We start from the raw sequence: 57,349 nt of genomic DNA, 5'->3' as shown, positions 1-57,349 counted from the left end.
TCGACCCCCATGCCTGACCGTTTGGAACAATGATCTGCACGTTATCGGGAGTCACAAGCTCGGTCGTGAACAGGCTCAGATCCATAACGGTTCCTGCCGTGCCACCGATATCCACATACTGTCCAAGCTTGTAGGGTCGGAAAACCACCAACATCACACCGGCCGCAAGATCACTCAGTGTACCCTGAAGTGCCAACCCGACAGCCAGCGACGCAGCGCCCAGAATGGCGACGATACTGGTGGCTTCTATCCCGAAGATCCCCAAAACGGCGACCAGAACTATGGCCAAAATCGCCCACTTGATCACACTGGCGGCAAAATTTCCGAGTGTCGGGTCGATCTGCGGCGTTCTGTTGATCCGGCGGCGTACAACACCCGCGATCATTCGGGCGGCGATCCAACCCAGAACAAGAACGATCAGAGCCTTCGCTGCATTCAAGGCAATGGGCAAGTATTGATTGGCCATACCAATCGCCTGCTCAGCCAAGTCGGCGGTTTGTTCCATCTCGAATTTCCTCGTGTTTTCTGTTCATCAATTCTAATAAAACAGGCTCCGCGATAGGTACGGAGCCCGATGTAATAACAGAATTACTGGTCTACTTCTTCAAAGCGTCCCGGATTTCCATCAGGATGTCCAGTTCGCTAGGACCTGCGGGCGCCTCTTCAGCCGCTTCTTCCTCTGCTTCAGCAGCGTCTTTGACCTTATTCACCATTTTTACCAGCATGAAGACGACCCAGGCGATGATCAGGAAATTGATGATAGCCATTATGAAAGCACCATAGGCAAAGACGGATGCGCCTGCTTCACGTGCCGCGTCAAGGCTGGCACCTTCGGCCACGTCGCCTGCAAGAACGGCGTAATTGTTCGTAAAGTCGATACCCCCTGTGAACAATCCAATAAGCGGATTGATCAGATCGCCCACCAACGAGGTAACAATTGCGGTAAACGCAGCACCGATAATGATACCGACCGCCATGTCCATGACATTGCCCTTGGCAATGAATGTCTTGAATTCTTCCAGCATAGCATCCCTCTTGTTTTCTAAGACCACGCTTCTGTTCACGCATGATCGCATAGGAATTGTGCGTTAAACGCATGAATAAGGGTATGTTTTTTAGGGGAAAGCCACCCTATTTTTCCCCAAATGGCATTTCTCAGGAGTTACCATGTCTCAACTTGCGCCTTTTTTCGTAACCGACAGATGGCCTGTAAAAGATCCCAAGGTCCTTCAACTCTACTCCTATCCAACGCCAAACGGCGTCAAAGCCTCGATCATGCTTGAGGAAACCGGCCTGCCCTATGAGGCGCATCTGGTGACCCTGGCAGACTCGGATGTCAAAAGTCCCGAGTTCCTGTCGCTGAACCCGAACAACAAGATCCCGGCGATAATCGACCCCAACGGACCCGACGGTGCACCGCTGGCCCTGTTCGAAAGCGGCGCGATCCTGCTGTATCTGGCCGAGAAAACGGGCAAGTTCCTTGGCCAAACCGCAGCAGACAAGCACCGGATCACCCAATGGCTGATGTTTCAGATGGGCGGCATCGGGCCAATGTTTGGCCAGCTAGGGTTTTTCTACAAGTTCGCTGGCAGCGCGATAGAAGATCCGCGCCCGCGCGAGCGTTACATCAACGAAGCCAAGCGCCTGCTGAACGTGGTGAATACGCAACTGGAAGGACAAGACTGGATCGCGGGCGAATATTCCATCGCGGATATCGCGCTTGCCCCGTGGCTGAATGCACTGGATTTCTATGGCGCGAAGGATGTGGTTGATTGGGACGGCTATTCCAATGTCGTCGCTTATGTTGATCGTTTCTTCCAACGCCCAGCGGTTCAGCGCGGCAAAGCCATACCCGCACGAGACTGATAACACTTGAAAGAAAGGGGGCGCCAAACCGGCGCCCCTTTTATCGATCAGCCGGGCAGAGCGCCTGTCAGCACGTAACGCAGAATTTCGACCACCTGAGCGGGTTCTTCCGCCACGGCCAGTGCGGCGGCATCAACTTCTTTCAGCGCGTGCTGGTGATCCGGGCCGTGCAGAACGATGATAGACTTGCCCAGTGCTGCAGCGTAACCCGCGTCAAAGGCAGCGTTCCACTGTTTGTACTTGTCACCAAACCTGACGACGACAACATCCGCATCCGCAATCCCCTTGCGTGTTCGGATCGCATTGACCATCGCCCCCTTGTGGTCGTGCCAATACTTGTTCGGCTCGGCCCCCAGAATGGCCACACCACAATCATCACTGGCCGTGTGATCGGTAACGGGGCTGTTGAAGGTCACGTCCAACCCTTGCGCCCCATCGATGATCTGTTCACGCCAGTCGGTGTGGATTTCTCCGGAAAGATAAACGTTCAGGCCCATGGCAAACTCCGATGTTGTTCCCGACCAATTTAAGGGTCCCACACCCAAAGCCCAACGCGGATTCCGGAAAAACCTTACATTTTACGAGCCACTAGGAATCGGCGGGCGTCACGTATTGGGAAACTGTCGCTCTCGATGATGCTGAACCCGGCGCGTTCAAGAGCCGCATCAAGATCCGCCTCAGACAGGAATTGCACAAACGGAGCCTTACCAAAGAACTGCATGATCGGAAGCGCGAGACGAATAGCGTAATACTTCAGGCTCGCCGCGCAGGACGGCCGGCAAAAAGTTTTCGAAATAAACAGTCCGCCCGGTTTAAGGACCGAATGTATTTGGCTCAATGTCAGATCCAGATCTTCGACCAGATGCAAAAGGTTGAATGCCAGCGCCGCATCAAATGAACCCTCAGGCGGTCGATTTGCATCAGCCTCGGCAAAAGTGACGTTTTCGATGCTTTGCGAAGCGGCGTTTCGACGTCCAACGGCCAACATACCGGGGGACACGTCGGTTGCAGTGATAGATCCTACATATCCGGACAGCTTCAGAGCAGTCATGCCTGTGCCGCACCCAAGTTCCAGAACATCATCGGATTTCTTCAGGTAAGACGCTGTCCGTTCCAGCGTGTGCTCGTACGAAGCCATGTCTTTGATGGGCGAGCGGGCATATTTCTCGGCCACTCCATCCCAGAATTTCGCAGTGGTGGTCATTGAGGAGTCTCCTTTCGGCGAGAATTTATTCATGCGCAGACCGAATATAAATTGCCGAAATTTGCAGGTTTACTATACATTTTTGTATGAATGAGTTTGGCGATTTTGATTGGAACCACATCCGGGCCTTTCTGGCGACGGCTGAAACCGGGTCATTTTCCGCAGCGGCACGGCAGCTACGGCAAACCCAGCCTACGCTGAGTCGTCAGATAGCAGCGCTTGAACAGGACCTGGGCGTGATGCTGTTTGAACGGGCTGGCAGAACTCTTGAGATCACTCAGGCCGGATTGGAGCTGCTGGATCATACACGCAAAATGGGGGACGCCGCCAATCGCATTGCGCTGACGGCGTCCGGACAGGCTCAATCCATTGAAGGCCGGGTTCGCATCACCGCCAGTGACGTGATGTCAGCCTATGTCTTGCCCGACCTGCTGCGTGAAATCCGGGTGCAAGCCCCGCGCCTGCGGATTGACGTGATTGCCTCAAACGATATTCAGGATCTTATGCGGCGCGAGGCAGATATCGCGATCCGCCATGTCCGCCCTGATCAACCCGACCTAATCGCGAAACTGGTACAGGAGGCGTCCGGGCATTTCTATGCAACCACAGAGTATCTCAACCGTGCGGGACGCCCGAAATCAAAGCAGGACCTTTCACGGCATGAGTTCATCAGCTTCGGCGACAACAATCAGATGATCGCCTATCTGAAACCGCTTGGCATTCACCTGACCAACGAGAATTTCCGGCTTGGGTCTCAGAACGGAATAGTGGCTTGGGAATACGCCAAACAAGGCTTTGGCATAGCGCCGATGTCGCAGACCGTCGGTGATGCGGCACCAGGTATGGAGCGTGTGTGCCCCGGGATGGAGGCTATCACATTTCCGATCTGGCTGACCACGCATCGCGAGTTGCACACCAGCCGCCGCATCCGGCTGGTCTATGACTTACTGACCAAGTTCCTGTCCAAATAAAAAACGCGCCCGAAGGCGCGCTTTCCATTGGAGCCTCAGAGCTCTAACCGCGAAGGACCCCGCCCGTCGCCTTGGCAACCTTGGCAATGATCTTCTCGGCCACAGCTTCGATGTCTTTTTCCTTCAGCGTCGCCTCAGTCGGTTGCAGGCGCACGGTAATGGCAAGAGACTTCTTGCCTTCGCCAAGGCTGCCGCCAATGAATTCGTCAAAGACACGCACGCCCTCAATCAGTGCCTTGTCGGCACCTGCGGCTGCGTTTACCAACGTCAGCGCTTCGACATCGGCATCGACAACAAAGGCAAAATCACGCTCGACCGCCTGCAAGTCGCGCAGTTCCAGCGCAGCGCGGGTGGCCCCGGATTTGCGGGGCAAAGGCACTTCGTCCGGCCAGATGGTGAATGCCATTACCGGACCTTTTATGTCCATCGCCTGCAAAACGCGCGGGTGCAACTCTCCGAAGACAGCCAGTACTTTTTTCGGACCCAGACAGATTTTGCCATGACGACCCGGATGCCACCATGGATCGCCGTCGCGCAGAATCTGAACCTTTTCGGGCGCGCCAACGGCGGCCAGAACAGCCTCGACATCTGCCTTGGCGTCGAACACGTCCACTGGGCGCGCAGCACCGTGCACATCCTTGGGGCCAGAACGTCCTACCAGCAGGCCGGTGATCTGGGTTTTCTGATCACCCGGCTCGCCATTGTGAAAGACCGGACCGACCTCGAACAGGGCGACATCCGCGAATCCGCGCGCCTGATTGCGGGCGGCAGCCTGCAACAGGCCGGGCAGCAGATCGGGGCGCATATGGCTCATCTCGGATGAGATCGGGTTTTCCAGCATGGTCGTAGTATCGCCACCACCGAACAAAGCCGCCGAAGCCTGATCAATGAACGTATAACTGACGCATTCGTTATAACCCAGCGCTGCGCAGGTACGGCGCGCCATGGACTGACGGCGTTGTGTCGGGGTCATTACCGGTTTCGGTATCCCCTCGGTCACGCGCGGCAACGGCCGGCCTTGCAGCTTGGTCAAGGAAGCAATCCGCGCGACCTCTTCCACCAGATCAGCCTCGCCCAGGATATCCGGGCGCCAGCTGGGGACATGGGCCATCTCGCCTTCCAGACGAAAGCCCAGACGGGTCAGGGTCTGTCGCTGTTCGCTTTCGGGAATATCCATCCCGACCAGAGACTGCACCCTTTCCGCATTCAGCTTGTAGGCGCGCGCATGGTTCGGCGCTTTGCCAGCCTCAACCACGTTGGAGGCTTCTCCGCCGCAGATATCCAGGATCATCTGGGTCGCGTGTTCCAGCCCCTCGCGGGTGTATTCCGGGTCAACACCGCGCTCGAACCGATAGCGCGCGTCGGAATTGATCTTGAGCGCACGGCCTGTGAGCGCGATTTGCACATGATCCCAGAACGCGCTTTCGAGGAAAACGTTTACCGTTTCCTCGGTACATCCGGTTTCCTCACCGCCCATGATGCCTGCAATCGATTCCGGGCCTTTGTCATCCGAAATCACCATCATTCCGGGTTGCAGCGTGTATTCTTTTTCATCCAGCGCGACCAGCGTCTCGCCGCCTTTAGCACGGTGCACCCGCAGGTTGCCCTGCACCTTGTCGGCGTCGAACACGTGCAACGGGCGGTTGTGATCGTAGGTCATGTAATTGGTGATATCCACCAGCGCCGAGATCGGACGCAGACCTATGGCCTTCAACTGATCCTGCAGCCATTGCGGGCTGGGGCCATTCTTCACGCCACGGATCAGACGGCCAGTGAAATGCGGCGCTCCGTCCAGCGTGTCTTCTTCGATTGACACCTTGATCGGACACTCGAAATCACCCGGAACAGGCGTATAATCACGCTGCTTCAACGTGCCAATTCCACGCGCGGCCAGATCGCGTGCAATCCCTTCGACCCCCAGCGCATCCGGGCGGTTCGGAGTGATCGCGATTTCGATCATCGGGTCGACTTTGGATGGGTCGTTTTCTGCAAGCCAGCCCACGAATGTATCACCCACTTCGCCCGAGGGCAGTTCGATGATGCCGTCATGTTCATCCGACAGCTCCAGCTCACGCTCGGACGCCATCATGCCAAAGCTTTCGACACCGCGGATCTTGCCGACGCTGATGGTCAGGTCCAGGCCAGGGATGTACATGCCCGGTTTGCAGACCACGACGGTGATCCCTTCACGCGCATTGGGCGCACCGCAAATAATCTGTAGCTCGCCCTCGTCCGTATCGACCTTGCAAACGCGCAGCTTGTCTGCGTCGGGGTGTTTTTCGGCGTGTTTCACATAGCCCAGCGTAAAGCCTGCCAGCCGTTCGGCCGGGTTCACGATCTCTTCGACCTCAAGCCCGAGATCGGTCAGCGCCTCGGCGATTTCATCAACCGAAGCATCAGTGTCGAGGTGGTCTTTCAGCCAGGACAGAGTGAATTTCATTGCACGGGGCCTTTTTTGGCAAACATCCAGTCGGCACAGGCAATGGCAAAGAATGCGCCGGGGTGCAAGCTCTGCGCGTCACGGATACGTGGGGGTGCGGCCCAAAAGCTCATCCAACTGCCATCCGATCCAGCCATGGGGGATGAAATGCCCGCCGGGATGCGTGTCCAGCACCACCTGCCCCTGCATGCAATCGGTCCATTCCACTCGGCTAAGCGTCAGGAACTGTTCCACACTCCAATCACCCCGCGGGGTGGCTGCATCGCAGCCGTATTTCTCACGCCACAGCGCCACCGGATACGTTGTATCGCCACCCGGACCAAACGGGAAATCCATCACAGTGTCATCTGTCCCATGGACATGCCGCACTTCTCGCGGGGCTTGCGGGCAGTTTTCGGTCTGGCGGAGTGTTCCGGCCACACCCAGCAGTGCTGCAATATCATCGCCGGTTTCACAGACAAAGCGCCACGCCATAGCGCTGCCAAAGGAATAGCCTGATACATAGATGCGGGTCGCGTCGATCGGATAGCGCCGGGAGACATCCTCAAGCACCCGGTCGGCAAAAGGCACATCATCGGTGCCTGCGGACCAGAAATCCCAGCTTTTGCCCAAACCGTTCGGGGCCACCAGCAGCACACCCCGACGTTTCGTGGCCCCGGCAATCCGTTCGTGGTTCACCACCACGGTTCCCTGCCGCGCCCAACCATGGAAATGCAGCAGCACCGGCAGGGGTGTTTCACCATCCCAGCCATCAGGTTCCAGCACATGGTACGAGCGATCACCGAGCTCGCACGCGGTATCGCCGTGGCATTCGGTTTTCCAGGGACCCATGGCAAAGGCGGGCGAGGCCATCAGCAGGAGAAGGCAGAGCAATCGACAGATCATGCGCCCGACCCTAACGGGGCATTCCACCCTGTCACTTAACATATCGGTGTGGTCCGAACGTAGGGCGGGCTTCAGCCCGGCACCCACCCACCGCACATGGCGGGCTGAAGCCCGCCCTACGTCAGGTCAAAGCATCAAGCCGCGCTATGGCCAGACCGCGGGATGGCGATCTTTGGGTTGTGGTGGGCAGTTTATGCGGGCCAAATCCGAGCGCTGTTTGAGCGTTGCACTGTCGGGGACAAATCGCCAGCCCGTGCGGGCGGTCTGGCGATGGCGCGGCGGCCTATCGGCCTTTGCTCCGTGCTTCCACCGCTTCATTCCGACTATTTCTCAGAATCAAAACGCAGAAAGTTTGGCTCGACTTCATGCCGCTCCAATCCCAGTTCTCGTCGCAGGTCTCGCCGAAGGATCATAAGCAGCGGCAGCATGCTACCAGTGCCCAGTGCGACTTCATTAGTGAGGCGCTTTGCCTGTTCGGCAGCTTCCTTAGAGCCGAAAAGGAAAATAGCTCCGAGTGAAGACTCTACTCGCCTTTTCTTTTCCTCTGGCAAAGGGTTTCTACCTGCCGCATCCTCAAGATTGCGATAAGCTTCGATCAGATGAGAAACGATGCGTTCACGCCTGCGTTCCTCTTTGTCACGTCTAAGTGCAAAGAAGTACGCGCTCCAAGCACCGACAAGTCCTGCGATTACCCCGGAAACGAATGGGACAGCCCACTCACTCACCGCGACAAACCACCATGCAGGTTCGGCATATCCAGCGCTGCAAACCCGTAGTGGCGCAGCCAGCGCAGGTCGCTATCAAAGAACGCCCGCAAATCCGGAATGCCGTATTTCAGCATCGCCAGACGGTCGATGCCAATCCCGAACGCAAAACCCTGATAGACCTCGGGGTCGATCCCTCCAGCGGCGATCACCTTGGGGTGGACCATGCCGGAACCCAAAATCTCCATCCAGTCGTCGCCCTCGCCGATCTTCAGCTGACCGTTATCCCATGAACAGCGGATATCGACCTCGGCCGATGGTTCGGTGAAGGGGAAGTGCGAGGCGCGGAACCGTAGCTCGACATCGTCGACCTCAAAGAAGGCTTTCACGAACTCTTCCAGAACCCATTTCAGGTTCGCCATCGAGATATCCTTGTCGATGGCGAGCCCCTCGACCTGATGGAACATCGGCGTGTGGGTCTGGTCGTAGTCAGCGCGGTAGACGCCGCCCGGACAGATCACGCGGATCGGCGCGCCCTGTTTTTCCATCGACCGGATTTGCACCGGCGAGGTATGGGTGCGCAGCACGTGCGGCGGGCGATTGTCGCCTTCGGTGCGGTGCATATAGAACGTGTCCATCTCGGCCCGTGCGGGGTGGTGACCGGGGATGTTCAGCGCGTCGAAATTGTACCAGTCGTCTTCAACACGCGGCCCTTCGGCCACCGAGAAGCCCAGTTCCGCAAAGATCGCGGTCAGTTCCTCGGTCGCCTGGCTGATCGGGTGGATTGATCCCTGACGGCGCGGGCGGGTCGGCAGGGTGACGTCCAGCCATTCGGTGCGCAGGCGCTCATCCAGTGCAGCATCGGCCAGCGCGGCTTTCTTGGCGGACAGCGCCGAGTTGATCTCATCCTTCAGGGCATTCAGCGCCGGGCCTGCGACCTGACGTTCCTCGGGCGTCATCTTGCCCAGCTCGCGCATCTTCAGCGCGACCTCGCCTTTTTTGCCAACAGCCGCGACGCGGATCGCCTCAAGCGCGTTTTCGTCGCCTGCCTCGGCGATTTGGCCCAGATACTTTGCCTTAAGATCGTCCATGACGGCCCTCTGAATTTGGTCGAGAACCTGCTATCGGCCCCGCCCCGCGATTGCAAGCGGGACGGTGCGCATCAATAGCTGTATTCGGGATAAATCCGGGTCAGGTCGCCATTCCAGTCGCCATTGTAGTGTTCCAGCAACTCATCTGCCGGAACCTTGCCGGTGTCGATGCTTTCCTTCAGCGCGTTCAGGAAATGCGTCTCATCCGGGACCAGCCCACCGGCACCGGGGCGCGCGCGGGCTTTCAGGCCCGCCTCGGAGATTGCCACAACTTCACGCGCCAGATCATGCATGTTGACATTGCCAACCTGCGCCTGAAGCCCGTCTTTGGCCGCCGCTACACGCAGCCCCTCGCGCGTTTCAGCATCCCAGCCCTTGACCAGATCCCACGCCGCATCCAGCGCGGTTTGGTCATAGGTCAGCCCGACCCAGAAGGCGGGCAAGGCGCAAAGCCGTCGCCAAGGGCCACCATCCGCGCCGCGCATCTCCATGAACTTCTTGATCCGCGCTTCGGGGAAGGCCGTTGTCAGGTGATCGGCCCAATCCGACAGGGTCGGCGTTTCACCCGGCAATGCAGGCAACTCACCCTTGAGGAAATCTCGGAACGACATGCCCAGCGCATTGATGTACTGCCCGTCGCGGTAGACGAAATACATCGGCACATCGAGCGCGTATTGGACATAGCGTTCGAATCCAAAGCCATCCTCGAACACGAAGGGCAACATGCCCGTGCGCGCATCGTCCAGATGTCGCCAGATATGGCTGCGCCAGCTTTTCTGACCGTTCACTTTACCTTCGAAGAACGGAGAATTGGCAAACAGCGCCGTCGCTACCGGCTGCAATGCCAGCGCCACGCGCAGTTTCTGTACCATGTCGGCTTCGGACCCGAAGTCGATATTAACCTGAACGGTACACGTCCGCCGCATCATTGCGCGGCCCATGGTGCCGACTTTTTCCATATAATCGTTCATCAGCCGATACCGCCCCTTGGGCATCAGCGGCATCTGGTCATGCGTCCAGATCGGCGCCGCGCCCAGACCGATGAATCCCACACCGATCTCATCGGCGATATCCTTCACCTCGCGCAGGTGAGTGTTCACCTCATCGCAGGTTTCATGGATCGTCTCCAGCGGAGCACCCGACAGCTCCAGCGCGCCACCCGGTTCAAGGCTGACATTTGCGCCGTCCTTTTCCAGACCGATCAGATGACCGGATTCACGGACCTCTCCCCAGCCGTGGCGATCCCGCAACCCCTCCAACACGGCGACAATGGATCGCTTTCCTTCAAAAGGCAGAGGTTTCAGCGTGTCCTTGCAATAGCCGAATTTCTCATGCTCGGTGCCGATGCGCCAATCTTGCTTGGGTTTGCAACCCGATTCCAGATATTCGGCCAGTTGTTCATGGCGTTCGATCGGACCGCCGCCGGACTGAGGGATGGACATGAACCGTGCTCCGATCCTGCTGTGTCTGTTTTGAAGGTCAAGTGGTGGTCGTAAATGGCGCCAGTGTCAATGCAACGGCAAATGCGCCGGGCGCGACGGTGTACGTTCCCAGATAACGACCGGATGCCGCGATTTGCCGTTGAGTTCCGATAGCATTTGCTCGGTTTTGAGGCCCGGCAGGTTTGAGAATACGTCGAACAATGCCTCGGCTCCTTCTGCATTCACAGGAATGTGAAGCGCTGGCTGGCCCGGCTGATCCAGAACCCAATGTGCAGGGTCGGAGGTCGGGTCAAGGGCCAGACGCTCAATTTCGCGGGACGCGACGATGCCGCCGTCCAAGGGGCCCAGATAAGTGATCTGACCTTCATCAATCGTCACGACACCTTGCCCGCCCACACCTGTTCTGAAGCGCGCGCGCTGTATGCCGATCACAGTCAAAGCCGCTGACACGACAATCAGAAACCAGCCTATCCAGGCCAACAGCCCACCCGGCCCGCTGATCCAGCTCAGACCAAGGATCAGGACAAAAGCCGCAACCAGAACCTCGCGCCAACGCCAAAGCGCCAGTTTTGCCTCGGGTCGGATGAAACTCATGAGAGCACCCTTTGCGGTTCCTGCAGCAAAGCGACCTTGTACCAACCCACCTGTTGGAACCCAATCGCCTCATAGGCACGGGCGGCAGGTGCGTTGTTCGCAAATAGGATCGCGGCCGCCGCACCCTCGGATTTTGCTTTCTGCATCAATGCGGTCGTGACCCGTCGACCCAGGCCACGATTTCTGTTTTTACGTGGAACAAAAACACCACCGACCTGAACTTGGTCGTGAACCCTGGCATTCACGGATGCCATGGCAACCGGCGCGTCGCCTTCCATCAGGACAATCGCCCTGCCTGCGGTAATTTCCGCCTCGACGCGCTCTGCGGCAAGCTCACGCGCCTCTTCGCCTGCGGCCTGTCCGGTATCCTCGATGTAATCCGCGAACCAAGTGTGCAGTCTTGACCGATCCTCGGCGCGCAAATCGCGATAAGGAACAGGTGCCTTAGTCAGACCTCGCAGGTCACGTCGATAAAGCGGTTCATCGTGATTCAACCGGTACTTCGCCTTCCCCAATCCCAGAGCGCCCAACGTCAGCTCGACCTGAGGTGCATCTCCCGTCATACCCAAAACGGTTTCGCCTTCGATCATCCGCGCGAAACACTCGACAGCTTCGGTTTCGGCGTTGGGCAATTGAACCATCAGATAGCCCTTCTTGCTGAGCCCGAAGACACCCCGGACCTGATCCTCACCCCAGATGAAGTAGCGGCTGGAATATTCATTCGCATTCAACCCCACCCCGTGGGCCGCCAAATTGCTGCGCAAAAACATTGAACTGTCAGGGTAGCGGGACAGAAACCTCTCTAGCGCCGGGGCATCCGATTGAACCGCCTCGCGAATCACGACCAATCTCCCAATGCCTGCTGCCACATGGTCAATGCGGCCACCGCCGCTGTATCCGCCCGCAGAATACGCGGGCCAAGACTGACCACATGCGCATAGGGTAAAGCCGACAGCCGCGCACGCTCAGCGTTGGAAAACCCGCCCTCCGGGCCGATGAGAATCGCCCAGGGGCGCCCTTTTTCATTCGCTGCCAGCCGCAGGGCCGAACCGACCTCGGCTTCGTTGCAGAACATCAACTGCCGACCTTCAGGCCAGGTCTTCAGCACGCGGTCCAGCCGCTGAAGGTCTGCCACTTCGGGCACGTAGGTTCCTCCGCATTGTTCAGCGGCTTCGATTGCATGAGCCTGAAGCCGGTCTTGCCGGATACGGTCTGCGTTGGTGAATTCGGTCTGAACTGGCAGGATGCGAGCCGCGCCCATTTCAGCGGCTTTTTCAACAATGAAATCGGTGCGCGCCTTTTTGATCGGCGCAAACAGGAACCACAGATCGGGGGGCAGCTGCAAAGGTTTGGTCTGCCTGACACAGGTCAGAGCGCCACCGCGTTTTCCGGACTCGGCCACCTCGGCCAGCCACTCTCCATCTTTGCCGTTAAACAGCGCCACTGCTCCTCCGACCGGCAGTCGCATGACGCCAAACAGATAGTGCGCCTGATCGCGCGTCAAAGGAACCGATTGCCCCTGACCCAAGGGCTGCTCTACATACAGTCTGATTTTCGCACTCATGAGACCTACATATGCAAGGCAATGCCCCAACACCAGATGGTCAAGTCGCCGATGCCGTCACCGGCAACTGGGTCGACACCTATGCCCCAGCCTTTGCCCGACCGTATCTGCGCCTCAGCCGCGCAGACCGGCCCATCGGCACATGGCTGTTGCTGCTTCCATGTTGGTGGGGGCTGGCGCTGGCCATCCTTCATGACGGTCAACCGCGTTGGGAAGATCTGTGGATTGCCCTAGGCTGCGCATTCGGAGCTTTTTTGATGCGAGGTGCCGGTTGCACGTGGAATGACATTACAGACCGGGAATTTGACGCACAGGTTGAACGCACACGCTCGCGCCCGATACCGTCGGGGCAAGTCAGTGTCCGGCAAGCTGCGGCCTGGATGATACTGCAAAGCCTTCTGGCGCTTGGCATTCTTCTCAGCTTCAATCAGGCGGCAATTGCCATGGGTGTGTTATCTTTGCTGCCGGTGACCGTTTATCCGTTTGCCAAACGGTTTACCTGGTGGCCTCAGGTTTTTCTGGGTCTGGCCTTCAACTGGGGCGCATTACTGGCCTGGACGGCGCATAGCGGATCGCTCGGCTGGCCTGCTGTCACGCTGTACCTGTCCGGCATCGCCTGGACCCTGTTCTATGACACGATCTATGCACATCAGGATACCGAGGATGATGAACTGGTCGGCATCAAATCCACCGCGCGCCTGTTCGGCACCGACACGGCGAAATGGCTGAAGTATTTTCTGGTCGCAACAATATCGCTGATGGGGCTGGCCATTATTGATGCCGGGGTGCCTGACGCGTCAATTCTGGCGTTGGGGGTCGCGCTTTGCGGCCCCTGGGCCATGGGCTGGCACATGATGTGGCAATTGCGCGGGCTTGATACCGAAGACAACGCCAAGCTGCTGCTGCTGTTTCGGGCCAACCGCGATACCGGCTTTATTCCGCTGATCTTCCTTTGCGTCGCCTTGTTGCTCTGATTGCACCTGCTGAACGGGGCCTGTAAAGATCGGCGCAAACGCCTGAGGAGTGCCAAACCCAAACATGCGTCTGCCGTATTTTATCGCTGTTTCCCTGATCTTTCTTGTATCAGCTGGCCTGTCACTTCTGGCGGCCAGCTATGCTGTTACCGAGATCGAAGAATCATCGGAACTCGCTGTACGGCGCTCGCTGGACCTGAAAGGACACGATTGGGCCGAGGTCGAAGCCGATGGTTTGCGGGTGGTCCTGACCGGTACAGCGCCAGATGAAGCGACCCGCTTTAACGCTCTGACCGCCGCGGGAACCGAAGTTGATACATCCCGCGTAATCGACGAAATGGAGGTTATCGCAACTTCCGCCCTCGCAGCACCGCGCTTTTCGGTAGAAATCCTGCGAAATGACAGTGGAATTTCGGTGATAGGTCTGATCCCGGCCAGTGAGAACAGGGACAAGCTGATCCAACGGCTTGGCAATCTGGACAGATCTGTTGCCATTTCGGACCTGATGGAAACAGCAGATTACCCGAAGCCCAAAGGGTGGGATGCCGCAATATCTTACGCGTTGGAGGCCCTGACCCACCTGCCCCGCGCCAAAATTTCCGCCAACCCGGATCTGGTCAGGATCACGGCAATTGCCAACAGTCAGCAAGAAAAACAAAAACTGGAACGCGACCTGACCCGTAGGGCACCGCCCAGTCTGCGGGTTGGGCTGGCGATTTCGGCACCTCGCCCGGTCGTCACACCTTTTACTTTGCGTTACCTGATCGACGAAGAAGGCGGGCATTTTGACGCCTGCTCGGCGCAGGATGAGAAGGCACGTGACCGAATCGTGGCCGCCGCGAAAAACGCCGGGTTGACGGGGCCTTATTCCTGCACCGTCGCCTTGGGCGAACCATCGCCACGCTGGCCAGAAGCAGCCGAGAAAAGCATTCAGGCGCTGTTCCGGATAGGCCAGGGTTCGGTCACCATGTCAGACGCGGACATTACCCTGATCGCAGCGGAGGGAACCGATCCTGCGGTGTTCGACCGGGTTGTGGGCGAGCTTGAAACCGAGCTGCCTGCGGTCTTCGCCTTGCACGCCGTTTTACCTGAGCCTGAGACAACGAACCCAAATGGCCCGGTCGAGTTCTCGGCCACCCGCAGCCCTGAAGGGCTGGTGCAATTGCGCGGACGGCTGGGTGATGAAACTCTGCGCGACATGGTCGACAGCTACGCGCGCGCGGCCTTTGGATCCGATCAGGTATATACTGCCACCCGCATCGTTTCGGATCTCCCGACGGACTGGCCTGTACGTGTTCTGGCCGGTCTGGAGGCTTTGGGTCAGCTCCACAACGGCGTATTGACCGTAACACCCGATACGGTCGAACTGATCGGCCTCAGCCACGAAGAAGACGCCAAGGCCCGCATCGCAGGTCAATTGTCCGACAAGTTGGGCGAGGGGCAGGAATACACCCTGACCATCACCTATCAGCCCCCACCGGAACCCGAGGACGCCCTGCCCGACCCGGAAGTCTGCGAGGCCCAAATTGCTGAAATTCAGGCCACCAGCAAAATCGCCTTTGAGCCCGGATCGGCCACGATTGCATCAGACTCGCGCGATGTGGTGAACCAGATTGCTGATATCCTGCGTGACTGCGGTCCGATCCGTATGGAGATTCAGGGCCACACAGACAGTCAGGGCCGTGAAGAGATGAACCAACAACTCAGCCAGGCGCGGGCGCAATCCATTCTGAACGAGCTGCGCGGGCGGCGCATTCCTACCAGCAGCTACACCGCTGTGGGGTATGGGGAAACGCAACCCATCGCTGACAACGACACCGAAGAGGGCCGGGAAGAAAACCGCCGGATCGAGTTCCGTCTAATCCGTCCTGAGCCTGTTGAGAGTAGTGAAACAGGCCTTGAAGCGCTTGAGGCCGAGGCTGCGACTTCCGCAGAGGACCAAACCGACACGACCGCACCAGATGCGGATGCAGGGGACCAGTAAGTTGAACAGAACAGAATTCGTCATTGTCACCGCCATTATCCTGTTCGCCGCCTTCTGCATGGGCTGGTTTGCCAACTGGTTGGCGCACCGCCTGTCCCGAGTAAGTCAAAGCGACGTTGCCGATCTGGATCGGATGAGTCAGGAGTTGCACGAGGCGGAGGAAACCCGCGATCAGGCCATCACCTATTTGCAGCAACGTGAGGCCGAATTGACAAACCAGCTAACCCAGACAGAGGCCGAGCTGGCAGCTGCTATGGATGGCCTGCGGGCCGCGCGTCAGGAGGCCGAAGAACTGCGCGGACGGATCAACAACGCGGATTAAGTATACGACCTTGCGCCACCGCCCAAGTTTGCAAGAATAAACGGTCGCTAAATCACTACCACCGGGTCAGCGCGTCTTCGTCTTCGTCTTTGGCTGCGACCCATTCCGCACCAGAGTGGGTGATTTCCTTCTTCCAGAAAGGTGCGCGAGACTTCAGATAATCCATCAGATATTCCGCTGCCTCAAACGCATCTTTACGATGCGGCGCAGCGGTCGCCACCATCATGATCCTGTCTCCCGGGGCCAGTCGGCCATGACGATGGATCACCAGGACGTCACCCAATGACCACCGCTCCTTGGCTTCCTGGGCGATCTTGGTCAGCGCCCGTTCCGTCATACCCGGATAGTGTTCAATCTCCATCACATCCAGATCACCGCTTGCCAGGTCGCGCACAACGCCAGTGAAGGTGACAATGGCTCCGTTGGCATCATCCCCGGCGGCAAAAGCATTGGCCTCGGCGCCCAGATCGAATGCTTCCTGCTGAACAGCGATCCGCATCGCTCAACCGCCCGTCATTGGTGGAAAAAACGCCACTTCCCGAACGCCCGAAAGCGAGGCGTCGAAATCCGACAACTCCTGATCCAGTGCAACGCGCAGGGCGGACAAATCGGCAAATGCCGCAGCATAGCGTTCTTCCCGCGCGCTCAACTCGGCCACCAGATCATTGACAGTGACTGCCTGCGTCTCGACCTTTTCCTTTGGCAAACCGATACGTTCGCGTACCCATGCAAAATACAGCACATCCATCCCTCAGATCTCCTTCAGATGTGGCATGGCTTTACGTAGGTAATCATAGCCGGTGATCAATGTCAGCGCCGCCGCAATCCACAGCAACCACAGCCCGATCTGGCCTGCCCAGAACATACCATGGATGTTCCAGCGCAGGTGATTCACATCTTCAACCTGGCCCGCGATAATCTGTTCTACCAGCGCGGCGTCCATGCCGAAACTCGCCATCACGGCATAGTGTTCAAAGATGCCCTGCGAGAACAGCACGGCGATGGCGATCATCTGCGCTGTTGTTTTCCACTTGGCAAGCTTTGTAACCTTCAGCGTCCCCGCCACATCGCCCAGATATTCGCGCAAGCCCGAGACAAAAACCTCGCGGAACAGGATCACGGTGGCGGGTAGCACCAGCCATGGTGTCCAGTGTTCGGTCGAATAGCCAACCAGAATCATCAGCGCGATCACCACCATTGCCTTGTCGGCAATCGGATCCAGCATCGCGCCCATCTTGGTTTCCTGTTTCCACGCACGGGCCAGATAGCCATCAAACCAATCGGTGATCGCCGCCGAAAGGAATAGGATCAAAGCGAACCAGTCCGCATAGGGCCGGGTGAAGTACAAAAACATTACGGCCAGACCGGGCGCAGCCAGCAGGCGTAGAACCGTCAGGATATTGGGCAAATTCCACTTCATGGCTTGGACCCTATATCGCCGGTTCAAGACAGAAAAGACAAACCGGTAAAAAACTACATCACTCACAACAGCTTGGTCAAAGCGCCGCAGGTCCGACGCTTTGCGCCTCGTGCACTTGGCGTTTCACGTCTTTGCAGTCAGATTGCCCGTCGACTGCAAAGCGGAACGTACAGGATGACAGCGCATATTCAAACCGACGCCCGATCGAACATGGTCGGCAGCCTGTGGATGGTGGCCGCAATGGCGGGCTTTGCGTTGGAGGATGCGTTGCTGAAAGCAGCATCGACCGCGCTTCCGATCTGGCAGGTTCTGGTTCTGTTCGGGACTGGCGGGTCCGTAATCTTTGCCGCACTGGCGTCGGCTCGTGGAAAACGTCTGATACACCCAGACGTTCTATCCCGCCCGATGAAAGTTCGGGTGCTGTTCGAAGTCTTTGGTCGGCTGTTCTATGTGCTCGCCATCGCGTTGACGCCCTTGTCCTCGGCCACGGTGATCTTGCAAGCAACGCCTTTGGTTGTGGTCGCAGGCGCGGCGTTATTCTTTGGTGAAGCGGTTGGTTGGCGGCGATGGAGCGCGATTTTTGTCGGTATGATCGGCGTCGTCGTTATTCTGCAACCGACCGGGGACAGTTTTTCGCTGCTGTCGATACTGGCCGTATTGGGTATGTTAGGGTTCGCAGGGCGTGATCTGGCCAGCCGTGCGGCCCCTGCCACGCTTGGAACCGAAGTTCTGGGGTTTTATGGTTTCCTCAGCATTATCGTTGCGGGCCTTGCCTATCGGGTGTGGGAAGGCGCACCCATGACACCGGTTGGCACGCACACCAGCCTGCATCTGACGGGCGCGGTTCTGATGGGCGTCATGGCCTATGCCGCGCTCATGAACGCAATGCGCACGGGTGAAGTGTCTGCTGTGACCCCGTTGCGCTATACGCGACTGCTGTTCGGTATCGGGTTGGGTATCGCCCTGTTCGGCGAAAGCCTGGACCGTACTATGTGGGTCGGCAGCGCGCTTATTGTGGCTTCGGGCCTCTATATCCTGTGGCGGGGGCGACAGGTCTAACCCTTGTCGTGGAAGAAATCATAGACTTTCTGAGCCAACCCGGCCGAGATTCCCTCGACCGCTTTCAGGTCTGCCAGATTGGCCCGGCTTACCGCTTTGGCGCTGCCGAAGTGAGTCAGCAAGGCGCGCTTGCGTGCGGCCCCGACGCCCGGAATTTCATCCAGCGGCGTGGCACCAACAGCCTTGGCGCGTTTCGCACGGTGGGTGCCAATGGCAAAACGGTGCGCCTCGTCCCTTAGCCGTTGAATAAAGTACAAGACCGGATCGTTGCGTTTTAGGGCAAAGGGGCGCTGGCCGATCCGGTGAAACTCTTCCTTGCCGTGGTCACGGTCGACCCCTTTGGCAACACCGACCATCGGAATATCTTCGACCCCGTGGGCCTGCATGATCTCGTGCACGGCGCTGACCTGTCCGGCACCGCCATCGATCAGCAGCAGGTCGGGCCAAAGCCCTTTATCCCGATCCGGGTCTTCTTTTTGCAGGCGGGTGAAGCGACGGTTCAGAACCTCTTTCATCATGCCGAAATCATCACCCGGCGTCAGGTCGTCGCCGCGAATGTTGAACTTGCGATAGGCGTTTTTCATGAACCCGTCGGGCCCTGCCACGATCATACCGCCCACCGCGTTAGTGCCTTGGATATGAGAGTTATCGTAGACCTCAATCCGTCCCGGTGGACTATCCAGATCAAACGCCTCTGCCACCCCGCGCAGCAACTTGGCCTGCGTGGCGCTTTCCGACATGCGCCTGGCCAGAGACTCTCGCGCATTGCGCAAGGCACCTGCAACCAGTTCCTGTTTCTCACCCCGCAGCGGGACAAGGATTTCGACTTTGCGCCCGGCTTTCTCGGACAAAGCCTCCTGCATCAGATCGGCGTTTTCGATCCCGTCCGACAAGATCAACTGCCGTGGTGGTTCCTTGTTGTCGTAGAACTGGCCAAGGAAAGCCTCCATCACTTCGGCATGTGATACATCCGGGCCAACACGCGGATAAAAGTCCTTGTTGCCCCAGTTCTGGTTGGCACGGATGAAGAATACCTGAACACAGGCTTGCCCGCTGTCCATATAAAGGCCGATCACATCCGCCTCGGTCACGCCACGAGGGTTGATGCCTTGCGCGGTCTGTACCTGCGTCAGCGCCCGGATGCGGTCGCGCAGACCGGCGGCGCGTTCGAACTCCATAGCCTCGGACGCGGCCATCATCTGTTCAGCCAGTTCCTCCTGCACCTTGGTCGAGCGCCCCGACAGGAAACGTTCTGCATCCTTGACGCTTTCACTGTAATCCTGCTCCGAAATCAAACCGACACACGGCCCGGAACACCGTTTGATCTGATAAAGCAGACAGGGCCGCGTGCGGCTGTCGAACATGGAATCCGAACAGTTACGCAGCAGGAATGCCTTTTGCAGCTGGTTCAATGTGCGGTTTACAGCGCCCGCGCTGGCAAATGGTCCGAAATAGGCGCCTTTTTCCTTCTTCGCCCCACGGTGTTTTTTGATCTGCGGAAAGTCATGATCCTTGGCGACCAGGATGTTGGGAAAGCTTTTGTCGTCCCGCAGCAGCACATTGTATTTCGGTTTAAGCTGCTTGATCAGGTTCTGCTCCAGCAGTAGCGCCTCGGTTTCCGTTCTTGTGGTCAGAAACATCATCGAAGCGGTCGAGGAAATCATCTTCTCGATCCGGCCCGAGTGACCCGGCCTTGTATAGTTCGACACCCGCGCCTTTAGGTTTCGCGCCTTGCCCACGTATAAAACCCGACTGTCGGCATCCAGCATCCGGTACACCCCGGGTGAGCTGTCCAGCGTCTTTGCATAACGCTGAATGCAGGCATAACCGGTCAGGGACGATTCACTGTGGGTAGTCATGGGATTCCGATATGATTCTCTTTTACTGGCTGCAATCTTGCGGGCTTCAGATCAAGAGAAAACAAATCCACGATTCCTGTGGATAAGTGTGAAGATAAGTTTTCACAGCCTTAGAATTTCCCTTGTTTCATTACCACTTCATTAACATGCACAAAAAATAGGCACATTATCAAGACGCTGATTTTTAACGATATTTTTTCACACATTTAGCAAGTGTATGAAAAAAAAGACATTTTTGTAACACGCAGGTAACACAAACGTGCGCGGTGCAAAACTTGCAGCGATATTGCTTATTCAACTCCCAGAACATCCGGTGTTTTCCACCCCAGGTGTTGGCCGCCATCCACGCATATCAGTTGCCCCGTTACTGCGTGTGCATCCAGAAAATATCCCAAAGCGGCGGTGATATCCGACGGATTTGACCCGCGTTCCAGAACAGTATTCGTTCGTTGCGCCTGGAAATGCTCAGCGCTTTGACGATGCCCCTGTACCGTTGGTCCGGGTCCGATGGCATTGACCCGGATTGCAGGGGACAGCGCCTGTGCCGAGGTACGGGTCAGCGTCCATAGCCCCATTTTGGCGATGGTGTAAGACATGAACTCGGGTGTCAGCTTGCGTACACGCATGTCCACCATGTTGATGATCAGACCGGTCGCAAGGGGTTCGCCATTTTCGTCCGTGTCCGGGGCCAGCCCCTGCCCGGCCATGGCTTGGGTCAAAACGAACGGTGCCCGCAGATTACTGTCGAGATGGCGGTCCCAGCTTTGGCGGGTCGCGGTGTGAACGCTGTCATACTCAAAGATCGAGGCGTTGTTCACCAGACAGGTGATCGGCCCGCCCAGAGCCTCGGCTGCTTTGGGCAGCAGATCCTGCACCTCTCCCTCATCCAGCAGATCAGCCTGCAATGCCACTGACCGTCGGCCCATAGCCTGTACCTCCGCCACAGTCTCGTGCGCGGGGCGTTCTGAGGACGCATAATGAACGGCGACATCATATCCACGACCCGCCAGATAAAGCGCCATGGCCCGACCCAGACGAATACCGGCACCGGTCACTAAAGCTCGGGTCATGCTTCACCTCGTTTTGTCAGATCAAACCAGCAATACAGTGACATAAAGCGCATAAAGGAAGGTCAGCACCAGCCCCCAACCGCGAGAGATATCCTGCTTGAAAACAACAAAGGGAACCAGAAGCAGCGATGCGCCCAGCATGACCCAAAGGTCAAAATGCAGGAAACCGGGATCGACCGGGATACGCCCGAACCAGGTTGCGATCCCGATAATGGCCAGAAGGTTGAACATGTTCGAGCCAATCACGTTGCCAAGGGCCACATCGGCCTGTCGGCGCAAAGCGGCCATCACGGTTGTCGCCAGTTCGGGTAAAGACGTTCCAACCGCAATCAGGGTCAGACCGATAACCGTTTCACTGACACCATATGTCCGGGCGATGACCGTCGCATTTTCCACCAGCAGGTGCGCCCCCATAGGAAGGCCCACAAGGCCGAGGATCAGGTAAACCGATACCTTCCAGTAAGGCATGTCAGGATCAGCTTCTTCCAGGCCTTCAAGGTCGTCGTCATCGGCACAGGCTTCCCCACAGGCCTTGCGGTGCGCCTTTGCTTCACGAAACGCATTCATCAGAACCAGGCCCAAAGCCGCCAGCAGGATCAGGCCGCTGACGACGGTGAATGTTCCACAAAACGCCAACCCTATGAACAGGGCCGTCGCCATCAGCATGAAGGCATAGTTCCTACGGCTGTCGCATTCGCTGGTATGGATCGTTGCCAGCATCGCAGGAAGACCAAGAACCAACAGGATGTTGGCCGTGTTTGATCCGACAACATTACCTAGCGCAATACCCGGTGCGTGTTCCTTGACGGCGCTGATAGCAATCAGCAACTCGGGCGCGGACGTGCCGAAGGCCACAATCGTAAGGCTGACGATCAGGGCCGGGACCCCCAAGCGCAGGCTCAGGTTCACTGCGCCACGCACCAAGGCATCGCCTGCCAGCAACAGGATCAACAAGCCAAGACCAGACAGCAGCCACGTGGTGATCAAGCCCGGCCTCCTTTTTCACAGGCACAAGGGCCTTTTCCGATGCGATAGCGACCGCATCGCGGACATTTCGCCGAACTTAGCTTCTTTTGCCCAGGAAACCGCAGCTTGCCGAACATTGCCAATACGCCCATTGCGATCAGAAAAAGAGTGACAGCCTTTACGATCACGTCACAAACCGAAACGCGCGTAGGCTGCCCGCTCCTCTAACCCTGCGATAGCATCCTGCGCCAGGCTGGCACCAAACCGGGTCCAGATCGGTTTTTTCACGCCATAGCGGCGAAATTTGACCTTGTCACCGAAACGGTCCTGCAACTTTGGCTTCAGATGGGCGATGCCGTCGATAAGCCCCAGTTCCTGCGCGCGACGCGCCAGCCAGACCTCGCCCGTGAACAGATCAGCTTCCTGATTCAGCTTGTCCCCGCGCCGATCTTTGACATGCGCAATGAAATTCTCGTGGATATCGCCCAATAACCCTTGCAGGCGGGCTACATCCTCTTTCTTTTCCGGTGAAAACGGGTCGAGCATGGACTTCGATTTCCCGGCAGTATGGACCCGCCGCTCAAATCCCTGCCGCGCCAGAAAGACATGCGCGCCAAATCCAGCCGAGATCACACCGATCGATCCCAGTACGGAACTGTCATCGGCCCAGATCTCATCCGCTGCTGCGGCCAGCCAATACCCACCGGATGCAGCGACGTCTTCGACAAAAGCGATGACCGGCACGTCCAGTTCTTCGGACAAACGCCGAATGCGCGCACCGATCATTGAACTTTGGACAGGGGATCCGCCCGGTGAATTAATCTCAAGCGCCACGGCCGCAGGTTTTCCCTTGCGAAAGGCTTTCTCGAGAACCGGCGCAAGCGTGGCGTCGTTCAAGGACCCGCGCCCGGCCATTCCAATGGCGCCAGACAGGCGGACAACGGCCACACAGGGGTGTTTTTTGACGAACGGCAGGCTGAGCTTCATGGGTGCCGATGTAGAGTGCCACCAACCCGTAAACAAGAGACTCTTCGAACCTTGAACGCGACGTGAACCAAATTCACACACTCAATGGGCAAAAATGCAACGCCCCGGTGCGGGTTAGCTGCGAATGCGCCAGCCAGTTTTGAAGATCCAGCCAATGACCGCCAGACACACCCCAGTAAAGGCTATGATGGCCAGCAAACTCAGGGCGATGGGCACATCCGCAAGCCCGAAAAACGACCAGCGAAACCCCGAGATCAGATAGACGACCGGATTGAACAACGTGATCGTCTGCCACAGAGGCGGCAGCATCGAGATTGAATAAAACGTACCGCCAAGGAAGATTAGTGGCGTGACCACAAGCTGCGGTACCAGAGACATCTGTTCAAAATTACTGGCCCATATCCCGATGATAAAGCCCAGCAACGAGAAGCTGAGACATGACAGGATCAAAAACGCCGCCATGGCAAAGGGGTGTTCGATCCGTATGTCGACGAAGAAGGTCGACGTGGCCAGAATGACCAGTCCCACGAACAGCGCTTTGGTGGCCGCTGCACCAACATACCCAATCACGATTTCGATAAAATTCACCGGCGCCGACAGCAGCTCGTAAATGGTGCCCAGAAACTTTGGGAAATAAATTCCGAAAGACGCGTTCGAGATCGACAGCATCACCACCGACAGCATGATCAAGCCCGGCACAATGAACGCGCCGTAGGATACGCCCTCGACCTCCTGAATTCGACTGCCGATGGCGGTGCCAAACACCACGAAATACAGCGAGGTGGAAAGAACCGGTGACAGGAAGCTTTGCGCCAGGGTGCGAAAGAAGCGAGCCATTTCGAACCGGTAGATTGCAGCGATTGCGGTCCAGTTCATGCCGCCTCTCCGGATACCAGGTTTACAAATATCTCTTCCAGGCTCGATTGCCGTGTCTGCACATCGCGCAATACCAGCCCGGCCTGCGAAACGTCATTCAACAAGGTCGTTATCCCCGTGCGATCCGCATGGGTATCGTAGGTATAGATCAGGCTATCCCCTGCGCCGTTGAGGGTCAGATTGTGGCTGGCCAAATCATCGGGAATCTTGGCGATTGGCTCGGTCAGCATGACGACAATCTGCTTTTTGCCCATTTGCGCCATAAGCGTGTCTTTATCCTGCACCAAAAGCAACTCACCCTTGTCAATGACGCCGACGCGATCCGCGATGGCTTCGGCCTCTTCGATATAGTGGGTGGTCAGAATGATGGTGACACCGTCCCGTTTCAGCTCGGCCACGATTTCCCACATATCCTTGCGCAGCTCGACATCCACACCCGCCGTCGGTTCATCCAGAAACAAAACACGTGGTTCATGCGCTAAGGCCTTGGCGATCAGCACGCGGCGTTTCATGCCGCCCGACAACTCCTTGATTGCGTTCTTGCGCTTTTCCCACAGCGAAAGCTTGCGCAGAATGTCCTCGATCCGGCCGTTGTCTTTGCCCAGCCCAAACAATCCGCGTGACAGCCGAACTGTGTTCCAGACCTTTTCAAACGGTTCCAGCGCGATCTCTTGCGGGACAAGCCCGATCATTCTGCGCGCTGCGCGATAATCCGATTGAATGTCGTGCCCGCCGACTGAAACCGTGCCGGATGTTGGCGTGGTTATTCCGCAGATCGTCGAGATCAGAGTGGTTTTTCCCGCCCCATTCGGCCCCAGAAGCGCAAGAATTTCGCCTTCTTCAATGTCCAGAGACACACCTTTCAGCGCCTCGAACCCATCGGCGTAGGATTTGCGCAGATTTCTGATGGATAAAATGGTCGTCATATCCGCTCCCCGTTCTGGCCCAGACCCTATCGCCCCGAACACAGGGATAACAGGCCCATTCCGCACCATGTGATGAACAACTGCCAAAAGGAAGGCCGCCCGCGCCAGCAATCATCCGGCTTGCAATCCCGACACCAGCCAGCAAACTCTGCCGGAAACGGAGGGCCTTGATGCTGAACGGAATACGTGTTGTCGAACTCGAAGGTCTGGGCCCCGGCCCGTTTAGTGCCATGTTACTGGCAGATCTGGGCGCTGACGTGATTACAATCCACCGCAAAGGGGGCGCCGCAACACCGGGTATGCCGGAACGTTCCCTGTTGGACCGGGGCAAAAGATCCATCGCACTTGATCTGAAGACCGCCAATGATCTGGATACCGCGCTTCGCCTGATCGACACAGCCGATGCGCTGATCGAAGGATTCCGCCCCGGTGTGATGGAAAAACTGGGGCTCGGGCCCGATGTCTGCCTGACCCGCAATCCAAAACTGGTCTATGGGCGCATGACGGGCTGGGGGCAGGATAGCCCGCTGGCCGACACGGCGGGGCATGACCTGAATTACATCGCCCTGTCCGGAGCGCTCTGGTATGCATCACATCCCGGCCAAGCACCGCAGACCCCGCCAACGTTGGTGGGTGATATCGGCGGTGGGGCCATGTATCTTGTGGCAGGCGTTCTGGCAGGGCTCATCAATGCGCAACGCACTGGCGCAGGTACTGTCGTTGACGCGGCAATCTATGACGGCTCGGCCCATATGATGAACCTATTGATGACAATGCGCCAAACCGGCAACCTGTCTGAAACCCGGGGTCAAAGCCTGTTGGACGGTCCCCACTGGAGCAGAACCTACGCCTGCGCCTGCGGTGGTTTTATTTCCGTTCAATGCCTCGAACCAAAATTCTACATGCAATTTCTGAGCTTAATGGGCCTCACAAACGATACCGAGTTTCAACGGCAATACGACCGTGATCTATGGCCTTCGCTTTCACGCCGTCTGACCGATATCTTCGCCAGTCAACCGCGCGACCATTGGGAGGCCCTGTTTCGAGGAACAGATGCCTGCATTGCTCCTGTTCTCAGCCCGGACGAAGCCCGCTCACACCCGATGAACCTCCATCGCAACAGCTGGCAGGACATTGACGGTACATTTCAGGCCGCCGCCGCCCCACGGTTTTCAGGCCATGACTGGACCCCGAAACCCAGCCCCATGCGCGGCGAGCATAATAAAGAGATCCTCGCAGAGCTTGACAGCCTGAGCTGATCTGCACTTCATCTGGCCCAAAATATCCCGGGGGATGAATTGGCCGCAGGCCAAGAAGGGGGCTGGCCCCCTTTAATCTGGTTACCGCCCGCGCACCGTATCGATCATCAACTGAACATTCTCAGGATCGGCATCCGGCGTGATCCCATGTCCCAGGTTGAAGATGTGCGGCCCGTTTGAGAACGCCTCGACAATCCGCCGCGTCTCATCCACCAGAGCTTGCCCACCGGTCACCATATGCGACGAGGCCAGGTTTCCCTGCACACAACCATCAACCTGTACATGTCTGGCGGCCCAATCGGGCGACACCGAGTTGTCCAGCGCGACGCAATCCACACCCGTCGTCTTGGCAAACCCGACATACCCCTCCCCCGCCTCGCGCGGGAAACCGATCACCGGGATGCCGGGGTGACGTTCCTTGATGGCCTGCGCAATCACACGGCACGGTTCCACCGCGTATTTGCGAAACGCCTCACCTTTCAGGGAACCCGCCCAGCTATCGAAAATCTTGACCACCTCGGCCCCGGCGTCGATCTGAGCCGACAGATACTCGATTGTTGCCGCCGTGATACGATCCAGCAGCGCCTCGAATAAGGCAGTATCGCTCTCTCGCAGAGCGTGTGCCGGTCCCTGATCGGGTGTTCCACGCCCAGCGATCATGTAGGTCGCGACTGTCCAGGGCGCGCCGGCAAACCCGATCAGCGCGGTCTCAGACGGCAATTCTCGCGACAGGATCCGAACCGTTTCATAAACGGGCGACAATGTCTCATGAATCGCGTCCACCGGCTTCAACGCATCAAACTCGGATTGCCGCGTGATCGTCGACAAACGTGGACCTTCGCCGGTCACAAACCAAAGATCCGCACCCAGCGCCTGCGGCACCAGCAGGATATCGGCAAACAGGATCGCAGCATCAAACCCATAGCGCCGGATCGGCTGCAATGTGACTTCGGCGGCCAGTTCCGGGTTATAGCATAAAGACAGAAAATCTCCGGCCAGGGCACGGGTGGCCCGGTATTCCGGCAGATACCGGCCCGCCTGGCGCATCATCCAGATTGGCGGCACATCCTGTACTTCGCCCGCCAGCGCCCTTAGCAGTTTCTTTGTCTCGGCCATATTCGCCCCCAGTCTTCCGGTTTTGGCAACGGGTCGTCCTTCGGCGGCAATTTGTCAAGCTCAGCCCCCATTGTCAGGGCAATGTGACGCGACTAAAGCTGTGCACATGACTTTGACCCTGCCCACCCCCGCATCGCCCCTCAGAATTGGCACCCGTGGTTCACCGCTGGCTCTGGCTCAGGCCTATGAAACCCGCCAACGCCTGAGCGATGCGTTTGATCTGCCCGAAGTGGCCTTTGAAATCGTCGTGATCAAAACAACCGGCGACAATCGCGCCATGATCGATGCGGATCGCCCGCTGAAGGAAATCGGCAACAAGGGCCTGTTCACCAAGGAAATCGAAGAGGCGATGTTGCGCGCCGAAATCGATATCGCCGTGCATTCAACGAAAGACATGCCTGTTGAACAGCCCGAAGGGCTGGTTCTGGACACATTCCTTCCGCGCGAAGATGTGCGTGACGCGTTCATCTCGCCGCGTCTTAACTCAATCCACGATCTGCCCGAAGGGGCTGTTGTGGGCACCTCATCATTGCGGCGCCGGGCGCAGCTGCTGAACCGGCGGCCGGATCTGAAAGTGGTCGAGTTTCGCGGGAACGTGCAGACACGGCTGAAAAAGCTGGAAGCCGGGGTCGCGGATTGCACTTTTCTGGCCATGGCTGGCATTCACCGTCTGGGCATGGATGAGGTTCCAGCCAGCGCCATTTCTCCGGATGACATGCTGCCCGCGATTGCACAGGGTACCATTGGCATCGAACGGCGCAGCAACGATATGCGCGCGGCCGAAATGCTTGAAGCGATTCATCACGCGGAAACGGGATGGCGGCTGGCCGCCGAACGCACCTTGCTGGCCGCGCTGGACGGGTCTTGCGAAACTCCGATCGCTGGCTTGGCAGAGTTGGATGGAAACAACTTAAGGCTGCGCGGCGAAGTCCTGCGCCCAGATGGGTCGGAAACCGTGAACAGAGAAGTGACCGGTTCTGTCAAAGACGGGCCAGAAATGGCCCGCACGATGGCAGGGGAACTGTTGGAACAGGCGGGTCCAGGTTTTTTTGATTGGAAAAATTCAAATTAATTTAAGGCAGTGTGAACTTGATCACTGTGGCCACCGAGATTATCGGGCATTAAAGTGACATACCGATGAGGAAGTCGGGTCAGTCTCTAAAGTATCGAAAAGTTTTCAGATTGCCGGTGATTTAATCAGTATTCGAGGGGGCGAGGCTGACCCCCGACTTCCAAAGGTAGCGGGTCGCTGTTGAACTCAACAGCGACCCGTTTACGTTGTATACATCCAACCTTCAGGAAATGGCATCAACCGCGTGACGGACGGCGATGCGTGTCTGTTCCAGATCCGCATCGGTGATCGCCAGCGACGGATAAAGCTTGCCCGGAGACTTGAAGATTCCATGGGCGCGCAGCACCGCATTATAAGTGGCGTTGCGCTGTGGATCATCGTGGTTTGCGCTGCGATAATCACGGCACTCGGCGTTGGTGAAATAGATGTCAAACAAAGTCTCGTCACCGCAAATCCGATGCGCGATGCCCGCTTCATTTAAGGCGTCCGACTGAATCTGCTGCAAGTGTTTTCCAATTGCGCGCAAACGCTCATACGCGCCTTCACGCCGCAAAATCTCCATCGTCTTCAGCCCAGCGGCCGAGGCGACCGGATTCCCCGAGAGGGTACCCAACTGCATCAGCCAACCTTCTTCCCCGACCTTCGACTTATCGAAATGCTTCATGATCTCGACGCTGGCACCAAGCGCAGCCAGAGGGAAGCCGCCGCCCGTGATCTTGCCCAAAGTGCAGATATCCGGTGTGACCCTGTATCGTTCCTGCGCCCCGCCATAAGCCAGCCGGAATCCGGTGACAATCTCATCAAAGATCAACAGCACACCATGTTGATCACACAGAGCTCGGAGGCCCTGCAAATATCCCGGCATTGGCGGGATGATCCGTTGCAAAGGCTCGACCATAATCGCGGCAACGTCGTCATTTTCATCCAGCAAAGCAGCGACGGCTTCCAGATCGTTAAAGGGCGCGATCAGCATTTGCTCGGCCACGCTGTCGGGGATACCCGCGCTGTCGGGAACAGCCTGCGGGAAATTAACCCTGCGGCTTGGGGCAAGGCTCATCTGCGCCTCGGCGCTCATACCGTGGTAACCGCCTTCAAACTTCAGGATTTTGCTGCGCCCGGTATAAGCCCGCGCCAGGCGAATCGCATACATGTCGGCTTCGCCTCCCGACGCGACAAAGCGCACCTGCTCGCAGCAGGGAACGGCGTCGATGATGGCCTCGGCCAGTTCGATTCCTTTTCTGTTATTGGCAAAAAACGTCATCCCTTTGGGCAGCTGTTCCAAAACGGCTTCCATCACTTCAGGGTGGCCATGACCCAGCAGCATCGGACCCGACCCGATCAGGTAATCGACATATTCGTTGCCGTCTTCGTCCCAGACACGGCTGCCTTCACCACGGGCGATGATGATGCCTGGATCAAAGTTGCCAAACCCCCCGGCAGGTAGAACTTCGTTCGCGCGAGCAATCCATTCGGATTGTGATTGGATTTTCAGCATCTCAGTCGATCTCCAGAATTGGGGTGCCAAGGATATCGAGGTCCGGCACAACACCTAAACCCGGACCTTCGGGCGGAGCAATCCGGCCGTTTTCACGAATTGGTGCATCAGGACACAGACGCGGGGCCACGTAAGACGACAAGTCGCACGTGTTCATCAGAGAACCTTTCGGCGTCGACGCCGCAAAGTGAAGTGAAGCCGCAGTAATAATATCAGACCCCCATGTGCATTCCGCGCAAATCTCGGCACCCAGATGCACGGTCAGATCCCGTGCACGACGCATTGCTGACAATCCGCCGAATTTCGAAAGTTTAAGCGCCACCGCGTCCATGCAACCCAACTCATGCGCCCGCTTCAGCGATGCAAGATCAAAGGCGTTTTCGTCGATCTTCATGGGCAGACCCGTCGACTGACGAACAGCGGCGCAGTCTTCCAGTGTTTTACAGGGCTGTTCCAGCATCACATCCAGATGCGCCACCGCGCGCCCGGTTCGCGTTGCCTGAAGGCGCGATGCGCCGCAGTTCCAGTCGCCATACACAAGCGGTCCGGTTCCCACGGCTTCGCGCACTTTGATCAGCCGCTCGGCATCGGCTTGCCAATCACCCTCGACACCCAGCTTGACCTGGAATTGCCGAATGCCCGTCTGGAAGGCTGCCTTTGCAATGCGCGCCATTTCGTCCGGCGCGATACATGTGATCGAATGATAAAGTGGCATATCTGCCCGTGTCCGCCCGCCCAGCAACGCGTAAACCGGCACCCCTGCCACGCGGCCGAACAGATCCCACAGCGCAATGTCGACGATCGATTTCGCGTAGCTGTGGCCTTGCAGAAATCCGTCCAGCTTTCGCATCGGTGCGTCAACCCCAATTGGCGAAATCCCGAGAATCTCGGGACCCATTTCAGCGATGGCCCCCGGTACTCCATTTGCATAGGCGGGCAGATAATGCGGGATCGGGCAGACCTCGCCCCAACCTGTCAGACCTGTATCCGTCTCAAGACGCAGGATATGAGACGTCACGGTCGCGCAGGTCTTGCCGCCGGCCATGTGATAGGTTTCATGGCTGGTCAGATCGACGGACCAGAGCGTTATCTTGTCAATTTTCAAGCATATTCTCCTACTGGATCACCCAATGCGGCTTCGTCCGGATGAACGCCAAGCCCGGGTTCTTCTGGCAGGTGCAAATGGCCATCAACATTCCGAGGCCCACGCCCCCCGGCAATATCGACCGTGATCATGTCCTGACAGGCCCATACTGCAAGGCAGTTGTCATCCGGGATGGTCGCGGCCAGATGTAATGCTTCGGTATCGGCCAGAACCGTACCGCCTGTGGCCATTACAAACATGTCTATCCCATGGGCCAGCGCGATATCCCGCATGCGTGCAGCCTTGGTCAGCCCGCCGACGCGGTTCAACTTGATCCCGAAAATCTGAGCCAGACCATCGCGGGCAATACGGGCCGCATCCTGCAAAGTCACGAGGCTTTCGTCCACTGAAACGGGTGACGGGTGAAGCCCCGAGATTGCAGCAATGTCATCCAACGTCTCACAAGGTTGTTCGAACATGACATTCAGGTCCGCGCAGGTGCTCATCACGCGCAAAGCTTGCTGACGCGTCCAGCCACGATTGACATCATAAAGAACGATCTCGCCGGGTCGCCGAATACTCTCGACATCGCGAACACGCACGATGTCCCGGTCAACGTCACCACCAATCTTCACGGAATGGGCGATGTAGCCCCGCTGGCGGTACCGCTCTATGACCGCGCGCGTTTCGTCGACGGATTTCGCCCCGACCGAGGACGCAATCGGGCGCGGTGTCCGCGATCCACCCCCCATCAGATCGGCAATCGGCACGCCCGCCGCCTGACCCGCGATATCCCAGCAGGCCATATCAATTGGGCTTTTGGCATAAAGGTGTCCGGGCAAGGCAAGATCCATCGCCCGTTCCACATCCAGAACCCGCCGCGGATCCAGGCCCAGAATGAACGGCGCCATCGTTTCAATTCCGGCGCGGATACCCGGACCATGCGCGGGCACATAGGTATGGCCCCATGGGGTCCCTTCACCCCAGCCAACAAACCCCGCATCGGTTTCGATTTTCAAGACTGTCGCGTCAAGCGTTTCGAATTTCAACCGCCCGCCCGACAACCAATATGGATGCTCCAGTGGGAGGTCGACGTGAAATACTGTGATAGATTTGATCTTCATGCGATATCCATCCGGGGCAGATCACCCATGCCTTCACCGCGCCACAGAACATAAGTCAGGATCTGCTGATCTGTGGTGACCATGGCATGACTTTGCCAGCTTGCGTGCAAGCGTGTTTGATTGGCGCCAAGATATGTTTCATTCCCATTGACCTTGAACAACGCACCTCCGCCAAGAATGAGGTAGAGTTCTTCGGCCTGATGGCTGTGCCAATCGTAACTCAGGCCAGCCCCCCAATATGCGATGTAGCCACGCAGGAGGGTCGAGTGAAAATGTCCGGTAGGACCGAACAGCTCATAATAGCCGTATCGGTTCAGGAAATCCGCACCAACTTCGTCTTCGGTGTAGGTATGTTTCCAATGTGCCAGATGCGCCGTCGCTTTGACCGCCGCGATCAAGTCACGGGTTGGCGTGTCTTCAACAAGATCGAAGGCTGCCACCAGCCTCGTTGCGGGAATGGGTGCGGCATCCAACCCCGTCGGGGTCAGATCACCCGGCCAAGGCGCGAACGCACCAAGGTCCGGATGCGCATGGTGCATTTGCCGGGCAGCTTCGAGAACATCGTCAAGCGTCATGGCATCACCACGATGTTGCCGGTGTGCTCTTTCGCGATGAACGCGGCTTGTGCTTCTCGGAGTTCCTTCAGCGCGTATGTCGCGGCAAGCGCTGGCTTGATCTCACCAGCCTCGATGTATGTTACGAGGTTCTTCATGACCTGAGGGTCAATGACGGTCGAACCGAAGAAGGTCAGGTCGCGCAGGTAGAATGTGCGCAGATCAAGTTCGACGATCGGGCCTGCAATAGCGCCCGAACAGGTATAGCGGCCACCCCGTTCCAATATGTCGATCAGGTTCGGCCAGTATGGTCCGCCCACGACATCTGCGACCACACTGATCTTTTCCACGCCCAGCGCCTCGCGCAGGTTCGCAGGAGCGCGTGGCAGAATGACGTCAGGGCCAAGCCTGGCCACGTCCGCGTGTTTGGATTCGGATGCCATCGCGATCACACGCGCGCCGCGCCGTTTGGCCAGTTGCACAAGCGCACCGCCCACACCGCCGGAAGCACCTGGAACCAAAACCGTATCCTCGCCGGTCACATTGGCACGGGTCAACATGCCTTCGGCGGTGGAGTAAGAGCAGGAAAAAGTTGCCAGTTCAGCATCCGTCAGATTCGAGGTGATTGCCACAGCATTCACCGCCAGAGTTGTCGCGTATTCGGCAAAACCACCATCCCGTTCCGAGCCGAAATAACCAGTCTTGTCCATATTGTCGGGTTCCACCGGATCGCGCAGCCAGCCATCCGTGATGACACGCTCGCCAATACGCGCCTGGTCAACACCTTCGCCGACGGAAACGATATGCCCGCAGATATCGGCCCCTTGAATTCGCGGGAAGGTGATCGGATTACCGCCCCAGGTGGGATCTTCTTCGCCAACCTCTTCAAACGCACCACCGGTCGTTGCGGCTGTGACCGTCTTGGAATACCAACCCGACCGCGTGTTGACGTCCGTATTGTTCAGGCCACATGCCGCAACTTTGATCAGCACCTCACCCTCCGCAGGTTCAGGACGCGGCCAGTTATCGTGCCAAACTATCTGCTCTAAACCTCCATGGCCCATCGTGACCATGGCTTTCATTGTGGCGGGCAGGCTCATCAGGCGGTCTCCATTACTGCGTCTGTGCGGGGCCGCAGGCTGTCTGGATCGTAGGCGGGCTTATCCAGTACTCGGGCCGAACGCGGCTTGCCGTGAATCACGACCTCCAACTCGGTTCCCGCTTTTGCTGCTTCGGGTTTGATGTATGCAAAGGCCAATATCTTACCTACCGTGTGGCCGAATACGACCGAAGCTGTCGAGCCTATGACACGCCCGTCCAGCGTCACCGCCTCGCCTCCATGGCCATCAATTTCGCCATCCGACTCGACTTGCAGATAGGCACATACCCATGGCAAATCGGTGTTCAACGTCTTGTCCTTGCCCAGGTAATCCTTGTCCGTACGGGCAAAGCGCAGCACATCAGCTTCTGCCAGCGTGACTTCGTTTGTCAGCTCGCCTGCCCCTTTGAAGCCCTTCTCCATCCGCATCACGTTCATGGCGAAACTGCCGTAGTCCGCGATGCCATACGCCTCGCCCGCAGCCCATAGCGCATTGTAGACGTCGAGGCAGGAAGCGTTGGGCATATGCAGCTCCCACCCCAGTTCGCCCGCATAAGACATGCGAAACGCCCAAAGTTTATGATCGGCAATGGTGACCTCTTGCGCCGACAGCCAGCGGAACCCGGCATTGCTCAGATCGGTAGCCGTACAGCGCGCCAGGACTTCGCGTGATCTGGGGCCGTTCAGCGACAAGGCCGACCATTCGGAAGACAGCGCGTTGATCCGCACATCTTCGCCCTTGCGATGATGCGCCAGATGATCAAGCAAGCGCTGTTCGAAGAACGCTGCACAGACCAGATAGAAGCGGTCTTCGGCCATGCGGACAATCGTTGTCTCCAACTCGATCCGGCCACGGCGGTTCAACATATGGGTCAGCGTGATCGAGCCAACCTTTTGCGGCATCCTGTTAGCAGTCAACCGATCCAACAGGGTATAGGCATCGGGCCCCGATACTTCGACTTTGGTGAAGGCGGTGACATCCATGATGCCGACACGTTCGCGCACTGCCTTGACCTCGGCCGCGACCATGTCGTCGGCAGGAGTGCGGCGGAAGGAATAGTGATCGCGTTGTTCCACGCCGTCCCGGGCGAACCAGCGGGGGCGTTCGAAGCCATAGACTTCTTCATGTACCGCGCCCTTGGATTTCAGCAACTCGTACAGTGGCAACGGCTTGATCGGACGCCCTGCAAGTCGATTGAAGTGTGGAAACGGGATTTCGTGCCGTAAGCAATAATCTTCTTCCGCCTTGGTCACCTGCCAGTCTTTGGTGGCATAGCTGCCAAAGCGGCGCGGATCGAAATCCCGCATCGAGATATCGGCAGCCCCATGCACCATCCAGCGCGCCAGTTCTCGGGTCAGACCCGGGCCCCAACCGATCCCGATCTGCGTTCCGCAACAGCACCAGTAATTTCGCACACCCGGAGCAGGCCCGATCAGGGGGTTGCCGTCCGGCGGGTGCGAAATCGCCCCATGCACATCGCGTTGAATACCCAGTTCCGCAAAGATCGGCATCCGGTTCAGGCTTTCCTCTAGCCATGGCATTACCCGGTCATAATCCGCGTCGAACAACCAGTTCTCGTACTCCCACGGGCAATGATCATGCCAGACCGAGTTCGGATTTTCTTTCTCGTATATTCCGATCAGGCCACGCTGCTGCTCCATCCGGATATAACCCGAGACTTTGCGGTCATCGCGGATCACCGGCAGTTCTTTGTCCAGGTTCTGGAATTCCGGCACCGGCTCGGTCACGAAATAATGGTGTGTCATTGACGTCATGGGCAGTTGCAGCCCGGACCATTCGCCCATCTGGCGCGCGTAGGTGCCTCCTGCGTTCACCACATGCTCGCAGGTGATGGTGCCCTGTTCGGTCTCAACAATCCATTCACCGTTTGCGCCCTGCGTGATGTTCGTCGCCCGGCAACTGCGGAAGATGCGCACGCCTTTCTGGCGTGCCCCGGTTGCCATCGCCATGGTCACGTTTGTCGGGTCCACATGCCCGTCATCCGGCGTGTGCAGAGCGCCAAGAACACCTTCGAGGTTATAAAACGGATGCAGTTCGGCCACCTTCTCGGGACCGACAAGTTCGATATTGAAGCCCAGCGACCGGCCCACCGACAGCGTGTGGCGCAGCCAATCCATCTCATCCTCGGTATAAGCAAGACGGAACGAGCCGCAGCCATGCCATGTGACAGGCTGACCTGTCTCTGCCTCAAGCAGGCCGGAATACAAACCGATGTTATAATCGACGCATTTGCCCAGACCAAAGCTTGAGGTTGAATGCGTAATCTGCCCTGCCGCATGCCACGTACTGCCGCTGGTCAGCTCGGCCTTTTCCAGCAGAACAGTCTCATCGCCCCAGCCTTCTTGGGCCAGATGGTAAGCCAGACCAACACCCATGACGCCGCCCCCGACGATGACCACGCGTGCGTGTGACGGCAGTTCATTCCCGGACATGATTTTTCCTCTTCCCGAGTCGCTTTTCTGCTCGACAGGCTAATTCCACATTTGTACCATCGTCAATCATGAATGACACAAATGTATCATCAACTGTTCTGGACCGTCTGACCGAAGAGTGGGACGCCCTGACCCCTGAGGCACAGAAAGCCGCGCGGTACGTTCTGGAAAACCCTGCGGATGTAGGGGTTTCAACCGTGCGCGAAATCGCCGAGGCGGCAAAGGTCAAGCCCAACACATTTGTGCGCATGGCACGGCAAGTGGGGTTTGAAGGGTACGAAGATTTTCGCGAACCCTTTCGCGATGCAATCCGAAAGGGACGCGTGTCGTTTCCAGATCGCGCCAGATGGCTTCAGGACATCGGCAAATCCGGTGAATTGGGCGGGCTGTATGCCGATATGATCGGTGCCGCGATCCGGAATATCGAGGAAACATTTGCAGGGATCGACGCGAACCGCCTGAAATCTGCTGCCGAAGTCATCTGGAATTGCCGCCAGATTTTCACACTCGGCGTGGGCGTCAACAATTCCAACGCGCGCAACTTTACCTATCTGGCTTCGACCGGGATGAAGCAGTTTCATGCAATCCCCCGCCCCGGTTCAACCCCGGTAGACGATCTGGCCTGGGCCGATGAGCAGGACGTGCTGATTGCGATCACCTGCCATCCCTACCGCACCGAAGTGATCGAGGCGGTCAAACTGGCACGTCAGCAGGGCCTGACTGTCATAGGTATCTCGGACAGTCCGGCCAGCCCTGTGATCCGGAACGCTCATCACGGGTTTGTCGTCGCAGCAGATACCCCACAGTTTTTCCCGTCATCCGTTTCGACCATCGCGCTGCTGGAAACGCTGCTGTCTTTCGTGATCGCGGTATCCAGCGACGAGATCGTCGAACGGGTCGAACGTTTCCATCGTCGTCGCCATCAGCTTGGCATCTATGCGGAGGAACCCGAATGAACGCACCGCTGACCCACTCACTGGACGCGCGATATTATACCGACCCCGCCATTTTCGAGAAGGAGATGCAGGGGCTTTTGGCCCGAACATGGCAGTTCGCAGGCCATGTCGCGCAGGTTCGGGAAACAGGAGATTACTTTGCCTTCGAGATTGCCGGGCAAAGCCTGTTTTGCATTCGCGGGCGCGATGGCGAAATTCGCACTTTCTATAACGTCTGCCAGCACCGTGCGCATGAAATGGTCTCGGGCACAGGCAACACCCGCGTTGTCGTCTGTCCCTATCACGCGTGGACCTATGAATTGTCAGGTCAGTTGCGCGCGGGTCCAAATATCAAATCCGTCCCCGGATTTGACCGCAGTGCAATCTGCCTGACGGCCGTTCGGACCGAAATCTTCAATGGGTTCATCTTCGTCAATCTCGACGACAAGGCAGCCCCGATGGACGACTGGTATCCCGGAGTGCGGCAGGAAATCCGTACATTTGTCCCGCATATCGACGAGCTTGAGCCGCTGGAATGGGTCGAGATTCCGGAAAATTGCAACTGGAAGGTCAGCGTCGAGAATTATTCGGAATGCTATCACTGTCCGAGCAACCACCCGACATTCGCTGAAGGTGTCGTCAAGCCCGAAACCTACGACATCCAACCCGATGCAGGCGGCGGTTTCGTGCTGCGCCACACGACCGAATGTCAGAGCCTCGACAAGATGACTTACCCAATCGACCTGTCGGTGCCTCATGCGGGCGATTACCAATCGTGGTTCCTGTGGCCGATGTTTTCGTTCCAGTGCTACCCGGGCAATGTGCTGAACACCTATCACTGGCGCGCACGTGACACGGATCACTGCACCGTCTGGCGCGGTTGGTACACTGAAGGTGGTTCGGAAAGCGCGGTGATCCGGCAACTGGCCGTTCAGGACAGGGAAACAACGGTCGAAGAAGACATCCGACTTGTGGAATCCGTTCATCGCGGCCTCAGATCCCGCGGTTACCGCCCCGGCCCGCTGGTGCTGGATCCGGGTTGCAGTGTGATGTCCGAACATTCAATCGCCAAGTTGCAACAATGGATGCGCGAGGCAGTGGAATGAAACCCGCCCCTGGTAGACATAACCTGTTTGCCCTGCCCTCGAGCGGGTAGATCAACCATGCTGAAGCCCAGGAAATGGCACCCTTGCGAAATCGACCGGCCCTGGCCTAAAGCCACGCAGGAGCAACGACATAATGGATCAGCCAGACCGGTAAAACGGGTGCGCCACTGGATAATTTCGCACTACGATACCGCATAGAAGCACCGCCTGACACGCTGACAAACCGGAGACCCGCAATGGCCGACTTATTTGACGAAGACCTGTTCCTGAAAGGGTTGGAACAACGGAAGAATACACTGGGCGCGGACTATGTGGAAAAGAACCTTGCAGCAGCAGATGATTTCACCCGCCCGTTTCAGGAAGCCATGACCGCCTGGTGCTGGGGTTTTGGCTGGGGGGATGACGTGATCGACGCAAAAACGCGGTCAATGATGAACCTGTCCATGATCGGAGCACTGGGAAAGATGCATGAATGGGAAATCCACTGCCGGGGCGCCATCACCAACGGAGTGACTAAAGAAGAAATACGCGCCATCATCCACGTGGTCGGGATTTATTGCGGCGTTCCGCAGGCGTTGGAGTGTTTCCGCGTCGCCCGCAAAGTGCTGGACGACAATTAGACGCCATCACAGACCTGCTTCGGCCAACAGCCGTGCACCTTCGTCATAGTATTTTCTGTTTTTGAAACAGCCAGGCCAGGCCCAGCGCTCTGCCGTGAAACCGGGCTGCAATTCCAGGATGCGACGGGCGTGCCGGCGTGCCAGTGACTGGTTGCCAGCGGCGGCGGACAACATGCATAACACAACCCGCGCCCGCACGCTGCCGGGGTCCACTCGCAAGACATTATGCGCGTGCTGCCATGCTGCCTTGTCTCCGGAGAGGGCAAGGGTCATGGACAGGTTCGCCTCGATCCAGATCGGCGGGTGCGGCGTTAACGCAAGGGCCTGCCGATACGTGGCTATTCCGTCCTCAAGCCGGTCATCATACATCAACAAGACACCATAATAGCCCAGCAATTCGGGGCTGCTGTGGAACCGCTCAAGTACCTTGCGCATCAGCTGGCAAGCCTCGGCAGTATGGCCAGCAACACTGTGGGTAAACGCTTCGAGTGCGGCGCAATAAGGATCCGCCGGGTGTTTTTCACGCATGACGGCGCAGTCGGCCTCGACCAGAGCCAGCGTTTTTTCCGGCGAATCTTCCATGCCCAACCGGATCAGATCCAGGCGGCAGAATCCGACAGCGATCCGCGCAGGCAGATAGTCCGGATCGCGCTGCAAACAGACCTCATACTGGCGGATGGCACGAAACAGGCCGTCCTTGGTCGTAAGGCTTTCCTGAATGCGACCATTCTGAAATGCCGTCCAAACTTCGGTGGATGTGGCGCGTGCTGACCAGATTTCGGACCAGTGACCATCCCGCAGCCGTAGCTGAAGCGCTTCGACAACTTTCATTGCGATTTCTTCAACGGCGTCAAACGTATCCTTTTCCCGAAACCGGAAACGTTCGGTCCATAGGCACACCTGATCCACGGTTGATGTCAATTGTGCCGCCACCCGCAACCCTTCGGCCGCTACCACGCTGCCGCTTAGCATATAGCCGTCGACAGGCCCTTGTTGCCTGCGCGCATCACGCAATTCGATGACATCCGACAACGTACCCAAGAGGAAAAGCAACTCGTCCCGTATCGACGCCGCCGCAACGTTGATATTGTTATCGTCACCAATTACTTCAAACGGCTCGACTACAATTGCAGGTCTCTGGTGCCCCCAATGGGATGGAAAGCGCGCGCCAACCGGGACAGGCGCATTCTCATCAAAACCAACGTCCCAATACGCTTGCCGTTCAACTGCCAACCAGTCTTCAAATTCCGGGTCTGCAACATCCAACCCTTCCAGAAGCTCGGCGCGATCCGGTTGAAGCGGTTCATCAAACAAATCAATTTCAAGCGCTTTCAGGTCGATGGAGACATTCTCGCGCCCGATGTCCAAAAACCCCAGACCGAACCCGGCCAGATGCTTGGTCAGGACACTAAGTTCCTTGCGCAACGAGGCCGCACCCTGTGCGGGTGAGCTTTTGCTCCAAAGTTTGTCTTGCAGCCAGGCCCTGCTGCGAACAGCATTCTTAGACAACAACACCAAGGCGAGAAGCGCTTTCGCCTTGGTGCCGCGTGGTGTTGCATCCTGGCCGTTGTCGCAAATCACCTGAAACGGACCGGTCAGGAATATCTTGGTTTTTGCCTTACTCAAATAAACTCCTCAGGCAAGTTCAGATACTGCGATCAGGAACCACAGCCATAAACGACAATGCCACCCATCGCTTCATAGGCCAGCTTGCAGCACCATGACTCGTGATCGGGATTTGGGTCTGGCTCTTTATCGCTCAGATCAGGGATTACGATATGAACCTTGTTCTTGGAATCATAAACAAACTCCACTGCAGGATTACCGACATCAGCAAGGATTTCATGAATCTGTCGCTCAGCCGCGTCGCGACCCTCTTGTGACCCCAGCGCGTTGCTCCGGGCGGCGTTCAGAACTTCACACCCAAGATCCTTAAGTGTGTATTTCGGATTAATAGTCAAACGAGCCATACTAAAAGTCCTTTCTTAACAACCACAACCATTTGTATAACCCGTTACATACCTATCCGGAAACAAAAATGACCGACGCACTGATTGAACTGGCCGAAAACGCAGGGATTATTTCCGGACCTTCTTTTGCTGAATTTCCCAAAAGTGCTCCGATCCACACCGCCTTTCGCATGATCAATTTGCGAAACGGAACAGTGCCACCCGCTGGCGCAATGAAACATCGAGTGTCCTTTGGCACGGCTTGTAACCGGAACGAAGCCGCGCGGCTTTCGGGATTCGAGGCGATCGAACGTTATGCGCTGCAATACAGCGCGGATTCGCCCGAAACCCGCGAAAGCCTGATTTCATCGGATGGTGCCACGCATGTTCTGCCAAATGATGCCCTTGCTCTGGGTGCGCAGGGCAGCAACGGACAGATCACGTCGAAGGGGGCCGCAGCGGGACCAACGCATGAAGCCGCCGCGCTGTGGGCCGCGCTTGAATGTCTGGAACACGCGCTTGGACCACATGGGTTCGACCAGGTGTTGCCCGAAACAGTGCTGCCGCGCGATCTGACCAGCTGGCTGAACACCTACCTGCGTCATCTGAGCGTTCACGTTCGCATGGTTTCGGGCGTCGGCCTCCTACTGCGTGCGGTCTGCGCCGATGCGGATGGCGGGCGACCAACTTACGGAACGGCTTTTTCCGCCGATCTGGCGACAGGTGTCTGGCACGCGGCATGCGAAGCGGTTGTGTCCTGGCGCAATATGGTGACCCTTGACCACACCGGCGTGACAGATGACGCGATGAATGAGGAACAGGCGCGCTTGTTCCGACTGTATCGCGGCGCGCGAACCGATCGCCCGACAACTCCAGCATCCTCTTTCGATGCGGATGCCTGGCAGAGTCCCGACCCGACGCTGATGACCGTATTGACAGCGACGGCCAACGCTGCCGGTCGCCCGATTGCCATATTCGATATGACCGCGCCGGAAATACCTTTGCCCGTTGTCAAAGCCGTGCCAGTTTGAAACCTTTGTCAGTGACTGAATTGGCGAGTTAGCGCCAGTTTGCCAAAGACCTCGGTTTCAGTCCGGTCCGCAAATTCAGAAATCTGTTTGCATCGTTGGGTTTCCGGCAGTCCACAAACGATATCGCTTGGATCAACAGGCAGGACTTCAACAAATTCGACCCTTGTGATCGCGCGTGGATTGGCCGCCACTGTTATCAAAGGGCCAACCTCGATCAGGCTGGCAAGCGCATAACCCGACGCAGACCGTGCGGTCGACCCTGATCCCACGGTGATATCGTCCAGAAACCGCGGATCATCATCGCCCGGCCCGAACTCAAGGCGCATGGGCATTCCCGCTTCACCGCGCGGATAACGCACCCAATCTGTCGGCACATTCACCGCATCCACGAAGAGTTCGGACATGTGAAACGCCCGAATATATAGCCCCAGAGGATTCGCGAACGCCATCGCGCGCCCTGTCGGCGTTGCTGTGCCCCTGGAGAAGGCCAGATCAAGGGCTTCACCCGCCAAACCAGATCCCGCATGGCGACAATACAAATCCTGTCGGTCGGCAAAATGTAACACTTCATCAAGCCGCGCGGGCCTTCTGTTTTCACCATTGCCGACAACATATGGGAATGAGGAAAGATGCATTGTAGCGATCAGGTCGCTCAGGCTGTTCGTCTCTCTGATCATGAACAAAGCATGTTCGATATTCAACGGATGCTCTGGTGGATGGGTAAAATCTGTTCCCACCAGTCTTTTGTGAAAACGAGCAATGCGTTGAGGCACATCCAATGCGCACCAATCTGATTTCGAAACCTCGAACAACTCTTCGCAGGAATATGAACATCTGGATACGGTTTCAACGACCGAAAGGAAGTGATCCAGATCGAACACTGCCATGGTTCTCCACCACTCCATCAGTTCGGTCGTGGCGACAAAGCGCTTCGGCCGCATTTTACCTTCGGAATCGGGCCGTAAAATCAGCGCATATTCCAGAAATTCATTGTGCAGCTCAGCCCTGCTTGCCCAACCCCGATCCGAAAGACTGGCGGCCAGATCCTCGCCCAGACAATCCCGGGGCTCGCGCGGGTTGGCAGACCATTTGAACCCCATCGATATCTGACCATCGACGATGTCGTCTGGGTCCATGACCAGGAACGGGCTCACTCCATTGCCATCAAAGAACCCTTCGATTCTCGAGTTCCAGTCCGACAGGGCGGCTTCACTCACCCCCCTATCGGCGCAACCTGGAGATTGAAAAACAGCCATCACCGAACACCGATCTGTATCTGAAATGCAGGGCTGATCTGCCATCAATACTTGCCACGGCAGTTCCAGCCTGGTTCGAGAGATCATCATCGTTGACGGGCACGGAAGCATCATGAAAAATCTCCCTCCGAAAAAACCTGAAACCTCATCCGCCCCAACCTGCCTGCTCTGGCAGGTGGCGGGTCCACCACAATTCAGGCGAACTGTTGGCTACGTGGATTTCACTGCCAGAAGACCGTTTTCCCGAGATGCTGAGATGATCGCCGTCAAAAGTCTCCAGCGACACTTTCGATGACGTCGGTGATTTTGCCATATGCTCCGCCAGTATTCCGACCGCGATACGCTCACCCATCCGGATACTGTCGAAATAATCGCTATAGAAATGAACGCCCGCCAAATTGCGCCCAAGTGCAATATTCGCAGCCAACTTGTTCAACTCGCCATTCAGCGTCAGGCAGTCTGCACTGTCTTCCGGTCGGGTCGAGTCGATCAGGGTCTTACCCCCCGCAGCTGGCACAAGGACCCGAGGCAGACCAGCCGCAGTCAAAGAAACCCGTGATCCATCCAAAGCGTGCGTTCTGAAGAAAGCTTTGAGCACTGTGACGCATGCCCCGGCAACGGCACCATGAGCCGCGCCATAAGAAGGGTGCATTGGCGAGCCTTCGGGGTAAGCAACCGGAAGCAGCAAGTTACGGTCATTTCGCGGCAAGCCCTTATGGGAAATGGCGTTATGCGCAAACCTCTTCGCCGAAGGCGAGGCGGCGATTGCATCCATAAGGCTGAAACCTTCGCTTGTCGCCGCTTCGAGTTTTCCCAGATGGGTCGCGGCAAAAGGCTCGGCCGCGCCAAGGGTTGCGCCGTGACCGTTCGCCATCAAACTCGTAACACTGCCCAGCTTTTCAGGCCGGGCACGATTGTGCACCTGAAACGTCTGGCGTTTCGCGGCCCTCAGGGCCCGTGCCCCGGCTTCCGTCAACAGGGACAGTACGTGCGCGCCGCCCCAGGCAGAGCCTGGATCACGCACACCGGCATATCCATCCTCGGGCAAACCTTCATCTGTCGGCGTGCCCTGTCCTAGCATCAGCAGGCAGGCATTGAAAAAAGCCTGATAAATTTTGTCAAAATGCACGTAAGAGGCAAGGTCGCGCGGTGTTTCAATGAATTTCGTTCCCTCGCTCTCAAAGGCTTGTTCAGCTGTCGTGTCCGCCCCGTTCTGAACGTCCAGCCACTCAGCCCAATCCCGCAGATAGTCCACGCCCGCCGCCTGCGGCTGGATCTTCTGGTCGATCCTCAAAGCGCCGAAGGGAACAGCCCCGACGGCCATTGCCTGCGTCAGCTTTTGCTTTTGTCGGCGCGCTTGATCTGCTGTCAGTGGATCGTGGCCCTGTACCAGGAACTGCGACAGATACGGTCCCTGTGCACAGCCCTGTGAGCAACCGCGAAACAGGGTTTGAGGGGTCAGGCCGCCACCGTCCCGAACCCGCCGCGCCGCCGAAACCTTTCCAATCTCTGCGCCATCAGCGTCCCGAGGGCTACCATCGCGCCGGAACCATTCCATCTGACAAAGGGCACTCGCCACGTTGGCCGCATCACCGGCACCATCTCTGAGGGATTCGAACGGCACATCCCGCAGATAGGCCATCGCGTAAATCTCGGCCATCTCCGCCGCCAACTCATCCGATCCCAGCCGGGGCGCGGGTGCAATTCCCACCACCCCCGCGTCACATCCGTTGAGACCAAGCCGATGGCCCAGGATTGGCCCTTCCCACGCACGCCACCTATATTCACCACCCTCTGATGGCGCGGTGCGGAAGGGCCCGGAATAGGCTGGCGTGTCGAACAACGCCAACCGATTGCCAAGATTGTCGGTGCAGGTCGGATCAGCCACTTCATCCAGAAACTCGGTATAGACCTGCGCGTCGACAATTCCGTTTACGTCATGACGCAAACCCTTCGAGAAATTCGTGGGCCATGTCCCTTCAAAAAGGTCCGATTCACCGTTGTGATCCTTTAAAACCTCCTGAGTGGAACGCGCCAACACACTCAAACGGCGCCGACCCCGGCCTACCTTTTGATTGGCTTCATCAGGGTTCTGCCATGGTTCAGACGGAACGGTATGTTGCGACATGATGTTCTCCTCATCGACGAAAGAACGATTCGCATCTCGGCGTTACCGGATCGTGACTTCCAAAAAGAGAATGTGTTTTCAGTTTTTTTTCAACGTGTTGCCCGTTTCATGCCGAAGTACGGAACGCAATCACGCAAAAACTCGTGACCCGGTTTCACGTTGCAAAGCCAACCGAGCACTTGAACTCCGCTGTAGACTTGCCACGTTCAAATTCTCGTACATCAGGCCAGATGCCACAGGCAAGGCCCGCGATTCTAAGGATATTACGAACTGCATTGGGTCTGAAGAAAGTGAACCAAGTCTTGCCAATGGTGGATGCAAACCGGCGCGATTCCGTTCTATTTCAAAGAGTTCGGACAGATCTGCAAAAAAAACCAAACTTTGCGGAATTGACCTTGTATTTCCGTTGCTTGCACGGATATACCCGTCGGCGGAGACGTGGCCGAGTGGTCGAAGGCGCTCCCCTGCTAAGGGAGTAGGCCCGGAAGGGTCTCGAGGGTTCGAATCCCTTCGTCTCCGCCACTTACCAAAGTCAAATAATAATCATAAAAAGCAAAAGCTTATTTGAAATCAGACTGTACGTTTCTGGACTATCGAGCGACGACACCCCTTAGAAACAACCGCGCTCCGCCGCTGTTGCAACATAGGTTAGTATCAGGGATGCGCCTGACGTTGTCTTCAGAACCTGTACGTTGCGCCCAGCAGCGGACCTGATTGGTCAAACCTGAAATCATTGCCGTTGATCTCATGATCGAAGGAAATATACCGGTAGCCGCCGCGGATCAGCCATCTGTCATTGATTTCATAATCTGCAGTCAGCAAAACTTGCCAGGTTTCGCTACCGCTCCGAAACCCGCCATAATCCACGAACCCGGTCCCTGACCAATTGTCCGAAATCCGAACTCTTGCACGGGCAGCGACGACCGGATCAGTCCAGTTGTCGTCGGTCGTCACACTTCGCCCAGCAGCGACCCCAGGTTGCAATCGGAACGTGGTTTCCGTGCTGAACCACCTGAACCCGCCTGCTAAGGCCACGCTGATCGCGGGTGTCTCATAAACATGGTAACCGACATAGCCGCTGAGAAACTGCGTGGTGGCAGAGGTATCCAAACTCGAAAACGCCGGGCCGGGAGTTGAGTTACTAAACGCCAAATCGGTGTAGTTGTAATCAGCAAGCAACAACCAGCGCCCGTTAGACGCTGAAATACTGCCCATAAACGCAAGATCCAGGTTTTCGAGAGCGTCTGAAAAACTCAACGTACCGTCGATTGGTCCACTTGGTGTTGCAAGAGAAACATCTGTTTCGGCCATGAACAGATAAGCTGTGCCCGAAAAAGACCAATCAGATTGCTGGGCTGAAACAGGCGGTGCGATCAGTAACGCTACCGCAATCGCCAAGTATTGCACCTTGCTTTTCATCAGTGACCTCGTAGCTGGAATTCATATTGCATTACCTGCATGCTTCACGGTTACACAATTTGTAGCCGTTTCCAATATCTCGATTGCTGCAGTGCCAACACGGTCCTTATCAATCAAAAGGTGCGTTCACACCGGAAAAGCTAAAGGACGCTGTCGTGCGTCCCCCGAAATGATCATACGAAGAATAATCCTGCTTCTAACGAACAGTCGCTACTGGTTTGGGGCAACAGAGGCGGTCAACAATTGCTTGGAATACTCGTGGCTTGGGTTCCCAAAACGCAGTGTTTCCGAGGACATGACCTCAACAATTTCACCATTTCTCATGACCGCCAACTGCTCGCACATATGTGCGATAACCGGAAGATCGTGAGACACCATCAGATAGGTCAATCCGCGCTGTTTGCGCAGGTCAGTCAACAGGTTGAGAACCTCGGCCTGAACGCTGACATCCAAAGCTGACGTGGGTTCGTCCAAAAGCAGGATGTCCGGCTCACCTGCCAAGGCCCTTGCGATTGCCACGCGTTGTCTTTGACCACCGGAAAGCTGGTGTGGATACCGAAACCGGAATCTTTGCCCAAGTCCGACGTCGTTGAGCAAATCGCTCACGCGTTTATCGATATCACCAAACCCATGCAGATGAATTGTTTCACTGAGGACCTGGTCGACAGTATGTCGGGGATGTAACGATGCATACGGGTCCTGAAACACCATCTGGACGGTTCGAAAGAATGACCGATCCCGCCGGGACCCGGATATCGCCTGACCTTCCACGCGGATTGTGCCCGACCATTGCGGTGCAAGTCCCGTTATTGCCCTCAGAATTGTCGACTTGCCGGACCCGCTTTCGCCCACAAGGCCAAAACTCTCGCCTTGAGAGACTTCAAGATTTGCGTCTTTCACCGCATCGACCCGGTCGTGTGCATGACCAAACCAGACATTCAGATGGTTGATTTCCAGTGCCTTCATTTCAGCCCCTCACGCTCGGGGCTTCGGACCAAGACGGATCGCGTGTGAGAACACTCAGGTGGGTACATTTTTCATCAAGGCGCGGCAGCGAGTTCAGCAAGCCCTGGGTATAGGGATGTTGGGCCTGATGCAGCTTGTCAGCCTCGCAAACCTCGACGATCCGACCTGAATACATGATGAGGACACGGTCGCAGAATTCAGACACCAGATTCAGGTCGTGGCTGATGAATATCAGACCCATCCCCCGCTCCTTGACCAATCCATCCATGATGTTCAGCACCTGCCGCTGAACGCTGACATCAAGCGCCGAAGTTGGTTCATCGGCAATCAGTATCTTGGGATTGGGAATCAACATCATCGCAATCATAATGCGCTGCCCCATACCCCCAGACACCTCATGCGGGTACGTTCGCATCACCCGCTCAGGATCACGGATTGAGACGTTATCCAACATCTCGATAGCCATCTTCTTAGCATGGGCCTTCGAGCCGGAATTGTGCTGAAGGTATGCTTCCATGAGTTGCTCGCCAACGGTGACCACCGGGTTCAGAGAAAACTTGGGGTCCTGCATCACCATGGAGATCTGCTTCCCTCGCACCTCACGCATCTCGCGCTCGCTGAGCTTCATCAGGTCTCGGCCTTCCAAATTGATGTGTTTGGCCTCCACGATACCCGGATTTCGGATCAGGCGCAGAATGGCCCGTCCCGTCATCGACTTGCCCGAGCCGCTTTCGCCGACGATCCCCAGACGCTCGCGCCCCAGCGAAAACGACACGCCCCGCACGGCGTCAAACACGCCCTGACGGGTTGGGAAACGAACCCACAGATCTTCGATGTCGAGTAAGTTCATTGCCCACCGTCCTTTGGATCAAGCGCGTCCCGCAGCCCGTCACCCAACAGGTTGAAGGCCAGCGAAACCGTGAAAATTGCGAGCCCCGGCACCGTGGCCACCCACCAGTGGTCAAGGATGAACCTTCGACCCTCGGATATCATGGCACCCCATTCCGGGCTTGGAGGTTGTGCCCCCAACCCCAGAAAACCAAGGCCGGCGGCAGCCAAAATGATCCCGGCCATATCCAGCGTGACACGCACGATCAAAGATGAGATGCAAAGCGGCCAGATATGCCGGGTGATGATGCGCAGCGGCCCGGCACCCTGAAGGCGTATCGCGTTGATATAGTCGGTTGACCGGATAGTCAGGGTTTCTGCACGCGCCATACGTGCATAGGGCGGCCACGCCGTGAGTGAGATTGCCAGAACAGCGTTTTCAATCCCTGCCCCAAGCGCCGCAACAAACGCCAACGCCAGAACAAGTCGTGGAAAAGCGAGGAAAATATCCGTGATGCGCATAAGGATCACATCCGTCCATCCCCCCACATATCCCGCAACAGTCCCGACCAGCAGCCCCGCAATCGGTGCGATGAGCGCCACAAGAGCTACGATGTACAGTGTAATTCGCGCCCCAAAGATCAGGCGTGACAGAATATCCCGCCCCAAGCTGTCGGTTCCCAACAGGTGCCCTTCAGCCCCGATGGGGAGAAGTCGGCTGGACAGGCTCTGAACAAAGGGATCGTGCGGCGCGAGAAAAGGCGCAAAGACCGCTGTCAGAACAAGGACGACAAGAATCGCCAACCCGACCATTGCCATCGAGTTTGATCGCAAAGTCAGCCAGCCTTTGTAGAAGCTGGCCAATCTGGCATGGCGGCGCGAAGTCGGCTCGTCAGTCAGCAGCCACTGGCGCAAGGTCATGTCGCTCATTTCGACCTCGGATCAAAGAAACGGTAAAGCAGGTCCGAGAATATGTTCAGGCAGATAAAGATCAGCCCGACCACAACGGTTCCTCCAAGAACGGCATTCATATCGGCGCTCAGCAAAGCCGTCGTGATATAGCTGCCGATCCCCGGCCAGCTAAAGATGATCTCGGTCAGAACTGATCCTTCCAACAAGTTGGCATAGCTGAGTGCGATCACTGTGATCAGCTGCACCCGGATATTCTTGAAGGCGTGGCGCCAGATAACTTGTCTTTCAGACAGCCCTTTGACGCGGGCGGTGATGACATACTCGGCTGACAACTGTTCCAGCATGAAGGATCGGGTCATCCGGCTGATGTAGGCAAGCGAGTAGTACCCCAGCAATGCCGCGGGCAGGATGATATGGGACAACGCATTGCGGAAGACATCCCAATCCTGGGCCAAGGCACTGTCTACCAAAATCAGCCCAGTGCGTGAGGGCACTATGTCCTCGTAGAAGATATCCAGGCGGCCCGGGCCACCGACCCAGCCGAGTATCCCGTAGAAGACCAGAAGCCCCATGAGCCCCAGCCAGAAGATTGGCATTGAATACCCGACAAGCGCGACCACACGGGCGATCTGATCGATCCACGATCCGCGCTTAACTGCGGCGATCACACCAAGCGGAACACCCAGAAAGATTCCAATCAGAACGCCCAAAGTCGCCAATTCCAGCGTGGCAGGGAAGACGCGGGCAATATCCTGAGAAACCGGGCGGGCATTCAGAAGTGAATCGCCAAAATCGCCGTGCAGAACATCCCAAAGGTAATATCCAAACTGAACCAACAGCGGTTTATCAAGACCAAGCTGTTGATAGACCGCATCATAAGTCGATTGCGATGCACGTTCACCGACGATTGCCAGTACCGGGTCGATCGGCATCACGCGACCGATGATGAAGGTCACGAAAAGCAGACCCAGCATTGTAATTGCGATAGTGCCAAGAGTTTTTAGGATACTCTTGATCCAATGGATAAGAGGCGCCGAGCGGCGCCCCTCAGTTGGTCTTTCGGCCAGTGCCATTTACTTGGTCACCTGCCAATACGACGCCGATGTAATCGCCTGACCGGTTGAGAAATTCGTCACGTTTTCACGCAGGGCCGATTGCTCAATCTGCTGGAACATGATGACAAACGGCGAAGTCTCGCGGAACTCAGCCTGGATTTCCTTGTACATTTCAGCCCGTTTCGCGGTGTCGTTTTCGACAACAGCCGCATCCGTTTTCTCGGTCAGCCCGCCGGTATCCCAAGAATTCCGCCATGCCAGCAATCCTGTGGCATTGGCTTCGTCCGAATTATCCGGGTTATAGGCAAAGGTACCTGCGTTCGTCTGCGGGTCAGGATAGTCCGGCCCCCATGCGCCAAGGTAAACATCCAGTTCCCGCGCACGATACCGCGCCAAAATTTGTTTGGCGGTTCCCACGGTAATGTTCATCGTGATGCCAACCTGACTCAGCGCATTCTGGAGCGACTGGGCGATTTCGATCCGTTCCTGCGCTTCACGCACACCAACTTCGATCTCAAGCCCGCTTACACCTGCTTCATCCAGCAGGGCCTTGGCCTTTTCCACATCAAAGCTAAACGGCGTCTCGTCAGAGGCACCGAGATAGGTTTGGGGCAGGAAATTCTGGTGGATCGTGTATTGCCCCTTCAGGAAGCTGTCGCGCATCCCTTCATAGTCAACCAGATATTTGAACGCCTGCCGAACCTGAGGCTTGCTAAGCTCGGGATGTTTCTGGCTCAGCGAAACATACATCAGGCGGCCCTTAAGCTCGTCTGCAATCTTTACGCCGGCAACAGATGAAGCGCCGGCAACATCTTCTGGATTCAGGTTGCGCGCGACATCGATATCACCACGTTCCAGCAACAGGCGCTGGCTGGCGCTTTCCTGAACGTGACGGACAACCACACGCTCCATGGCCGGAGCACCCAAGTAGAAATCGGGGTTCGACTTCAGTGTTACGCTTTCATTGGGTTTCCAGCTGACCAGGCTATAAGCCCCAGATCCAGCAGTATTGGTCTTGAGCCATTCATTGCCCAAGTCGCCATCCTTGTCGTGTTCCATCACCGTCTTCTTATCGACAATGCCGCCGATGGTAGCGGTCAGACAGTTCAGAACGAAGGATGTCGCATAGGGTTTGTCCGTCGTGATCGTCAGAGTGTTGCCGTCCGCGACAATCGTTTGTTCGACGTTTTCCGGCGTGAACCCAAACTGGGTCAGGATAAAGGCCGGGGTCTTGTTTAGAATGATCGCCCGACGCAGTGAAAATTCAACATCTTCGGCCGTCACCGGATTTCCGGAGTGAAAGGTCAACCCTTCCCTGATATTGAAGGTAATCGATTTGCCGTCTTCAGACACATCCCAACTTTCAGCGATGTCGGGCTGATAGCCAGCATCCAGATTGAGCGGGTCGAAGTTCACCAGCTTCTGATAGACATTCCGGCTGACATCCGAACCCGCAAACTCAAAGCTTTCGGCCGGGTCCAACGTCGTGATGTCGTCGATACGATGCGCGATAACCAACATGTTCGGCGGCGTTTCGGCCATTGCCGAAGTCGAGGTCACGGCCAGCGCCAATCCTAGCGCCGCACCGGTAAGCAATCTGTTAAATGCGTTCATTTTGTCCTCTCTGTCATCAAGTCTTCACTAACGGTTACGAGCCCCAGGTCTTCTCAAGAACACGCAACCAGTTTTCGTGGCAGAGCTTCTTGATGAGCTCTTCGCCGTATCCATGGGTCACCATGGCATCTCTCAATCGAGGCAGCATCGAGATGTCCTTCACGTCGTCCGGCACGACCGCCCCGTCATAATCGGACCCAAGCCCGACCCGGTCTTCACCCATTATCCCGATCAGGTGGTCAAGGTGCTTCAGAACCTGCATCAACGGCACATCGGACAGCATCCGACCATCCTCACGCAGAAACGCAGTGGCAAAGTTCAACCCGACCATCCCGTCGCTTTCCGCGATGGTGCGAAGCTGATCATCTGTCAGATTTCGCGCGTGCGGACAGATGGCGTGGGCATTCGAATGCGTTGCGACCAAAGGCGCATCCGAATACCGCGCTACATCCCAGAAACCTTTTTCATTGAGGTGGGACAAATCCAACATGATACCCAGCGCATTGCATCGCTGCACAAGCCGCAGTCCATGATCCGTCAATCCAAGGCCAGTGTCCGGCCCCGATGGATATCTAAACGGCACACCATGGCCAAAAATGTTGGGTCGGCTCCACACGGGCCCCAATGATCGCAACCCCGCCGCATGAAACACGTCAAGCGAATGCAGATCGGCATCAATCGGCTCGGCGCCCTCGATGTGAAAAATGGCCGCAATCTGGCCTAGCGCCATGCTGTTTCGAATATCCGAAACTGATCGAACCACTTTCAACGCCCCCAAACGTTCCAGTTCCAGCAGTATGGCAATCTGCCCCAGCGCTGAGGGCAGAGCATCTTCGGCGTCTATATGATTGGGAAGCGGCAGGTCATAGCTGGGCCGGACCATTTCTTCCATTTTAGCATCGGCATCGATAGGCGAAGGGACCCAGACGGCAAAGAAGCCTCCGCCAAATCCACCGGCCTTGGATTTAACAGAGTCTATTGCACCTTCGAGCCCGGTCAGGAAGCGGTCCGCTTCGGGCAGACCGCCTGACGAGGCCAGTTTTGACAGAACATCATTGTGCCCATCAAAGATAAGAGGGGAGGTGCTCAAACTCGTTTTTCCCAGGTTAGTGTCATTTCGACACACGCTAACAGACGCAATCATCATGATTGCAAAAAATCTTGATGAGTTTTACTCATAGAGCTAGTCGGAATCATGCGGGCGCCCAGCGATGAAGAAACCTCGCAACTGGCATTCTCTGCCGGAATACCAGGCGCTCCGTGCGCTCATGCAGTCTGGAACAACAGCCGCCGCCGCCCGACAGCTTGGCTTATCTCAATCCGCAGTCAGTCGCTCGGTCAGCAGCCTGGAGGATCGATTGGGCAGAACACTGTTCGAACGGGATGCGGGCAGATTGCGACCGACGCAAGAAGCCGTGAGGCTGAATATGCGATTGGATCCTTTGTTCGAGGCATTGGACAGGATCGATGGTCCGGGCGAAACTGTGCAGGAAACACTGCGCCTCGTTGCACCGCCCAGCTATGCTCATCGATACATCGTTTCCCTCATCGCCAGTTTCATTCGCGGGAATCCCGGGTTTTTCGTGAACCTTGAGGTGACAACGTCGGATATGGTCACACTTGGCGTGCTTGAGAACCGATTTGATCTTGCCGTGACCGGGATTGAACAAAGCCGCGCTGGCATCAAACTTATACCATTTCGCGAGTCACCAGCCGTTTGCGTCATGCGACCCGAACATCCTCTGTCTGAACGCACCGTTCTGACGCCTTCAGACTTGCATGAGCAAGAGTTGATCGCACTGACGTATCGACATGGGCGGCGCGGGCAGCTGGACCGGTTGCTTCATCAAGTGCGCGCTAAACCGAGGATCGTTGCCGAAGTTTCAACCTCATTCGCCGCCGCCGACATGGCGCGCGAAGGATTGGGGCTGTCTGTTATCAATCCCTTTCCCGTCTACCATTACCGATCTCCCGACCTGGCATTTGTCCGATTTGAATCTCCAATGCGGTACCGGGGCCATTTTGTGGTCTCTGATCAAAAACCGGTTCCAAGGATCGCACGGGCATTCATGCGGCATCTGCGATTGAATACCCCTCCGGACCCTTTCTCTGACCCGAGGTAATGAAATCTTTCCAAAGGTCTTCAATGGCAACACGCCATGTGACCGCCCAACATGGAAGATTTTGGAGGGGGGGCGAGGTACGGATCTGTCATGGCTACGTGCACAGTTTGGTATGAGTAACGTCCGCAAACGTGGTTTTCTTCGTCCTTATGTATCTCAGGCCGTATCACCCGGTATGCGGTTCGTTCATAAGGCTCGTTCGAATCTCCGCCCAAAACCCGCTTCTGATTTCCCTACGTTTCCAGGCGAAGCTGGCGTATCATTCTCTCGCTCAAATCTTAGGAAGGAATACCTAGATGGCGGATTGTGCGAAACTGCGCCCCGGCGAAACCTATTCCGGGAAACAGGGGTTCGATTACTTCGAAGGCATCGCCAGACAGACGGTAGGAAGCCAAGCTATCTGCATGCATCTGCTCACGGTCCCGCCCGGAGGGCGCGCCAGGGCGCATAAACATGAGACACATGAAACCGCGATTTATGTGATTTCCGGGTCTGCTAAGATGTATTGGGGCGACAGGCTAGAACACGTTATGGAAACGCAAGCAGGAGACCTGATCTATATTCCATCAAACACTCCGCACCTTCCGTTCAACGATGGGAATGAACCCGCAGTTGCAGTTATCGCACGCACGGACCCGAACGAACAGGAAAGCGTTGTTCTGATGCCGGAACTTGAAGACCTTGTACCAGAGTGACGCAAAATACCGTTGGGGACCAGCGGCGTATTTTTTAATCCCTTTTTCTTCCAGAGTGCTTCCAGCTGTGATGGCACAAATAGAAACACCGCCCCTGGGGCGGCGTGTAAGTTATTGATATCTGAATGGAAGTGTTGGTTGCGGGAGCAGGATTTGGCCTATATCGAACGTTAACGGAACTACTAATCCAAAAAGCCATCTCTACGTATTCCCTGTCTGTTTGAAATAATGGCGGCTTTGGACGGAAAAAGTGACAATCAAGAAATCCGTTTCAAGGTCCGCACCGGAGCCCATTGTAGTCATCGCAGCCTGCCTTGGAAGCTGCAAGCGCATTAGACTGCTTGCAGGCCTATGCGGACACTCAAGGTACGTGACACGAAAGGTTGCACCACGGGCAGCGAACTATCAGCATAGGCGGACCCGAGAATTGCAGGCTAAGTTCGAATGAAGTCGTCGATACTTGCTATCATTCTGTCAAAATCCGGCTCTGTCGCAAAGAGCAGGTGATTGGGGCTGTTCAGTTGCACAAAGGATGCCCCTGGGATTTCAGACGCCAGTAGTTTTCCCTCAGAAAGTGGTGCTATGGCATCCCTGTTGCTGTGAAGAACCAATGTGGGCACCGAAACTTTGGGTAGCAAACTGGCAACGTTTATGTCGTCAAACAAGGCACGAAACTTGGCGATGTTTTCAGCCGGCCCGCATATCCTTTGAAATTCGTTGAACCATTGCATTTCTTCTTTGGTGGCGTCCGGCATGAACATGGAAGTTAATATTTGCCGGATCGCAGGGTTTTCGTTTCCCCAGCTATTTCGTATCAAATTGACGAGAGCTTTGCTTTCTTCAATTTCCGACTCATTGCCGCGCTGCCTGCGTCCTCTTGAGTAACCCCCACTTAACAAAAGATGGGAAACTCGCCCCGGGTGCCGAAGAGCATATGCCACCGACACAGATGCACCTTGTGACAAGCCTAATATGGCCACCTTTTCGTAACCGTAAGTATCGATCACGACTTCCATGTCGTCGACCATGCGCTCAAAACTAATGTCAACATCTACCCATTCAGACAACCCATTTCCGCGCTGGTCATAACGGATGACAGAAAAACTGTCTGAAAGATGCCGTATGTAGTCTCCGTAGGCCGGATTGCTCCAGTCCTGTTCCAGATGTGTCATCCAGCTTCCGGAAATCAGCAATGGATAACCTTCGCCAGAAACAGTGTGTGCAATTGAAGTGCCGTCGTTCGAGTGGCAGAACTTCACAGGTGGCAGTTTATTGGACCGTGCAGGAGAAGGTTTTGTGGAAGACGTCGGAACGGGCAGAGTGGAGATACCTCCAATGAGACGAAATCCGCGCCGGCCTACAGTTTCGATGTAAACTGGCTTTTTAGCATCGTCGCCAAGAGCCTTTCTGATCTCAAATATGTACTCTCGTACCAGGTCAGGGTTCACGAACGAGCCTTGCCAAACAGCCTGAAGTATTTCCTCTCGAGACAACAACACCCCTGTCTCAGATATCAGGTAGTCCAGAACCTCGGTTGCTTTTGGCGACAGTTTTGAGTGGTTCGTTCCCGATGACAAAATCCCGTCCTTCAGATTCAACACCCAAGGTCTCATGCATGCCTCCAACACCGCCTGCAAAATTCAACGATACGTCAACGATAAGTCCACGGTATCCCGGTTCGCGTACAGATAGGCTTGAACATGAAGACAAACCGGAAAATGGACAATGCCACAGATATCCACAAACAGACTGGGAAGAGCCACGACTATTGATGATAACACGACTAGCGCGGAAGCCGCTTATCTATTGCTGCAACTAGCAAACGATCTAGAGGAAGAAATTTGCCTCGCGCTGTTAGAGGAAAATGTTGCTTTAGCCGAGCGCTTGGTAGCACCACAGGCACAGCTCAAGAGGTTGTCGCAAATCTTTGGTTTACCGACACCTAAAATATCCGCCAGTTAAGAGCAGAAAACATGCGCTCTCACATTGTGCCTGCTGTTTGCTAATTCGTAGACACCTAGGAGCAGCGGAACACTTGGCTGAAGGGCAGTTGCTTCAGCCACAGGTTATCCGGGGCTTGATCGAACGTGTTATGATCCAACATGAACGGGATGGTGTGCAGATCGAACTGGAGGGTGCCCTGGCAGCAATGATTGGGCTGGCCCTGAACGCAGAAAGCGCCCCTTTGGGCGCTAAGTGCTTGATATCTGACTGGAAGTATTGGTTGCGGGAGCAGGATTTGAACCTGCGA

Annotated in this window: 55 protein-coding genes and 1 tRNA gene (1 of these 56 cut by a window edge); 16 read left to right on the top strand and 40 right to left on the bottom strand. The window is 56.7% G+C overall.

Features of this window, described 5'->3' with window-relative positions; genetic code table 11:
• Positions 1–466, bottom strand: the 5' portion of a protein-coding gene (locus ACR0LL_RS07715) for a mechanosensitive ion channel family protein (protein WP_480585840.1). It extends 323 nt beyond the left edge of the window; 466 of the gene's 789 nt are visible here — the first part of the coding sequence; its start codon is at positions 464–466; the stop codon falls past the left edge of the window.
• 130 nt (positions 467–596) lie between these two features.
• Entirely contained in the window at positions 597–1,025 is a 429-nt protein-coding gene (gene mscL / locus ACR0LL_RS07710) for a large conductance mechanosensitive channel protein MscL (protein ID WP_480585417.1), read from the bottom strand.
• 142 nt (positions 1,026–1,167) lie between these two features.
• On the opposite strand from mscL, the gene ACR0LL_RS07705 reads away from it, so the two are divergent.
• Entirely contained in the window at positions 1,168–1,866 is a 699-nt protein-coding gene (locus tag ACR0LL_RS07705; RefSeq protein WP_480585414.1) for a glutathione S-transferase family protein, read from the top strand.
• A gap of 47 nt (positions 1,867–1,913) precedes the next feature.
• On the opposite strand, the gene ACR0LL_RS07700 is transcribed toward ACR0LL_RS07705, so the two are convergent.
• Positions 1,914–2,363, bottom strand: coding sequence for a YtoQ family protein (locus ACR0LL_RS07700; RefSeq protein WP_480483023.1), 450 nt, complete (start codon positions 2,361–2,363; stop codon positions 1,914–1,916).
• Positions 2,364–2,437: 74 nt separating this feature from the next.
• Positions 2,438–3,070, bottom strand: coding sequence for a methyltransferase domain-containing protein (locus ACR0LL_RS07695; RefSeq protein WP_480585411.1), 633 nt, complete (start codon positions 3,068–3,070; stop codon positions 2,438–2,440).
• 86 nt (positions 3,071–3,156) lie between these two features.
• On the opposite strand from ACR0LL_RS07695, the gene ACR0LL_RS07690 reads away from it, so the two are divergent.
• On the top strand, positions 3,157–4,041 hold the full coding sequence (locus ACR0LL_RS07690) for a LysR family transcriptional regulator (RefSeq protein ID WP_480585408.1): 885 nt from the start codon (positions 3,157–3,159) through the stop codon (positions 4,039–4,041).
• Positions 4,042–4,084: 43 nt separating this feature from the next.
• Here the strand turns inward: ACR0LL_RS07690 and pheT are convergent, their stop codons facing one another.
• The 8 genes from pheT to ACR0LL_RS07650 all read right to left on the bottom strand — a co-directional run bounded on the left by pheT (position 4,085) and on the right by ACR0LL_RS07650 (position 12,761).
• Positions 4,085–6,481, bottom strand: coding sequence for a phenylalanine--tRNA ligase subunit beta (gene pheT / locus ACR0LL_RS07685; RefSeq protein ID WP_480585405.1), 2,397 nt, complete (start codon positions 6,479–6,481; stop codon positions 4,085–4,087).
• Positions 6,482–6,559: 78 nt separating this feature from the next.
• The gene (locus ACR0LL_RS07680) at positions 6,560–7,366 is read right to left on the bottom strand and encodes a CE1 family esterase (protein WP_480585403.1); all 807 of its coding nucleotides are present in this window, start codon (positions 7,364–7,366) and stop codon (positions 6,560–6,562) included.
• Positions 7,367–7,689: 323 nt separating this feature from the next.
• Positions 7,690–8,091 (bottom strand): hypothetical protein, encoded by a 402-nt coding sequence (locus ACR0LL_RS07675; RefSeq protein ID WP_480585400.1) that lies wholly within the window; start codon positions 8,089–8,091, stop codon positions 7,690–7,692.
• Positions 8,088–9,161, bottom strand: a complete 1,074-nt coding sequence (gene pheS / locus ACR0LL_RS07670; RefSeq protein WP_480585397.1) for a phenylalanine--tRNA ligase subunit alpha — start codon at positions 9,159–9,161, stop codon at positions 8,088–8,090. The genes ACR0LL_RS07675 and pheS overlap by 4 nt, the downstream gene beginning before the upstream one ends.
• 71 nt (positions 9,162–9,232) lie before the next feature.
• On the bottom strand, positions 9,233–10,603 hold the full coding sequence (locus ACR0LL_RS07665) for a glutamate--cysteine ligase (RefSeq protein WP_267365439.1): 1,371 nt from the start codon (positions 10,601–10,603) through the stop codon (positions 9,233–9,235).
• 66 nt (positions 10,604–10,669) lie between these two features.
• The gene (locus tag ACR0LL_RS07660) at positions 10,670–11,197 is read right to left on the bottom strand and encodes a hypothetical protein (protein WP_480585394.1); all 528 of its coding nucleotides are present in this window, start codon (positions 11,195–11,197) and stop codon (positions 10,670–10,672) included.
• Positions 11,194–12,039 carry a GNAT family N-acetyltransferase gene (locus tag ACR0LL_RS07655; RefSeq protein WP_480585393.1) on the bottom strand — a complete coding sequence of 282 codons (846 nt, stop codon included), beginning with the start codon at positions 12,037–12,039 and terminating at the stop codon, positions 11,194–11,196. The genes ACR0LL_RS07660 and ACR0LL_RS07655 overlap by 4 nt, the downstream gene beginning before the upstream one ends.
• Complete coding sequence (locus ACR0LL_RS07650; RefSeq protein ID WP_480585390.1) at positions 12,036–12,761, bottom strand: 16S rRNA (uracil(1498)-N(3))-methyltransferase; 726 nt, start codon at positions 12,759–12,761, stop codon at positions 12,036–12,038. Before ACR0LL_RS07650 ends, ACR0LL_RS07655 begins: the two co-directional genes overlap by 4 nt.
• An 11-nt stretch (positions 12,762–12,772) precedes the next feature.
• Between ACR0LL_RS07650 and ubiA the strand changes: the two genes are divergently transcribed.
• The 3 genes from ubiA (at position 12,773) to ACR0LL_RS07635 (ending at position 16,041) form a co-directional block, all read left to right on the top strand.
• Positions 12,773–13,735 (top strand): 4-hydroxybenzoate octaprenyltransferase, encoded by a 963-nt coding sequence (ubiA, locus tag ACR0LL_RS07645; RefSeq protein ID WP_480585387.1) that lies wholly within the window; start codon positions 12,773–12,775, stop codon positions 13,733–13,735.
• A 64-nt stretch (positions 13,736–13,799) separates the two neighbouring features.
• Positions 13,800–15,719 carry an OmpA family protein gene (locus ACR0LL_RS07640; protein ID WP_480585384.1) on the top strand — a complete coding sequence of 640 codons (1,920 nt, stop codon included), beginning with the start codon at positions 13,800–13,802 and terminating at the stop codon, positions 15,717–15,719.
• A gap of 1 nt (position 15,720) precedes the next feature.
• Entirely contained in the window at positions 15,721–16,041 is a 321-nt protein-coding gene (locus ACR0LL_RS07635; protein WP_267365430.1) for a hypothetical protein, read from the top strand.
• A 55-nt stretch (positions 16,042–16,096) separates the two neighbouring features.
• Here the strand turns inward: ACR0LL_RS07635 and ACR0LL_RS07630 are convergent, their stop codons facing one another.
• From ACR0LL_RS07630 to pgsA, 3 genes are read right to left on the bottom strand one after another with little or no spacing between them, the layout of a single operon-like run.
• The gene (locus ACR0LL_RS07630; RefSeq protein WP_480494390.1) at positions 16,097–16,540 is read right to left on the bottom strand and encodes a molybdenum cofactor biosynthesis protein MoaE; all 444 of its coding nucleotides are present in this window, start codon (positions 16,538–16,540) and stop codon (positions 16,097–16,099) included.
• Between the two features lie 3 nt (positions 16,541–16,543).
• On the bottom strand, positions 16,544–16,789 hold the full coding sequence (gene moaD / locus ACR0LL_RS07625; RefSeq protein WP_209506660.1) for a molybdopterin converting factor subunit 1: 246 nt from the start codon (positions 16,787–16,789) through the stop codon (positions 16,544–16,546).
• Positions 16,790–16,792: 3 nt separating this feature from the next.
• The gene (gene pgsA, locus ACR0LL_RS07620; RefSeq protein ID WP_480494392.1) at positions 16,793–17,461 is read right to left on the bottom strand and encodes a CDP-diacylglycerol--glycerol-3-phosphate 3-phosphatidyltransferase; all 669 of its coding nucleotides are present in this window, start codon (positions 17,459–17,461) and stop codon (positions 16,793–16,795) included.
• A gap of 174 nt (positions 17,462–17,635) precedes the next feature.
• Between pgsA and ACR0LL_RS07615 the strand changes: the two genes are divergently transcribed.
• Positions 17,636–18,520 carry a DMT family transporter gene (locus ACR0LL_RS07615; protein ID WP_480585381.1) on the top strand — a complete coding sequence of 295 codons (885 nt, stop codon included), beginning with the start codon at positions 17,636–17,638 and terminating at the stop codon, positions 18,518–18,520.
• Here the strand turns inward: ACR0LL_RS07615 and uvrC are convergent.
• The 6 genes from uvrC to ACR0LL_RS07585 form a co-directional block, all read right to left on the bottom strand.
• Positions 18,517–20,379 (bottom strand): excinuclease ABC subunit UvrC, encoded by a 1,863-nt coding sequence (gene uvrC, locus ACR0LL_RS07610; RefSeq protein ID WP_480494396.1) that lies wholly within the window; start codon positions 20,377–20,379, stop codon positions 18,517–18,519. The two genes, ACR0LL_RS07615 and uvrC, sit on opposite strands and share 4 nt — an antisense overlap.
• 290 nt (positions 20,380–20,669) lie before the next feature.
• The gene (locus ACR0LL_RS07605) at positions 20,670–21,449 is read right to left on the bottom strand and encodes an SDR family oxidoreductase (RefSeq protein WP_480585378.1); all 780 of its coding nucleotides are present in this window, start codon (positions 21,447–21,449) and stop codon (positions 20,670–20,672) included.
• 21 nt (positions 21,450–21,470) lie between these two features.
• Positions 21,471–22,433, bottom strand: coding sequence for a calcium/sodium antiporter (locus tag ACR0LL_RS07600; protein ID WP_267365434.1), 963 nt, complete (start codon positions 22,431–22,433; stop codon positions 21,471–21,473).
• A 171-nt stretch (positions 22,434–22,604) separates the two neighbouring features.
• Positions 22,605–23,402 (bottom strand): S49 family peptidase, encoded by a 798-nt coding sequence (locus ACR0LL_RS07595; RefSeq protein WP_267365423.1) that lies wholly within the window; start codon positions 23,400–23,402, stop codon positions 22,605–22,607.
• 114 nt (positions 23,403–23,516) lie between these two features.
• Positions 23,517–24,278, bottom strand: a complete 762-nt coding sequence (locus tag ACR0LL_RS07590; protein ID WP_209598717.1) for an ABC transporter permease — start codon at positions 24,276–24,278, stop codon at positions 23,517–23,519.
• A complete protein-coding gene (locus ACR0LL_RS07585; RefSeq protein ID WP_267365422.1) occupies positions 24,275–25,204 on the bottom strand; it encodes an ABC transporter ATP-binding protein in 930 nt (309 codons plus the stop codon). The genes ACR0LL_RS07590 and ACR0LL_RS07585 overlap by 4 nt, the downstream gene beginning before the upstream one ends.
• 170 nt (positions 25,205–25,374) lie before the next feature.
• Here ACR0LL_RS07585 and ACR0LL_RS07580 point away from each other — a divergent pair, with 170 nt between their 5' ends.
• Complete coding sequence (locus ACR0LL_RS07580) at positions 25,375–26,463, top strand: CaiB/BaiF CoA transferase family protein (protein WP_480585374.1); 1,089 nt, start codon at positions 25,375–25,377, stop codon at positions 26,461–26,463.
• An 81-nt stretch (positions 26,464–26,544) separates the two neighbouring features.
• Here the strand turns inward: ACR0LL_RS07580 and hemE are convergent, their stop codons facing one another.
• Complete coding sequence (gene hemE, locus ACR0LL_RS07575; RefSeq protein WP_480585371.1) at positions 26,545–27,579, bottom strand: uroporphyrinogen decarboxylase; 1,035 nt, start codon at positions 27,577–27,579, stop codon at positions 26,545–26,547.
• A gap of 106 nt (positions 27,580–27,685) precedes the next feature.
• On the opposite strand from hemE, the gene hemC reads away from it, so the two are divergent.
• Entirely contained in the window at positions 27,686–28,651 is a 966-nt protein-coding gene (gene hemC / locus ACR0LL_RS07570) for a hydroxymethylbilane synthase (RefSeq protein ID WP_480585368.1), read from the top strand.
• 223 nt (positions 28,652–28,874) lie between these two features.
• On the opposite strand, the gene ACR0LL_RS07565 is transcribed toward hemC, so the two are convergent.
• Genes ACR0LL_RS07565 through ACR0LL_RS07540 form a run of 6 tightly spaced genes read right to left on the bottom strand, consistent with a single transcriptional unit; the run spans position 28,875 to position 36,461 of the window.
• Positions 28,875–30,146 (bottom strand): aspartate aminotransferase family protein, encoded by a 1,272-nt coding sequence (locus ACR0LL_RS07565; RefSeq protein ID WP_480585365.1) that lies wholly within the window; start codon positions 30,144–30,146, stop codon positions 28,875–28,877.
• A 1-nt stretch (position 30,147) separates the two neighbouring features.
• Positions 30,148–31,251, bottom strand: coding sequence for a mandelate racemase/muconate lactonizing enzyme family protein (locus ACR0LL_RS07560; protein WP_480585362.1), 1,104 nt, complete (start codon positions 31,249–31,251; stop codon positions 30,148–30,150).
• Positions 31,248–32,354 (bottom strand): mandelate racemase/muconate lactonizing enzyme family protein, encoded by a 1,107-nt coding sequence (locus ACR0LL_RS07555; protein WP_480585359.1) that lies wholly within the window; start codon positions 32,352–32,354, stop codon positions 31,248–31,250. Before ACR0LL_RS07555 ends, ACR0LL_RS07560 begins: the two co-directional genes overlap by 4 nt.
• Positions 32,351–32,929: a dimethylsulfonioproprionate lyase family protein gene (locus ACR0LL_RS07550; RefSeq protein ID WP_480585356.1), complete on the bottom strand. Its 579-nt coding sequence runs from the start codon at positions 32,927–32,929 to the stop codon at positions 32,351–32,353. The genes ACR0LL_RS07555 and ACR0LL_RS07550 overlap by 4 nt, the downstream gene beginning before the upstream one ends.
• The gene (locus ACR0LL_RS07545; protein WP_480585353.1) at positions 32,926–34,008 is read right to left on the bottom strand and encodes an alcohol dehydrogenase family protein; all 1,083 of its coding nucleotides are present in this window, start codon (positions 34,006–34,008) and stop codon (positions 32,926–32,928) included. The genes ACR0LL_RS07550 and ACR0LL_RS07545 overlap by 4 nt, the downstream gene beginning before the upstream one ends.
• A complete protein-coding gene (locus ACR0LL_RS07540; protein WP_480585351.1) occupies positions 34,008–36,461 on the bottom strand; it encodes an FAD-dependent oxidoreductase in 2,454 nt (817 codons plus the stop codon). The genes ACR0LL_RS07545 and ACR0LL_RS07540 overlap by 1 nt, the downstream gene beginning before the upstream one ends.
• A 68-nt stretch (positions 36,462–36,529) precedes the next feature.
• Between ACR0LL_RS07540 and ACR0LL_RS07535 the strand changes: the two genes are divergently transcribed.
• The 3 genes from ACR0LL_RS07535 (at position 36,530) to ACR0LL_RS07525 (ending at position 39,122) form a co-directional block, all read left to right on the top strand.
• A complete protein-coding gene (locus ACR0LL_RS07535; protein ID WP_480554274.1) occupies positions 36,530–37,417 on the top strand; it encodes a MurR/RpiR family transcriptional regulator in 888 nt (295 codons plus the stop codon).
• Positions 37,414–38,502 carry an aromatic ring-hydroxylating oxygenase subunit alpha gene (locus tag ACR0LL_RS07530; RefSeq protein ID WP_480585348.1) on the top strand — a complete coding sequence of 363 codons (1,089 nt, stop codon included), beginning with the start codon at positions 37,414–37,416 and terminating at the stop codon, positions 38,500–38,502. The genes ACR0LL_RS07535 and ACR0LL_RS07530 overlap by 4 nt, the downstream gene beginning before the upstream one ends.
• A gap of 236 nt (positions 38,503–38,738) precedes the next feature.
• Complete coding sequence (locus ACR0LL_RS07525; protein ID WP_480482962.1) at positions 38,739–39,122, top strand: carboxymuconolactone decarboxylase family protein; 384 nt, start codon at positions 38,739–38,741, stop codon at positions 39,120–39,122.
• 6 nt (positions 39,123–39,128) lie between these two features.
• Here the strand turns inward: ACR0LL_RS07525 and ACR0LL_RS07520 are convergent, their stop codons facing one another.
• The gene (locus tag ACR0LL_RS07520) at positions 39,129–40,748 is read right to left on the bottom strand and encodes a hypothetical protein (protein ID WP_480585345.1); all 1,620 of its coding nucleotides are present in this window, start codon (positions 40,746–40,748) and stop codon (positions 39,129–39,131) included.
• A 32-nt stretch (positions 40,749–40,780) separates the two neighbouring features.
• A complete protein-coding gene (locus tag ACR0LL_RS07515) occupies positions 40,781–41,092 on the bottom strand; it encodes a hypothetical protein (RefSeq protein ID WP_480482958.1) in 312 nt (103 codons plus the stop codon).
• A gap of 68 nt (positions 41,093–41,160) precedes the next feature.
• On the opposite strand from ACR0LL_RS07515, the gene ACR0LL_RS07510 reads away from it, so the two are divergent.
• Entirely contained in the window at positions 41,161–42,102 is a 942-nt protein-coding gene (locus tag ACR0LL_RS07510; RefSeq protein WP_480585342.1) for a YcaO-like family protein, read from the top strand.
• An 8-nt stretch (positions 42,103–42,110) separates the two neighbouring features.
• On the opposite strand, the gene ACR0LL_RS07505 is transcribed toward ACR0LL_RS07510, so the two are convergent.
• Entirely contained in the window at positions 42,111–43,319 is a 1,209-nt protein-coding gene (locus ACR0LL_RS07505; RefSeq protein ID WP_480585339.1) for a hypothetical protein, read from the bottom strand.
• A gap of 184 nt (positions 43,320–43,503) precedes the next feature.
• The gene (locus ACR0LL_RS07500) at positions 43,504–45,486 is read right to left on the bottom strand and encodes a phosphatase PAP2 family protein (RefSeq protein ID WP_480585336.1); all 1,983 of its coding nucleotides are present in this window, start codon (positions 45,484–45,486) and stop codon (positions 43,504–43,506) included.
• 432 nt (positions 45,487–45,918) lie between these two features.
• Here ACR0LL_RS07500 and ACR0LL_RS07495 point away from each other — a divergent pair.
• Positions 45,919–46,008: transfer RNA gene (locus ACR0LL_RS07495), tRNA-Ser, on the top strand.
• Between the two features lie 156 nt (positions 46,009–46,164).
• Here the strand turns inward: ACR0LL_RS07495 and ACR0LL_RS07490 are convergent.
• The 7 genes from ACR0LL_RS07490 to ACR0LL_RS07460 form a co-directional block, all read right to left on the bottom strand.
• Positions 46,165–46,905 carry an outer membrane protein gene (locus ACR0LL_RS07490; protein ID WP_480585333.1) on the bottom strand — a complete coding sequence of 247 codons (741 nt, stop codon included), beginning with the start codon at positions 46,903–46,905 and terminating at the stop codon, positions 46,165–46,167.
• A 210-nt stretch (positions 46,906–47,115) separates the two neighbouring features.
• Entirely contained in the window at positions 47,116–47,871 is a 756-nt protein-coding gene (locus ACR0LL_RS07485) for an ABC transporter ATP-binding protein (RefSeq protein ID WP_480585330.1), read from the bottom strand.
• Position 47,872: 1 nt separating this feature from the next.
• The gene (locus ACR0LL_RS07480; protein ID WP_209598734.1) at positions 47,873–48,721 is read right to left on the bottom strand and encodes an ABC transporter ATP-binding protein; all 849 of its coding nucleotides are present in this window, start codon (positions 48,719–48,721) and stop codon (positions 47,873–47,875) included.
• The gene (locus tag ACR0LL_RS07475; RefSeq protein ID WP_480545830.1) at positions 48,718–49,629 is read right to left on the bottom strand and encodes an ABC transporter permease; all 912 of its coding nucleotides are present in this window, start codon (positions 49,627–49,629) and stop codon (positions 48,718–48,720) included. The genes ACR0LL_RS07480 and ACR0LL_RS07475 overlap by 4 nt, the downstream gene beginning before the upstream one ends.
• Positions 49,626–50,684 carry an ABC transporter permease gene (locus ACR0LL_RS07470; protein ID WP_480506613.1) on the bottom strand — a complete coding sequence of 353 codons (1,059 nt, stop codon included), beginning with the start codon at positions 50,682–50,684 and terminating at the stop codon, positions 49,626–49,628. The genes ACR0LL_RS07475 and ACR0LL_RS07470 overlap by 4 nt, the downstream gene beginning before the upstream one ends.
• Positions 50,685–52,280, bottom strand: a complete 1,596-nt coding sequence (locus ACR0LL_RS07465; RefSeq protein WP_480585326.1) for an ABC transporter substrate-binding protein — start codon at positions 52,278–52,280, stop codon at positions 50,685–50,687.
• A 34-nt stretch (positions 52,281–52,314) separates the two neighbouring features.
• Positions 52,315–53,370 carry a dipeptidase gene (locus tag ACR0LL_RS07460; RefSeq protein WP_480585324.1) on the bottom strand — a complete coding sequence of 352 codons (1,056 nt, stop codon included), beginning with the start codon at positions 53,368–53,370 and terminating at the stop codon, positions 52,315–52,317.
• A gap of 121 nt (positions 53,371–53,491) precedes the next feature.
• On the opposite strand from ACR0LL_RS07460, the gene ACR0LL_RS07455 reads away from it, so the two are divergent.
• Both ACR0LL_RS07455 and ACR0LL_RS07450 read left to right on the top strand, forming a co-directional pair.
• Positions 53,492–54,403 (top strand): LysR family transcriptional regulator, encoded by a 912-nt coding sequence (locus tag ACR0LL_RS07455; RefSeq protein WP_480585322.1) that lies wholly within the window; start codon positions 53,492–53,494, stop codon positions 54,401–54,403.
• Positions 54,404–54,699: 296 nt separating this feature from the next.
• The gene (locus ACR0LL_RS07450) at positions 54,700–55,098 is read left to right on the top strand and encodes a cupin domain-containing protein (protein ID WP_480585319.1); all 399 of its coding nucleotides are present in this window, start codon (positions 54,700–54,702) and stop codon (positions 55,096–55,098) included.
• Between the two features lie 434 nt (positions 55,099–55,532).
• Here ACR0LL_RS07450 and ACR0LL_RS07445 read toward each other — a convergent pair whose 3' ends face one another.
• Positions 55,533–56,699, bottom strand: a complete 1,167-nt coding sequence (locus tag ACR0LL_RS07445) for an alpha/beta hydrolase (protein WP_480585316.1) — start codon at positions 56,697–56,699, stop codon at positions 55,533–55,535.
• A 124-nt stretch (positions 56,700–56,823) separates the two neighbouring features.
• Between ACR0LL_RS07445 and ACR0LL_RS07440 the strand changes: the two genes are divergently transcribed.
• The gene (locus ACR0LL_RS07440) at positions 56,824–57,060 is read left to right on the top strand and encodes a hypothetical protein (protein WP_480585314.1); all 237 of its coding nucleotides are present in this window, start codon (positions 56,824–56,826) and stop codon (positions 57,058–57,060) included.
• The last annotated feature ends 289 nt before the right edge of the window (positions 57,061–57,349 follow it).

It is taken from the genome of Ruegeria sp. AI2, assembly GCF_056541275.1.
This window is presented reverse-complemented; position numbering and strand designations above follow the sequence as displayed.

Bases quoted from the DNA above. Each gene is read 5' to 3' on its own strand.
- mscL (WP_480585417.1), bottom strand. From the start codon at position 1,025: ATGCTGGAAGAATTCAAGACATTCATTGCCAAGGGCAATGTCATGGAC.
- ACR0LL_RS07705 (WP_480585414.1), top strand. From the start codon at position 1,168: ATGTCTCAACTTGCGCCTTTTTTCGTAACCGACAGATGGCCTGTAAAA.
- ACR0LL_RS07700 (WP_480483023.1), bottom strand. From the start codon at position 2,363: ATGGGCCTGAACGTTTATCTTTCCGGAGAAATCCACACCGACTGGCGT.
- ACR0LL_RS07695 (WP_480585411.1), bottom strand. From the start codon at position 3,070: ATGACCACCACTGCGAAATTCTGGGATGGAGTGGCCGAGAAATATGCC.
- ACR0LL_RS07690 (WP_480585408.1), top strand. From the start codon at position 3,157: ATGAATGAGTTTGGCGATTTTGATTGGAACCACATCCGGGCCTTTCTG.
- pheT (WP_480585405.1), bottom strand. From the start codon at position 6,481: ATGAAATTCACTCTGTCCTGGCTGAAAGACCACCTCGACACTGATGCT.
- ACR0LL_RS07680 (WP_480585403.1), bottom strand. From the start codon at position 7,366: ATGATCTGTCGATTGCTCTGCCTTCTCCTGCTGATGGCCTCGCCCGCC.
- pheS (WP_480585397.1), bottom strand. From the start codon at position 9,161: ATGGACGATCTTAAGGCAAAGTATCTGGGCCAAATCGCCGAGGCAGGC.
- ACR0LL_RS07665 (WP_267365439.1), bottom strand. From the start codon at position 10,603: ATGTCCATCCCTCAGTCCGGCGGCGGTCCGATCGAACGCCATGAACAA.
- ACR0LL_RS07660 (WP_480585394.1), bottom strand. From the start codon at position 11,197: ATGAGTTTCATCCGACCCGAGGCAAAACTGGCGCTTTGGCGTTGGCGC.
- ACR0LL_RS07650 (WP_480585390.1), bottom strand. From the start codon at position 12,761: ATGAGTGCGAAAATCAGACTGTATGTAGAGCAGCCCTTGGGTCAGGGG.
- ubiA (WP_480585387.1), top strand. From the start codon at position 12,773: ATGCAAGGCAATGCCCCAACACCAGATGGTCAAGTCGCCGATGCCGTC.
- ACR0LL_RS07640 (WP_480585384.1), top strand. From the start codon at position 13,800: ATGCGTCTGCCGTATTTTATCGCTGTTTCCCTGATCTTTCTTGTATCA.
- ACR0LL_RS07630 (WP_480494390.1), bottom strand. From the start codon at position 16,540: ATGCGGATCGCTGTTCAGCAGGAAGCATTCGATCTGGGCGCCGAGGCC.
- moaD (WP_209506660.1), bottom strand. From the start codon at position 16,789: ATGGATGTGCTGTATTTTGCATGGGTACGCGAACGTATCGGTTTGCCA.
- pgsA (WP_480494392.1), bottom strand. From the start codon at position 17,461: ATGAAGTGGAATTTGCCCAATATCCTGACGGTTCTACGCCTGCTGGCT.
- ACR0LL_RS07615 (WP_480585381.1), top strand. From the start codon at position 17,636: ATGACAGCGCATATTCAAACCGACGCCCGATCGAACATGGTCGGCAGC.
- uvrC (WP_480494396.1), bottom strand. From the start codon at position 20,379: ATGACTACCCACAGTGAATCGTCCCTGACCGGTTATGCCTGCATTCAG.
- ACR0LL_RS07605 (WP_480585378.1), bottom strand. From the start codon at position 21,449: ATGACCCGAGCTTTAGTGACCGGTGCCGGTATTCGTCTGGGTCGGGCC.
- ACR0LL_RS07595 (WP_267365423.1), bottom strand. From the start codon at position 23,402: ATGAAGCTCAGCCTGCCGTTCGTCAAAAAACACCCCTGTGTGGCCGTT.
- ACR0LL_RS07590 (WP_209598717.1), bottom strand. From the start codon at position 24,278: ATGAACTGGACCGCAATCGCTGCAATCTACCGGTTCGAAATGGCTCGC.
- ACR0LL_RS07585 (WP_267365422.1), bottom strand. From the start codon at position 25,204: ATGACGACCATTTTATCCATCAGAAATCTGCGCAAATCCTACGCCGAT.
- ACR0LL_RS07580 (WP_480585374.1), top strand. From the start codon at position 25,375: ATGCTGAACGGAATACGTGTTGTCGAACTCGAAGGTCTGGGCCCCGGC.
- hemE (WP_480585371.1), bottom strand. From the start codon at position 27,579: ATGGCCGAGACAAAGAAACTGCTAAGGGCGCTGGCGGGCGAAGTACAG.
- hemC (WP_480585368.1), top strand. From the start codon at position 27,686: ATGACTTTGACCCTGCCCACCCCCGCATCGCCCCTCAGAATTGGCACC.
- ACR0LL_RS07565 (WP_480585365.1), bottom strand. From the start codon at position 30,146: ATGCTGAAAATCCAATCACAATCCGAATGGATTGCTCGCGCGAACGAA.
- ACR0LL_RS07555 (WP_480585359.1), bottom strand. From the start codon at position 32,354: ATGAAGATCAAATCTATCACAGTATTTCACGTCGACCTCCCACTGGAG.
- ACR0LL_RS07550 (WP_480585356.1), bottom strand. From the start codon at position 32,929: ATGACGCTTGACGATGTTCTCGAAGCTGCCCGGCAAATGCACCATGCG.
- ACR0LL_RS07545 (WP_480585353.1), bottom strand. From the start codon at position 34,008: ATGAGCCTGCCCGCCACAATGAAAGCCATGGTCACGATGGGCCATGGA.
- ACR0LL_RS07540 (WP_480585351.1), bottom strand. From the start codon at position 36,461: ATGTCCGGGAATGAACTGCCGTCACACGCACGCGTGGTCATCGTCGGG.
- ACR0LL_RS07535 (WP_480554274.1), top strand. From the start codon at position 36,530: ATGAATGACACAAATGTATCATCAACTGTTCTGGACCGTCTGACCGAA.
- ACR0LL_RS07530 (WP_480585348.1), top strand. From the start codon at position 37,414: ATGAACGCACCGCTGACCCACTCACTGGACGCGCGATATTATACCGAC.
- ACR0LL_RS07525 (WP_480482962.1), top strand. From the start codon at position 38,739: ATGGCCGACTTATTTGACGAAGACCTGTTCCTGAAAGGGTTGGAACAA.
- ACR0LL_RS07515 (WP_480482958.1), bottom strand. From the start codon at position 41,092: ATGGCTCGTTTGACTATTAATCCGAAATACACACTTAAGGATCTTGGG.
- ACR0LL_RS07510 (WP_480585342.1), top strand. From the start codon at position 41,161: ATGACCGACGCACTGATTGAACTGGCCGAAAACGCAGGGATTATTTCC.
- ACR0LL_RS07500 (WP_480585336.1), bottom strand. From the start codon at position 45,486: ATGTCGCAACATACCGTTCCGTCTGAACCATGGCAGAACCCTGATGAA.
- ACR0LL_RS07490 (WP_480585333.1), bottom strand. From the start codon at position 46,905: ATGAAAAGCAAGGTGCAATACTTGGCGATTGCGGTAGCGTTACTGATC.
- ACR0LL_RS07485 (WP_480585330.1), bottom strand. From the start codon at position 47,871: ATGAAGGCACTGGAAATCAACCATCTGAATGTCTGGTTTGGTCATGCA.
- ACR0LL_RS07480 (WP_209598734.1), bottom strand. From the start codon at position 48,721: ATGAACTTACTCGACATCGAAGATCTGTGGGTTCGTTTCCCAACCCGT.
- ACR0LL_RS07475 (WP_480545830.1), bottom strand. From the start codon at position 49,629: ATGAGCGACATGACCTTGCGCCAGTGGCTGCTGACTGACGAGCCGACT.
- ACR0LL_RS07470 (WP_480506613.1), bottom strand. From the start codon at position 50,684: ATGGCACTGGCCGAAAGACCAACTGAGGGGCGCCGCTCGGCGCCTCTT.
- ACR0LL_RS07465 (WP_480585326.1), bottom strand. From the start codon at position 52,280: ATGAACGCATTTAACAGATTGCTTACCGGTGCGGCGCTAGGATTGGCG.
- ACR0LL_RS07455 (WP_480585322.1), top strand. From the start codon at position 53,492: ATGAAGAAACCTCGCAACTGGCATTCTCTGCCGGAATACCAGGCGCTC.
- ACR0LL_RS07450 (WP_480585319.1), top strand. From the start codon at position 54,700: ATGGCGGATTGTGCGAAACTGCGCCCCGGCGAAACCTATTCCGGGAAA.
- ACR0LL_RS07440 (WP_480585314.1), top strand. From the start codon at position 56,824: ATGCCACAGATATCCACAAACAGACTGGGAAGAGCCACGACTATTGAT.